A 49,768-nucleotide genomic window follows, 5' to 3' on the forward strand; every position below is an offset into this window, starting at 1 on the left:
AAGATCGAGAACTTCGACTGCGCGGTGTTCGACGGCAAGTACGTTACCGGCGACGTCGACGAGGCCTACCTGAACAAGATCGAGAACGCTCGTAACGATGCGTCCAAGGCCAAGACCCAGGCGGTCAGCGCCATCATCGATCTGTACAACAACTGATCCGAGCATTTTAAGAAGACATTAGGAGTAGGCGGCATGAGTCAGGATTGGGATGCCGGTCGGCTGGACAGCGACCTTGAAGGCGTAGCGTTCGATACCCTGGCGGTGCGCGCCGGCCAACACCGCTCGCCGGAAGGCGAGCACGGTGACCCGATGTTCTTCACCTCCAGCTATGTGTTCCGCACGGCCGCCGATGCGGCGGCGCGGTTTGCTGGCGAAGTGCCGGGCAACGTCTATTCGCGTTACACCAACCCCACGGTGCGTTCCTTCGAAGAGCGCATCGCGGCGCTGGAAGGGGCTGAGCAGGCTGTGGCGACCGCCACTGGCATGGCGGCCATTCTCTCTGTGGTCATGAGCCTGTGCAGCTCCGGCGATCATGTGCTGGTGTCGCGCAGTGTGTTCGGCTCCACCATCAGCCTGTTCGAGAAGTACTTCAAGCGCTTTGGTGTTGAAGTCGATTACGTGCCCCTGGCGGACCTGTCCGGCTGGGATGCGGCGATCAAGAGCAATACCAGGCTGCTGTTCGTCGAGTCGCCCTCCAATCCGCTGGCCGAGCTGGTGGATATCGCCGCGTTGGCGGAGGTGGCCCATGCCAAGGGCGCAATGCTGGTGGTAGATAACTGTTTCTGCACTCCGGCCTTGCAGCAGCCGTTGAGGCTGGGGGCGGACGTGGTGGTGCATTCGGCGACCAAGTTCATCGACGGCCAGGGTCGTTGCATGGGCGGCGTGGTGGCCGGGCGCAGCGAGCAGATGAAAGAAGTGGTGGGTTTCCTGCGTACCGCGGGGCCTACCCTGAGCCCGTTCAACGCCTGGATCTTCCTCAAGGGCCTGGAAACCCTCAACCTGCGGATGCGTGCTCATTGTGCCAATGCCCTGGCCCTGGCTGAGTGGCTGGAGCAGCAGGATGGCGTCGAGAAGGTGCACTACGCAGGCCTTGCCAGCCATCCGCAGCACGAACTGGCCAAGCGTCAGCAGCGTGGTTTTGGCGCGGTGGTGAGTTTTGAGGTCAAGGGCGGCAAAGAGGGCGCCTGGCGCTTTATCGATGCCACGCGACTGATCTCCATTACCGCCAACCTCGGCGACAGCAAAACCACCATCACCCATCCGAGCACCACGTCCCACGGGCGCCTGGCGCCTCAGGAGCGTGAAGCGGCAGGCATTCGCGACAGCCTGATCCGCATCGCGGTGGGGCTGGAGGACGTGGTCGACCTGCAAGCCGACCTGGCTCGCGGCCTGGCAGCCTTGTGATCGAGTTGTCCACGCCCCAGGGCGGCGGCAACGGGCGTGTCGCGCTGGTGACCGGCGCGGCTCGGGGTATCGGCCTGGGTATCGCTGCCTGGCTGATCAGTGAAGGCTGGCAGGTGGTGTTGACCGACCTCGATCGTGAGCGTGGCTCCAAGGTGGCCAAGGTGCTGGGTGAAAGTGCCTGGTTCATCACCATGGACGTGGCCGATGAAGTGCAAGTGGCCCAGGGGGTGGCTGAGGTGCTGGGGCAGTTCGGGCGCCTCGACGCCCTGGTCTGCAATGCCGCTGTAGCCGACCCGCACAACATCACCCTGGAAAGCCTGGATCTGGCCTACTGGAATCGGGTCATGGCGGTGAACCTGGGCGGGCCGATGCTGCTGGCCAAGCACTGTGCGCCGTATTTGCGCGCCCATGGCGGCGCCATCGTCAATCTGGCTTCTACCCGCGCCAGGCAATCGGAGCCTGACAGCGAAGCCTACGCGGCGAGCAAGGGGGGGCTGCTGGCCTTGACTCATGCCCTGGCGATCAGCCTGGGGCCGGAGATTCGGGTCAATGCGGTAAGCCCCGGCTGGATCGATGCCCGGGATCCTGCGGTGCGTCGCGCAGAGCCGTTATCCGATGCCGATCATGCCCAGCATCCAGCAGGCAGGGTAGGGACGGTGGAAGATGTGGCCTCCATGGTGGCCTGGCTGCTGTCCCGCAATTCGGGCTTTGTCACCGGCCAGGAATTCGTGGTGGACGGTGGCATGACCAAGAAAATGATTTATCAGGAATAAGGGTGGTAGCGAGTTTGTGGCTGCAAGCCCAAGAGGAGCGCCTCTGGCGCTTGGTGCGAAGTTTCTGCTTGCTGCTGTTTTTGAAAAAAACTTCAAGCCTGCTATTGACTTAGCTTCGTTACCTGCGTAAATTTTGCGGCCTCAGCGAAGCAAAGGGTGATTAGCTCAGCCGGGAGAGCGTCTGCCTTACAAGCAGAATGTCGGCGGTTCGATCCCGTCATCACCCACCATTCCCTGAGTCTCTTTTGCAAGAAAGAGGGAAGCTTCCAAGGAAGCCTCCAACCGACGCGCAGCGGTAGTTCAGTCGGTTAGAATACCGGCCTGTCACGCCGGGGGTCGCGGGTTCGAGTCCCGTCCGCTGCGCCATATTTTCCAAGTCGGGTTCGTCTGGCTTGAGATTGAGGAAGCCTCGAATCTCTTCAATCAGATGATTTAAACGGTTCACATGGACGCAAGTCCAAGCGATACGCAGCGGTAGTTCAGTCGGTTAGAATACCGGCCTGTCACGCCGGGGGTCGCGGGTTCGAGTCCCGTCCGCTGCGCCATATCAGCCTCAAGGATCACTGAACGCCTTGAAGCAACGAGACAAGCCAACAGTTTGTTTCGCATCGATAGCAAAGACCCTGGTCGCAAGACCGGGGTTTTTTGTTTTCGGGGTTCGCTCTTTGGCAGCGTCTTTTGCTTGCTGCTGATCGAACACAAAAAACCGCCTGCTCGGCGGTTTTTTTGTGCTTGCAAGGAGGTTCGGCTTTCAGAAGCCGAGCTTGTCCCGAAGGCTGTAGTACCAAGCGCCCAGGGCAGTGAATGGCGTGCGCAGCAACTGGCCGCCGGGGAAGGGGTAGTGAGGCAGGTCGGCAAAGGCGTCAAAGCGCTCAGTCTGGCCGCGCAGGGCCTCCGCCAGGACTTTCCCGGCCAGGTGGGTGTAGGTCACGCCGTGGCCGCTGCAGCCCTGGGAGTAGTAGATATTGTCCCCCAGGCGCCCAACCTGGGGCAGGCGCGACAGCGTCAGCAGGAAGTTGCCGGTCCAGGCGTAATCGATTTTCACGTTCTGCAGTTGCGGGAAGGCCTTGAGCATCTTCGGTCGGATGATGGCCTCGATGTTCGCCGGGTCGCGGGCGCCATACACCACGCCGCCACCGAAAATCAGGCGCTTGTCGCCGGAGAGGCGGTAGTAGTCCAGCAGGTAGTTGCAGTCTTCGACGCAGTAATCCTGGGGCAACAGGCTGGCCGCCAGCTCATCGCTCAGGGGCTCGGTGGTGATGACCTGGGTTCCGCAAGGCATGGACTTGGCTGCCAGCTCCGGAACCAGATTGCCCAGGTAGGCATTGCCGGCAACGATGATGAATTTGGCGCGGACCTTTCCTTGGGGCGTGTGGACCACTGGATTGGCGCCGCGCTCGATGCGGATTGCCGGGGACTGCTCATAGAGGGTGCCGCCCAGCGACTCCACGGCAGCCGCTTCACCCAGTGCCAGGTTCAGTGGATGGATGTGGCCGCCGCTCATGTCGAGCATGCCGCCCTTGTATTGATCGCAGGCCACGATTTCGCGGATACGCCGCTCATCCAGCAATTCCAGCTGGGTGTGGCCGTAGCGCTCCCACAGGCGCTTCTGCGACTCCAGATGACCCATCTGCTTGCTGGTCAGCGCTGCGAATACACCGCCGTCCTTCAGATCGCACTGGATCTGGTATTTGGCCACCCGTTCACGAATGATCCGGCCACCCTCAAAGGCCATCTGCCCCAGCAGTTGTGCCTGCTTGGGGCCGACGCTGCGTTCGATCATGTCGATATCGCGGCTGTAGCTGTTGACGATCTGCCCGCCATTGCGCCCTGAAGCGCCAAAGCCGACCTTGGCGGCCTCCAGTACGGTCACACGAAAGCCGTTTTCCAGGAGGAACAGGGCGCTGGACAGGCCGGTATAACCCGCACCGATCACGCAGACATCGGTTTCAATCTCGCCTTGGAGCATCGGACGTTCCGGAGCCGCATTGGCCGATGCCGCGTAATAGGACTGTGGGTAGGGAATGTTCGCCATCCTGCGACCTCATGTGTTTAATATATTTTACGAGTGCGCCGATGCTACCTGAGTTGCAAATGAGCTGCCAGACAGAAGAAAAAACTTCTTCATCCCGCGAAAATTAAAAAATTCGCATATTCATAGGCTTAGCTGCAAAAAAGGTGTTGACACCCCTTTGGAATTCCGTAGAATGCCGCCTCACAGCAGGCACGTAGCTCAGTTGGTTAGAGCACCACCTTGACATGGTGGGGGTCGTTGGTTCGAGTCCAATCGCGCCTACCAAACAAAATCCGCTCTGCTGGGCGGTCAAGAAGGGGTTCACCGAAAGGTGAGCCCCTTTTTTGTTGTCTTGAGTTTGGGCAAACTTTGGGAATACTTTGGGCAAACAGCTCGAGTCATCAAAGGATGGAAGCGCACAATGCAAAACTCCCCAGCGCCAAGAATCGAACTCGAAAAGGCACTCAAGTCGATTGAGGAAATGGAGCACGCCAAAAGCCTTGATGACTTTGAGGAGGCATGGAAGGCTTATTTATTTCGCATTGAACGATCCTTCAATAAGGCTCAAGCGCACTTCAAGAAAAGCCCAAAGTGGGATGCTTGGTGGGGGAAGTACAAGAGGTTGCGCTCAAGCGATGAGCTATTAGCATATTTGATCAATGCGCGGGGTGCGGAAGAGCACTCAGTTGAGGAGATCGTTGGGCGTGATGGCGGGGGAATTGGCATCAATCCTGCGCACGGAAACTCGCTTTATATAGAGAGCCTGACGACAGATGCCTTCGGCAACATCCAAATTCGATCACCTCAAGCAATCAAAATAGACTTCATTCCTGAAAAAACGAAGCTACTCCCTGTGCTAAACAGAGGGAGGACGTACCCCACTCCGCACATGCATCTAGGCAAGCCAATTGACGCTAGTGATGTTTGCGGGGTTGCTAGGTTGGCTCACAACTTTTATTCGAGCTTTCTACTTGAAGCTGAGCTGTATTTCGTAAAATGACTAAGCATTAAGGTCAGCCTTTACTTTCATGTAAACAATGGCTTCATCACCATGGCCAGATTGGTAGTGCTCAGTCATTTTGACGTCCGCGTGACCCATCAGCCCTTGGATGTATTCCTGCGGAAAACCCTGTTGCTCGTACAGCCAAGCTCCCAACGCCCGAATCTCGTGAAAGGTGGGGCGCTCGCCTGCCGGTACGTCCTTGTATGCCTCGGAATCATCCCGCGCTTGGGCGAATGACTTGGTCAGGTAATCAGGTGTCACGGCGTTCCAGTGGAGCTTGGCGTCGAGCTGCGATCGCTTGCGGGCCTTCGGCGAGTAGTGGATCAGGTAAGGGCACACGACGGGCGACCGCATGCACTCCGCGACCACCTCGCGCAGCGCCGGGCCCATGGCAATCTCCAAGTGCACCGGCTTCCCGTAGTTCTGCGTCTTTCCGGGCGACACCTTGATGATGTTCTGCTCGAGGTCAACGGCCGACTTCGGCCACATCACGATATCCTCCCGACGCTGAAGACTCAGCAAGCCCAGTCGGATCGCGCGCTTCAGCCAGACCGGCGTCCCCACGTAATTCAAAATTGTGTTCAAGCCTTCGACCGTGTGGCGCTGGCGCTTCTTCTCGGCCTCTTTCTTGACCAGTGTCAGCTCGGCCGAGTTGCGTTCGCACAGGCCCTTTGCCACGGCGAAGGCGAAGATCTGTACGAGCAACCCGCGATGCTTGGTGTAGGCATTGTTCTCGAAGCCGTCCAGATATTCGGCCACGGTCAGCACGTCGAGCTGCCCCATCATCAAATCGCCCAGGTCATCCCGGTACCGAGCCAACTTGAATTTGATTTCCTTCAACGTCCGTTCGGCATAGTTCCGGGTGCCCAGCCATTCCTTTTCGAAACGATCGAGGCACGCGCTGAACTTCGGCGCGGCCTCGCCGGTGAGCATTGCCAGCAGTGCGCCGTCGTCGGCCAGCAGGGGTAGCAACTTCGCGTTGGCGGCGTTGGCCAGCTTGATGGCCTCCGCCATCGGCTTGTTGATGCTGGTCTTCTTGCCGGTGACCGGGTTCTTGTACTGCCAGTACTTGCCATTTGGATACAGGTTCGCTGGCAGGGCCCTGTTCTTTGCCGTCCTGGCGCGCGGAGGAGCCATCAGCTCACCTCCATCATCTTGGCCAGCAGCGGGTCATTCGACCCCATTACCGCTGCTTGCACATCGACGAAATACATCCCGCCTTTTACTTCTCCAATCACTTCGCCTTCCTCAATCCATTTTTTCAACTGCTGCAGGCTCGGCTTCCCGCCGACGTACCGCAACTTTCTGTACTCACCGGCCTCCATGAGGCGCGGCAGCTTGACCGTTACCTGGGCCAGGACTTTTGCCATGATGATGCTCCGCGCCGCGCTTGGCGGCAGAAGGTGGGTTAGGGCTTGGCGGGGAACCATTCGGTGTCGTATTCGAACTGGGTAACCAGCTCCGGGGTCAGGCTCGGCAGCTGGCGCTCGAATACCAGATAGCCGAACGGCTTTTCGATCCAGTCCGGCGCGGCCTTCATGAATTCGCCCTTGTAGATCCGCAGCAGGTGATCAACTGCTTTCTCGAAGTCCTCTTCGCGGTAATTCCCCTCGCAGATGGTGCCGTTGCTTACCCGCCACACGGTGCGTTTTGGCTGGGCCTCGGCAGCCTTGATCTTCTCGGCCATTTGGTCACGGGCGTAGCGCATCTGGTCCAGGGTTAGGGTGGCGACCCAGGCATCGGTCCCGATGCTCTGGGTGTGGCCGTATTCGCATTTGATTTCGGGCATAGGGATTCCTCGCCCGCCATCGCCGGCAGGCTCCGATTGTTGAGTGGGGTGTTTAGGGTTTGTCTTATCGCCGCCGGCATTGCGCCGTGGCACTGTCTCTGTGTTCGCCCGGTCTATGTCTTGCCTACTGCCGGCTGACTGCTCCCGGGCCGGGCGGACTCCTGTTTGGCCTTCCGACTCAGGTGCTCGCATTCAGCGGCCAGCGCCAGAAGGTTCCGCGTAGTCGGTTTGAAGCCTTCAGTGTTTGGGAAGAACTGGTGCTGGTGCCCCTCGGGATATGCTTCGAACGGACCATGCCACGGCCAGTTCATTGCCCAGTCGGCCCAGCAGGTGTAAGCGTCCTGGCCTTCGCCCCAGTAGTCCAACCCGCCGCCGACGCTCAGGACGTGCCGTACACTCGAACGTTGTTCATATGCCAGTTCTGACGGCTCATCATCACGCCATGCCTTCCCGTAAAGCCCTGGGTAAAGACCTACCAGGCGCTTGCTTAGCTTCTTCTCGACGCGAGCTTTCATGGCCTTGGCTCCTTGTAGCCGCTGCTGATGCGGTCAGCGATCCCCTCCAGGCTTTCAGCCATTCCCCACATGTCGTTGTTGTCGCGACGGGATACGACCTTGCAACGGGCAACGTTGCGGCCGATCAAGATCCATGCAGCCAGCCTAATCAACCAGGCCTCGGCCTTTCTGCGAAAGAACCTATTCATGGCCTTGGCCCCGTGTAGATGTTCCATGCGAGGTAGAGCAGGGCGGGGAGGATCATGGCTGCACCTCGACTTCAACATGCTGAATATCCTCGATCTCGCCCAGGTCTTCCTCGTCGATCTGGCCGCCGGCGAGGTCGGGTAAGCGCTGCAGTTGGTCGATCTCGTCCTCATCCATTTCGGTCATGACCTTGCGGAACTTCACCACTGCATAGCCAGTGAGAATCACTGTTCGGCTCATGGCTGCACCTCCCGACGCGCCCACCAGCAGACCGGGCCGTCGTCAGTGTCGTGGATGGCCAGGCAGAACCAGCCATCGCCTTCAGGCTTGCTCGGCTCCCAGTAACCGCAGTGCGGCTCATCGGACTGGAAGTAGCGATCTGCGATCTCTTCCGGTGCGTCGTTCTCCAGACTGATCATGACGAGCTGCAGGCCATGCTGTGCGACCCAGGCCTTGCACTTCTCGCCGTCGCCCTCGTCGAAGTCGGGCAGTTGGGGGTGCTGGAACATTCCGTATTCGTCGCGCACGACCGGCGCTGGTTGGATCAGTTTGATTTCTTCAGGCATGACTTCGTCCTTGGCCGCTATAGCGGCTGACTTGAATGTGGGGGTCGGGGGGTGGTGGCAACTTGCCTTGATTGAGCGGGCTAAGCTGACAGGTGTAAAAAGCCGTTCAACTTTGTTCCAGTAAAGGAGCTGATGTGCCGCACAGCATGGATACTCCGATTGCATACGAGCACCGTGGATATACGGTTTTCATCAAGTTTGAATGGGAGCGGCCGAACGACGAAGCTCCTGCAGCTGCGCGAGTCATCCAGGTGGGCGACGTTGCGGGCCTTGGAGATGTTGCAGCAGAGCTTCAGGGCCCATGGGAGAGCTACCAAGCTGCTCTGGAGGAAGCTATTGCTGCAGCTGAGCGCTGGATCAACAGCCAGTTGCCGTAGGGTTACTGCTGGGGAGGGTTGAGGCGCGCTGCTTCGATCATGGCGTCACATTCGCGCCATTTCGGAGAGAACGGACCGCACACTGCGCAGTTTGAGCGAGGATAAGGCTTTCCCTCGGCAGCCAGTTTCTGCCGGCAAAAGGGCTCAGACAGCACCACCGCAACCGGCGCAGCGGCCAAGCCATTAACCGCAGCCTCATACTGAAGCGGGTCTACGTTCGGATAGCGCTCGATGATCATTTGGCGGCGTTCTTGTTCTGCAACCGGCGCGGTCTGCTTCTTCAGCTTCATCAGCGCATCGGTGACGTTGCCAAAGCCCATGTCGCGGGCCAACTGCCAAACCTCGTCGTACAGCTCGGCCTTGTACTTGTCACTCGTTGAGCTGATAGGTTCGGGCTGCTCGGCTGGGCGGGTGTAGAGCGGCACCACTCGAAAGTCTGCGTCATCCGTGTACTTGAATAGCCGCTCCTTGTTGCGCAGCGTGAAATAGAAGTCCCCGTTATCCGTCCAGTAGATATCCCAAGCCACCGGCTCACCCTGACCCTGCTCGGCAGGCTTGGCGAGAAGGGCGCGCAGCTCTTTGCGTGCACGCTCCTGGGTTATGCGCAGGCCATCCAGAAGATCAACAGCGAGGTCACGCGGCACGCTGATCAAGTTACTCATGGCTCGCGCCCTCGGTGGCTTTGTCCAGGGCGGCGCGGGCTTGCTCTTCCTTTACAAGCTCAAACTGCTCGCCCACCTCATCGCAGCGGCAATCAACTACGTTCGTTTCTCCGACTGGCTGGCATTTGCAAAAGCACTCGCACAGCTTTTCGAACAGCTGTTCTTCCATGTGCTCGATCACTTCATCGCGGGTCACAGTGACTATGTGACGCTCGCCGGTCTGCGGGTGTTCATAGACAAAGGCGAACTGCGATTGCGTTTCACCAGGGCATGGCTTGGCCGGTCCTGCGCTGGCGGATAGGGCAGCGAGCTTCTGCCTGTACTCGACCTGATCGTCAAAGCTGACGATGCCGCGATTAATCATTTCCAGGCCCTGCTGCAGTAGCGCATCCCGCTCGGCCAGTTGGACGCGATAGACCGAGCAGTTGGCCAGGGCATTTTGCAGCTTCTCGGCAACAAGCATCTTGAGCCGGCGCTGCCTCTCAACGTCGGTGCGCAGCCTCTCGTTCTCCTTCTCCAGCCTCTGCGCCTCCTCGAACCAGTCCCGGCGCGACAATTCGCGCTCGTTGTTCTCTGTTGCTGCGTCGTCCAGGGCCTGATCCTGGGCGTTGAGATCTGACTGAAGGGCAGCTATTCGCTGCTCCAGGTGTTGGGTTTCTGTGGGCATGGGGCGTCCTATCCGGGCCATGCCCGGGTGGCTGGTGCTACGATGGCGCCTTCCTCAAGTGAGCGGGCCCATGACAAAGCACGATATTTATGATGAGCACGAAGGCTTTCAGCTCTGGAACTACATGGAGTGCGAGAAGGACGAGGAAGGCCGGGAGACCTGGCGGATCAGCGTCGAAGTGAAGCGGGGCGGTGAAGTGGTGGTGCCAGTTGTTGCGGGTGATCGCACCTACGTTGACCGTGGCCTGGCGCAGGTTGCTGGCCGAGAGTTGGGTGCCAATCTAGTAGCGGGAAGAGGGTAGCCGATTATGAATTTTGCGCCAGAGCCTGGAACACTTGGAGCCGCGACACCTGCAGAGTACTGGAGCCGAATTGCTATCGGTATAGCTTTTCTGCTGACGGCCTGCCTTCTAGCATTTGCTGCATACTCCGGAATGCTCAAGCCTGACAGCGAGCCGGCAGGAACTTGGTTCGCTAGATCAGGCGCCCTGATAACCGTTCTCTCGATCTTCTCTGAGCAAGTTCTTGCGGGGGTAATACCAAGACTTAATTCGTCAATTCAGATGCATGTAAGAAAGCTAGTTTGGTGCCGAAGGGCTGCATTCTGCGCAATCATTTTTGGAACGGCTGTATGGGGATATGGCGACTTACTTTTCTGATAGCGAGTCACAGCATTCACTGAGCGCATGACAAAAAATCGGAGAGTTACAGCAATACTTCGCCGGTATCGATCTTGCGGAGTTCGAGCACTTCGATCTTCTGCGTGCCGTCTGTGATCACCCAGCAGGGCAGCTCAAGGTTTCGAAAGGTGCCGTGGTAGTTCCGGTACGCGCCGAGTGCGGCCTTGCGGAAGGAATCAGCCACAACCTTGCCGATCGGCATCGGACTGCCCCCCCCCCAGTAGGCTCAGCTCGAAAACAGATGTGTTGGAGATGCGTTTCTCAGCTGCGCGGATGGTGCCCGGGGAAAGCTGGAACTCCCGGGCTACCTCGATCACACGCTTGTAGATCAGGGCATCATGGATCTGCTGGTCGCGGGCGCCGTTACGCAGGCCCGCGTAGATGACTGCTTGCATAGGTTTCCTCCGGGCAGCCGATGGCCGTGGCCTGGCTGGCGTGATCGATGGGGTAGGGTGGGCTCTGGCGGGTCAGGCGGCTTTGCGAATCGGTACGGCGCGGAGGTGCTCTTTCTCATCGGCATCGCCCAGGTAGGGCTTGAGTTCGGCACGGGTGTACTTGCCGGCCTGGTTCGTGTCGTTGGTGTAACCGCTGTAGCCGGGCCCGAAGTAGGCGCCGCCGTGCCGATCAGTCCAGATCATGAAGAGCGACTCACTGGGCGGAAACAGGATGTTCTTCAGCACCTCGGCACGCTTGAAGTCCAGCTTCTTCGCGGCCTGAGACATCAGCGACTCCAGCCTGCTGCGGCGCCGAGCCTGATTTGCTTTAACCCGGGGATGCTCAGGTGGAGTTGTATAGAGCTTGCGGCAACACTCATTTGTGTAGCTGAATGGCCCGGTGACCACCCACCACATGTTGTTGATGTTGTAGAGCGCTGTGCCCCGCTGCCAGCGGCCTTCGTAGTCGGTAAACCAGACTGTCTGTCCATGCTCCAGCATCTTGCCGTCCGCTGACTTAACGTTGCTGACCATCCATGAACCGGACTTGTATTTTTCCCAATCCACGCCCTTGAAGTGCGGGCTGCCCTCGTAGTGGAGCTGGATGCGCTGCATGGCAGTGAGGTGGCCTGGCCCTACCTTGCGCTCATGCTTGCGCATCCACTCTTCGTCGAAGTAGTAGCCGCTGAACACGTTGCAGAGGTAGCTGCGGATCCGCCGCCGAGTGCGCTCCATCTCCAGGCGCAGGAGGTACGGCATGTGTTTTTCCTTGTCGCTCTGGTATCGGCCGTCGTGGTCGGGGCGATCAGGTGCGTTTACGTTCTGGAACATCTGGAAAGTGATCGTAGCCCCGCAAAGCTCCAGGTCGGCTTTCAGGTCGCCCTTGCTGCACACACGCTTGTTGCGACGGAAGTTCTCCGAGATACCGTACTGGTCGCGCTTGTCGCGCTCGCGAGGCTCTGGCATCGCGCAGGTCCAGCCCAGGCGGTTGAGCGTCTGCACGATGCGCTTCAACACCTGGTTGCGGTACTCACGCTCCCAGGCTTTTTCTTGGTCCCAAGGCTGACGGCCAGGGTGAGGTTCACGGATAACGATATCGGCGTCGCCGAAAATGATGCTGGCGCTACGTTCGATCTGCGGCATTGGTTTTTCTCCATGCGTGCGCCGCCCTCCGTGGCCGGATTTGGTGGCGTGAAGTTGGTTTGTGGTCTATCTCTTGATGGCCCGGCATGGAGCCGGATCAAGGAGATGCAATGAAACTCAATGACGAATTCAAGCCAAAATGCCCAAACTGCAAGTTAGAAGTGGCGAACTTCGGTGCAACTAAGGTGATTGTCGATCGCGCAGACAAACCCGTCACATTTCTGTCCTGTGTGGGTTGCGGTCATGTTATTGGAGCATTCCCAGAAAACTCGCATCAGAAATCTGCCTTGGGAGCCAAGGCAGTAACACCCAAGTCACCTTGCTGTGGCTCCGAGAAATTCGTCGCTTACCTCGACCGATATAGCTCCGGCCTAGTTGAACAGCCTGCGCTGATCCTTTGCGGAGAGTGCGAGAAAACAGTAACCGCGACCCTTGCAGCGGCTTCTGTTTGGACTGATTTTTAAGCTATCTTCGCCCATCCGTTACAGGATGAGGCGAGTGGGAACGCGCGGGCCTTTCGATTTCGTCGTCAGGCTCTGGTGGGTCTTCGGCGAGCGACTTCATTCCGGCCGCCCTTAGGAGTCGTGACACCTTTTCGCTAACAACAATAGGTGTCGTGACACAGCGCAGCATCGTTGCCTGAGCCTCAAGGTCTGCACCGATGAGGTTGATTAGCAGTCGCTGGTGGACGTCCTGCTGGTTGTTGATGCCGTGGGCCTTCATGACCTTCTTGAGGTCACGCTTGAACACACCGGCTACCTCAATCGTGAATTTCTCGATGCCAAAGGCGACGTTCCTGGCCGCTTCCTTCTCGCGCTTCCTGCGCTGCTTGATGGCTTCCGCCGTCGGCTGTTGTTCTTCCTCGGCCATGGCCGCTCTCTCCAACTTCATGTGCTGAGACCTCTCAAGGAAGGTTCCAGCCCTGAATGTTCACCTTCTTGCCGTCTGCGCGTGCTTCCAGCATCTGGGCGAGGTTGATCGCCGCCTTCCAGCTGAAGCGAAAGCCCTTCACGAGACCAGTCTCGATCTCGATTACTTGGTAGGCATCAACACCCTTGTTCACGACCTGGTAGCGCACCGCCCGTTCTGGGGCCGGCTTATTGATCATCCCGTAGAAAGTGGCGGTGGCTACGCTTGCGCGGATGCGCAGGGCGTTCATGCCGTCAATACGAGCTTGCATGGCTGGGTGCATGGGTAGTTCCTCGGTGGGAATCAGGTAGGGGTTAAACGTGGTACTCGATGGATTGAGCTTTGCGCACGATCCGAACTGATGCCGTTCGGCGCTCCGGGGCTCGGCGGTCGCGGCGCATTGGATCGTCGCCGCCGATCACTGCGTGCATTGCGATCAGGCCGGCAAGAGCGATGCACAGCGGGCTGATGATTTGCCTCCGCATTGCCTCTGCGACCAATGCCGCCCGGCGAGGCACGTCGAGCTTGAACATGGCTGCAGCGATGCGTTTCTCTACGCCGCCTTCACTGATGCCGAAGCGGCGAGCAATCTGCTTTGAGGTCATGCCCTGGGCGACATCTAGGACGCATTCCAGCTCACGCGGTGCGAGCCCGCATCCAAGCCTGCCCATCCAGGGGCCGCTAGTGATCGTTTCCATGATCTATCTCGGTTGAGCGCCGTCCAGGGCTTTGCGCAGCTCAAGGACAAGCGCTGTTGGAATTGTGAGGCTGCGACTGTCTTCGTCGATGGCGTCGAGCGATGCAATCAACTTGCACGAGGCTTCATGAACAGCCTCAAGGCGCGGCTTAGGGATTGAAGGGCCTTTCATGGTTCCGGCGGTGACGCGCTTCTTGCCGCTGGCCTTGGCTTTCTCAAGTTCGGCGCCGAGCACCTGGCCGGCACTGTCGCCGTGATCTCGAACGACCTGAGCCGCCGTGGTGGCTGATACGTGCCCAGCGGCAACCAGGTTCTGTACATCGGTGTTCGCATTGCCGACCGTGAGCACTTGCTCTACGTGCTGCCTGGTCTTGCCGACTTTCTTCGCGATCTGCTCAGGCGACCACCCGAAAGCCCGAAGGCGCTTGTAGCCCTCGGCGAGCTCAAGAGGGGAGAGCTTCTCGTTCTCCTGACTTGAGATGATCCGTGCAACTCGATCGGCATCGCTGCCTTCGAACATCCGAACATCAACCCAGTATTCGAGAACCTTCGGATCGTCCTTGCTGGGAAGTCGTGGGAGGCGACCGCTCTGGTCAAGCTTGAGCAGCGCACGACGGCGCCGATGACCATCAACAACCCACACACCGCCATCAGCGCGGGGCCTGATCTCAAGCGGTGGGATGACGCCGCCATCTGCGATGAACTCGGCCAAGGCTGAAATGCTGGCCTCCAGCGCCTCGCCCTCGGTGCGAAGGTTGAATCCGGGCTCTTCGTGAAGATCTTCAAGCCGCACCTTGATTGCATCAGCGCGGCGAACCTCGCCGGCCGCGATCATCTGCCTGATTGATTTGGTCATGGTGAATTCTCCGGTTGTCATCCCAAGCAGCCCTCGCGAGAAGGCTGCTCAGTGATGCTTTCCAGTCGGGGCCCGCTACTGGCGTCGGCCTCCGGCTATCTTCTGGTTGTTGATTCCGACCACGACCCCTGTCCGCCGGAAAACTGCTTCTGGTGCTTTACGCTGCACACCCGGGTCAGTTGCCAACCCTCTGAACCGTTGAGGCCGATTCATCGCTGCCTTTGCTGATGCCGGCGTTGATCCGGCATGAGCAAAATATAAGCATGCTTATCTTACGTGTCAATAAGTCTGCTTATAATTTTTATGGCGGGCATAAAAAAGCCCGCTCAGGGCGGGCTCTTGATGTAAGAGGGAGGGGTTACTTACGGCGGGGCGAACGGCGCACGGTAGACCACCAGAAGACTCGCCCGAGCATGTGGACCTCTTCTTGCCATTGCTCCGCGTTCATCACCTCGTCGGGATACTCGTCGTTGTTCTCGCTACTGATGCGAACGGCGCCCTGGGGCAACCGGTACAGATACTTGGTTCGAAGCATGCCGCCATGGTTGAAGGCGTAGATCTCGCCGTCAATTATCGACGTGTCGCTCATATCAAAGCCGATAGCCGCGCCATCCAAGATCAAGCGTTCCATGCTTCGGCCCTTCACCCGCGCTACGGCGGCGCTCTTCTTATCCACGCCAGCTGCTCGAAGCGTTGCGCAGCTGAATCGCAGCTTCCGACCAGCAACCTCAACAACTTCCGTCATTCCATTGCCACCAGAAAACTCCACCTCGGCGAAATAGGGGACTTCACAGTCATCGTCATCTAGTGGGTCGCCATCGTCCCAGGTCGAGAGATCTCCAAGTAGCTCCAGCTCGTGCGCCATTTGTTGGTTCGCTGGCTGCGCCGCAGCCTGATCCATCTGGCCGATGCCTTCGGCAAGCCACAGAGGGCTGACCTGGCATGCCTGAGCAATCTGTGTGAGGTGGACGCTCCGAAGGTTCTTGCCTGTTTCGAGCTGGGAAATGACGGGCTGCTCTACACCGACCTTTTCGGCCAGAGAGCGTTGCGTCAGCTGTGCGTGCTTGCGCGCCGCCTTGATTCGTTCTGCGAGGGTATCCATCCCTGGGAATCTATAAGGCAACTTATAGGCTTGCAAATAAGGCTCCTTATTCATAAAGTATAAGCACGCTTATCAGGAGTAAATCCATGACCCCCATTGAAAAGCTCGTCGATTTCTTTGGCGGGCAAGCGAAGACCGCGGAAGCGCTCGGCGTTAGTCAGGCCGCGGTTTCGTACTGGTTCACCGGCGCCACCACCATGAGCGCAAAGCGGGCGTTTCTAGCGGAGGAGCTGACCAGCGGCGTAGTGACGGCCAGGGAGCTGTGCCATCAGGAAAAACAGTCAGCAGCCTGACGAAGTGAATTATGCGCGGCACATCTGCGCACCAGTAGTGAACTGATCCAGCTGTGAATTTAACCAGTAGGAGGGCGAAGAGATGGAAATAGAGATGGTTGCAGACAGCTTGTTGGTCGCTTGCGGAGCCTTTGGCTTTTCCGCCTTCTGCTTTGTGTCCGGCTATATCGCTGGCGGATCGAAGCGTGAGGAATCCGCAACCTTCCCGCTGACGCACGTCAGCTTCGAAGGGCACCTTTCTGATGAGGACCGTTTGATGTTCCTTGCGTCGGCCGTCAAGGCGATAGAAGAGGGATCGCTACGCAAGTCCAAGCAGTTTGCTGATGACGCCACCTGCGATCAGCGCTAGCAGCCAGACGGAGACCTTCTTGATGGTTTCTCTGTGCTCCTCCCACATGCGACGCAGGGGCGGCGAGTCGAAGCCCATCATCGAGAAGCTTTCGTCGTCGTACGTGTACAGCTTTTTGTCCCAGTGCTTCGCCTTCAGCTTCGCAAACAGATTCCGTGCAGCCTTCATCTGGCCTCCAAGCCGGTGAAAACGCGGACATAAAAAAACCGCCGGCCAGGGCGGTCTTCTGAAACATAAAACGAGGTCGATTATGCATTCTTCAATCGATGCACGCAACACTCAGCCAATTCCGTCAGATCTCAGTAATAGTCGAAAACTGTCGTGTCAGACCTTGAGCATTGGAGGGCGCCCGTAATGGCCAGAATCCGCACTATCAAGCCTGAGTTCTGGACCAGCGAGCAAGTCATGGAGTGCTCGGCGATGGCTCGACTCCTTTTCATCGGTCTCTGGAATTTCTGCGACGACGCAGGCAACCACCCGATGTCGCCGAAGACAATCAAGGCCCTTGTTTTCCCGGGTGACGATATCACTGCTCTTGCTGTTGAGGCGCTGATCGATGAGCTGGTGTCGAATCAACTGGTAACCCTCTACGAGGCCTCGTCGAAACAGTACCTACACATCAATGGATGGCATCACCAGAAGATTGACCGACCCACTGTAAAGCACCCTGAATTTGTCGACGCCTCGTCGAGTGTTCGTCGAGTTGATGGCGATGGCTCGCCTAGCGATGGCCGATCCCTCCCCCCCGGAAGGGAAGGGAAGGGAAGTAATACACACTCTCCGCGCGAGCCGTTCGCGATGTTTCTTGAGTGGGTTCCTGATTCGGCGCAGCTCGAAGCCTACGCTAAGCGCTCAGGCGTCCCTATCGCAGAGTTTTCTACCGAAGCTATCGCCGGGTTCGTCGTCCATCACGATGCCAAGGGGCTGGCCAGGACAGAGCTCCAGTGGATTGCCGACCTGGTTGGCTGGGTCAAGCGCGACCTTGCCAGGGCTGCGAAGGTTGTTCCGCTTCGGAGCGGCTCCGGCGGCTCCGCATTCGACGACGACGACACTTCCTGGGCGTCTCAGGAGGTCGGGCTATGAATCAAGTCTCAACGATCCTTCCGGGTCTGTGGGGCAAGGTCCAGTCAGGCCAGCAGGTCGCGTCCTCTGCGCCACTGCCGCCAGAAGTTAAGGCGGAGTTGGATCGGCAGACGGCCGCAGTGATCAACCGCTTGTTTCGGGATCTGCGTGCGATCTGCGGGGCATGGAAGCAAGCCTGGCCAGATATGCCGGCGTATAAGGCCGCAAAACAGCAGTGGCTGGCCGCGTTCATGGATGCAGGGATCTGCTCTGTAGAGCAGTTGCAGTTCGGCCTCATGCGTTGTCGTCAGTCGGGCCGCGAGTTCATCCCAGCCCCGGGCAAGTTCATCGAGTGGTGCCAGCCCTCTCCGGAGATGCTCGGCCTGCCCGCCCTGGCCCCCGCATTTCGCGAGGCCACCCGCAATGCTCATCCCGCCATGGCTGGTCGCGGCAAGTGGAGCCATGACGCGGTTTGGCATGCAGCGAAGGAGTGCGGGTTCGAGAACCTCAACAAGCTCCCAGCGGATGCAAGCTCAAAGCTGTTCGAGCGCAATTACACCATTGCCGTACGCCGCCTGATGGCCGGCGAGCCGCTGCAGAAGATGCCTTTGGCGCTTCCAGCAAAGGCAGAAGCTCGTCGAACCCCTCAAGTTGGCAACGAAGCACTTGCGGCTATTCGTGCCGCAAGGAGAAGCGCATGACAGACCCGATGCACCTGCAGCCACAGCTGCCCGAATACCGCTATGCGCTCTATTGCCGATCCGACCTGTTCGGCTTGTGCGAGAGCCCTCAACAACCGATAGCGCTCTATCGCGATGAAGAGCTCGCCGTCGCCCACGGCAAGCGCATGTGGCCTACCGCCTATCGCGTTGTTGACCTTCATGGAGAAGAAAGTCCATGCGCCAAACCAAGCTGACCAAGGCCGCCCGAGGCCGGGAGTGCCAGGTGCGAATTCCAGGCGTCTGCAACGGAGACCCTGAAACCACCGTCCTTGCGCATTACCGCCTGGCCGGCACCTGCGGCATCGGCAAGAAGCCGCACGACATGCAGGGCGCCTGGTGCTGCAGCGCCTGCCATGACGCCTGTGATGGCCGTAGCCGCTATATCGACCGCGCCACTGCCCGCCAGTACCACGCCGAGGGCGTAATGCGCACTCAGGCCACATTACTCAGCGAAGGAGTCCTGATCGCATGACAAACACTGCCGCTGTAAAGATCAGCGATGCCGAGATCCGCCGCCAGGCGGAGGGGCGGACCCGCGACTTGCGCGCCCTGGGCAACCAGGGTCTGTACTTCAGATTCCACAAGTCCCGCGAGCGCGGTTCCTGGTATCTGGTCACCAAGGGCAAATGGCACCTGATCGGTTCCTATCCAGAGCTGAGTGCTGCCAAGGTGGCGGCTGCGCTACCGGATATCCGCCTGCGCCTGGAAGCGGGGGAGAGCTCCAGCCTATCGAGCTGGGTGCTGACCGGTGAGCTACTGGCCTGGTTCGCTGAGCGCATGGCCCGTGACCGCAATCTGTCGGCCAAGCGCAAGAGCACTGCGGCCTCTGCAATCAAGTTGCACCTGATTCCGCGCTTGGGCGGTACGGCACTGGCCGAGATCGATAAGGCGCTTCTCGACCGTGAGCTGATGTGGCCACTGCAAGAGTCACTGTCTATCGACTACGTGCGGCTGGTGTTTCAACTGCTGGCCCTGTCATTCCGCCAGGCCTTCAAGCTTGGGCTGATTAGCTCCAACCCCATGGCCGGTATCCGCTTTGGGGACTTCTCCAAGGCCAGAGTCACAGTCAAGCCGTCTCGTTTGCGCAGCGTGCACCTGGAGGAACTTCTCGCGCATCTGCTGCGCACGCTCGCCAACAACCCCCAGAGGGGCGTGCTAGCCCTGATGATGCTGTGCCACGGCACTCGGCTGGGTGAAACCCGGCAGGCCCGCTGGAGCCATATCAGCCTGGCTGAGCGTGAGTGGTTCATCCCTGCCGAGCACACCAAGACTGGCGTCGAACACCGACTGCCGCTGACGGACCAAGTGCGCTTCCTGCTGATGGCGTATCGCGAGATCCAGCGCAACGAAGGCTACGAAGGGCAGTTCCTGTTTCCGGGTAGGCAGGGTAAACCCATGAGCGAGGTGAAGGCGTGGGAGGTGTTCGCGGCCATCAGCCAGGGCGAGTGGACCAGTCACGACCTGCGCAAGCTGGCCCGCACCGGTTGGGCTGACCTGGGCGTCGATCACCTGGTGGGTGAGCTGCTGATCAATCACGCCATGGGCCACAACGTGAAGGTGTACATCCAGTCCGACATCATGGCCCGCAAGCGCGACGCCTTGGAGAAGTGGCATGCGCACCTTGATCAGAAGGGTTTGGCGGCGATTCACGGATTGACCGGCGATAGATCCGTTGATTCAGGGATTCTGCTGCGAGCCGCAGAGCGTGCGGGCTACAGCGACATTTCGGAATCAACCATAAGCGAGGATTCGAAATGGCATTTGTGATCGCGAACTACCTCGCTCCTGGTGGTTACCAGTTCTCCGAGCGGCTAGAAGTGGAGCCTTCGCTGGGCGATATTGTGATGATCGGCGACGACGAATTCGTGGTTGGTGCGGTCCTTGTCCCCGATTATTGGAACGCTTACGGCGAAGTGAATCAGTGCCGTTCGGCCCAGGTTGTTTTGGCCTACAAAGCACCGGAGTCCAAATGAAGAAGTCACACGGCCCTGCATTCCGTGCCGCGCTGCTGGACCTGGCCAAGTGCCCGGCATGCCGTGGTCGAGCGGTGATCCAGGGCGTCTTCCATGAGCTGGCCTGCGTGCAGTGCAACGCCTCGGGCTGGGTCACTGCTGATACCGGTGAGGTACTGCCGCTGGAGGTGCTGGTGACGCAGTTGAGCATCCGGCTCCAGGCCGCCGAGCATCAAATCGCACAGTTCAACAGCTCCAGCCCAGCAGGGGTTGAAGCGCAATACAACGAGAACAACCGCCGCGGCGCCGGCGGCACCAACTACACAGGGGATTAAGTCATGATGATTCGCAAGCCGTTGCACCGTCCTCTGGGCGATACAGAACACATGCTGGAGCAATGGGGCTGGTGGCGCATGGATGGAATGGGCATCCCCAGTTACGCCTCACCAATGCTGGCAGTGATGCGAGACGCAATGCCTGTAGCTTCCAAGTCCTACACCATCACCGACGAACTGGCAGGCGCTGTAGACGCAGCCCTGGCCCGGCTCTGCAAGCGGGATCAGCAGATGGGCGACATGATCTGGCTCTATTACGGGGCCAAGTGGCCAGCAATTCGGGTTGGCCGTCATTACCAGGTGAGCGAGATGAAAGCGCGTGAGCTGATCAAGGCCGGCGTGGCCTGGATTGACTGCGTTCTTGAGTCCATTCGAGAGGCAGCTTAAAAAAGGGTTGTCCATATGGAATAGCTCTGTTTTTATAGCACGGTGTTCAGCTGTTACAGCGCGACACCACACATGAAGCCCGGCCATTGCGCTGGGCTTTTTCGTTTATGCAGATGACGCGCCCAGGCAGCTGGGCTAAGTCGGTAGTGGCGTGGATCAAAGCCGTGCGCTCCCTGATCGACTACGCGATGAGAGTCTGGGGTACGTGACCCAGCGAGCCAGACCACTAAGCCGGGTATGCACCGGTCCTCTGCACCCATTTGAGCCTCGGCAATTGCCGGGGCTTTTTCATTCGCGCTCCCAGAAAGGGAGGAATCGAGATGCCGAACATGCCTGAAAAGGATCCTGGTCTGTGGGCCGCAATGATTGCCTGGCTGGTCATGCATCAGCCGCAGCTCTACGCCGCTGGCCTATCGGTCGGTATCGCTGTCCTGCGGGTGATGTACGGCGGCGGCACACGACGCCAGATGTACCTGGAGGGCGCGCTTTGCGGCTTGGTCACTCTCTCGTTGGTGCCGCTCCTTGAGTGGCTGGGCTTGCCTCAGAGTATGGCCACGTTCGCCGGCGGCGCTGTTGGCTTCCTCGGCGTCGAGAAGGTGCGCGGCTACTACGATCGCGCAGCAGCCAAGCGGGTTGAGGGCTGATGGCTTGCAGTGGATGCGCCGCTCGGCGTGCCAGGGCGGCCAAGTGGCTGAAGATCGCAGCCGAACGTGCGGCCTCGTTGATCTCGCCGAAATCGAATGCTGGAGCGCTACCTGATGGGAAGGCTAAAGACGCTGGGAAGCAGAGTTCAGACTCAGACTGATCGAATTCCGGCCATCAACACGAACTCGTGGCGCGCCACGAAGACGACATCAGCTCAGCGAGGCTATGGCTACAAGTGGCAGAAGGCACGAGAAGCCTGGCTCAACGATCACCCGCTCTGCGCTTATTGCGAGCGCCTGGGTCGTGTGACGGCTGGCTGTGTGGTTGACCATATCGAGCCTCACCGCGGTGATATGGCTCTGTTCTGGGATCGATCCAGCTGGCAGACCCTGTGCAAGCCGTGCCACGACTCAGTCAAGCAAGCTGAGGAGGCCGGTACGGCTCAAGTTTGGTAGGGAGTTCGGCTTGCTTGGTGTAAATGATAAATATTCTCAACAAAATGCACCAAAAAGGTGCAATAGGAAGGCTCTATAGGGGGGGCGATCAAAATATGGGGCCTCTATCGCTTCTAGACCGCCTCCGACCCCACGTACACATTTTTTCCCGTTTCAGGAAAAGTTAACCATGGCTTTAACCGACAAGAAGCGGCGGTTTGTTGACGCTTTGCTGTCGGGGGCCACAAATCGCGAGGCGGCTGTAGCTGCCGGATATTCCGAGAAGACCGCATCACAAGCGGGTTCCAAGCTGGCCAAGGACCAGGACGTGCTGGCCGAAGTTGGTCGACGCCTGAAGCAGAAACAGGCCGTCAGCTCTGAGGTTAAACCTGCTCGAAAAGTTAAAGGCGAGGACGCCCAGGAAGTAGATCTTGCCGAGGTCGAGCTCAGCCATACCGATGATCCGCGTGTATTCCTCACTGAGCTCATGAACGCTGATGGTGCAGACATGCGTATGCGCCTGGAGGCGGCCAAAACGCTGATGCCGTACGCGCATGGCAAGGTCGCCGACCAGGGCAAAAAAGATCAGAAGGCCGAAGCAGCCAAGGAAGCAGGGAAGGGCAAATACTCCCAGGGCAAGCCCCCGGCCGGAAAGCCGTCACTCAGCATGGTCAAGGGGTAATTCATGCAATGGACAACTGCCTGCCCGGAATGGTGGCGGCTTCTGGCTGCCGGCGAGTCGATCATTCCGGAGCCTCTATTCCCCGATGAGGCGTTAGCCGGCCTGGAGGTATTCAAAGGTCTGAAGATTGTCGATGCGCCTGGCAGTCCAACGATCGAAGCGTCTTGCGCGCCTTGGGTTCTGGCCTTCGCCGGCGCAGTGTTCGGCAGCTACAACAGCGAAACCGGCGAGCGCCTGATCCGGGAAGTGATGCTGTGCATCCCGAAGAAGAACAGTAAATCGACGATCGCCGCCGGCATCATGCTGACCGCACTGATTCGCAACTGGCGGCTTTCGGCGGAGTTCATCATCTTGGCCCCGACCAAGGAGATTGCCGACAACTCGTTCATCCCGGCTAAGGACATGGTCAACAACGATGAAGAGTTGAAGGCCTTGCTGCATGTCCAGCCGCATCTTCGACTTATCACTCATCGCGAGACAGGGGCCACCTTAAAGGTGGTAGCGGCGGATAGCGACGTGGTTGGCGGCAAGAAGGCTGTCGGCGTGCTGATCGATGAGGCATGGCTGTTCGGCAAGAACCCCAAGGCGGCTGACATGATTCGCGAGGCCACTGGTGGCCTGCTGTCCAGGCCGGAAGGTTTCATCATCTGGCTCACCACGCAATCGAACGAGCCGCCGGCCGGGGTGTTCAGGTCGAAGCTGAACTATGCCCGCGGCGTGCGAGATGGTCGCATCGATGACAATCGTTTCCTGCCGATCATCTACGAGTTCCCCCAGGAGATGATCAAGAGTGGCGAAGCCCGGAAGCCTGAGAACTTCCACCTGGTTAACCCTAACATCAATTACTCGGTCGATCGGCCCACGCTGGAACGGCTGCACATGCAGGCCGAGATTGACGGCGAGGCAGAGATGCGCGGCTTTCTAGCCAAGCACCTCAATATTGAAATCGGTCTGGCGCTCATGTCGGACAGCTGGGTAGGCGCTGCCTTCTGGGAGCCTCAAGCGCGAGAGGGCATGACGCTGGATGATCTACTTGAGCAGTGCGAGGTAATTGTCGTCGGTGTCGACGGCGGCGGCCTAGATGACTTGCTTGGTCTCGCCGTGATTGGTCGAGTTCGCGAGGCGCGAACCTGGCTGCATTGGGCGCATGCCTGGGCTCACCCATCGGTGTTGGAGCGCCGAAAGTCCGAGGCGCCGCGCCTGCTGGATATGCAGGCGACCGGAGACGTAACGATAGTCGACAAGATCGGCGACGACGTGGATCAACTTGCCGCGATCGTGGCCAGGATCAACCAAGCAGGTCTGCTCGACAAGGTCGGACTTGATCCGGCCGGCATCGGTGCGGTGCTGGATGCGCTGGCTGATGTCGAGATCGATGAAGAGCGGGTAGTCGGTATCTCGCAGGGATGGAAGCTCACTGGCGCGATCAAGACAACCGAGCGGCGGCTCGCTGAGGGGACGCTCATCCACTGCGGGCAACCCCTTATGGCCTGGTCCTGCGGTAATGCCAAGGGTGTGCCCTCGGCGAACGCCTTCCTGATTACTAAGCAGGCCTCCGGCACCGCAAAGATTGACCCGCTCATGGCGACCTTCAACGCCGTGTCACTGATGGCGCTCAACCCTGAGTCCCGGGGCGGCCTAGACGATTACCTCAACCACGGCTTCTTCGGACTTATAGGCTGACCATGGCATTCAAATGGTACAACCCCATGACCTGGGGTTTTTTTGGCTACACCAACCCGGCGACGGGCGACTATGTCGAGGTTGATCTTGAGGTCGGCGGCAAGCGCACCAAGGCCGGTGTGCGGGTCACCGCCAAGACAGCTCTGTCGATCAGCATGGTCTGGTCCTGCGTCAAGATTCTTTCCGAGTCACTGAGCGGCTTGCCGCTCAAGCTTTATGAGGACAAGGAGGGCGGCCGAGCGCTGGTCACTGGTGGCGACCGGATGCTCAAGCTGCTGCGCAAGCCAAACCCTTACATGACCAGGCTGAACTTCCTCAAGTTCGTCGTCGTGAATATGGCGCTGCGCGGCAATGCGTTTGCCCTGATTGAGCGCAACGTCCACGGCGAGCCAATAGGTCTGGTGCCGCTGGATTGGCGGACGGTCAAGATCGATACCGAGGATGACCTGCTCTACGTAGTGACGCCTAGTTCAGGCGATCCCTACCTGGTGTCGCCTGAGAACATGCTGCATTTCAAGCTGTTCAGTCTGGATGGCATCGTCGGGCTGTCACCGATTGAGCACCAGGCAGAAACCATGGGCTTGGCTAAGGCCGGCCAACAGTGGTCGGCGCGCTTCATGCGAAAAGGCGGGTTCACTGGCGGATACGTCATTTACGAGCAGTTCCTCACGAAAGCCCAACAAGCCCAAGTGATGGAGAAGTTTCCAGACGTGCGCCAGGCCGACGCGGACGACATCGGCAAGATGGCGATCCTGCAGGGTGGCCCCAAGATTGAGGCTGCGGGCATCACTCAGAAAGACGCTCAGTTCATCGAGTCGCAGCAGTTCCAGGAGGAGGCCCTGGCGGGCATCTACGGCGTGCCGCTGTGGCTGGCCAACCGAGCCGGCAAGACCTCGATCATGGGGTCGAACCTGGAGCAGCAGCTTATCGGGTTCATCACCTTCGGCCTCAAGCCTTACATCGACACCATCGAAGACGAGCTGAACAGCAAGCTGTTCGGCAGCACCTCACGCTTCGTGGAGTTCGTGGTCGAGGGGCTGCTGCGTGCCGACAGCGCAGGCCGTGCGACCTATCTGGGGGCTGCTCTCGGCGGCTCAGGTGGCTCTGGCTGGATGACCATCAACGAAGCCCGCGCCAAAGAAAATCTGCCTCTCTTGGAAGGCGAAGAATACAACCGGGTGACCCGGTGGGAGGTTCAGAAAAATGGCGACTCTTGAGGTTCCAATCGAACTCAAGTCGGTTGACGACGCGGGCAACTTCGAAGCCTACGCCGCCGTGTTCAACAACGTGGACCTGGGCGACGACGTGATTATGCCGGGCGCCTTTACCCGCGTGAAAGCGATGCGCAACGGCAAGCTCAAGCTGGCGCTCTACCACGACCTGACCCGGCTGGTCGGCGCCGCCGATTACGTCCAGGACGACCACGGCTTGCTACTCAAGGGCCAGGTCAATCTCAACGTCAGCTACGCCCGTGATGCCTATGAGCTGATGAAGGCCGACATCCTCGACAGCATGTCGATCGGCTTCAACACCATCAAGGCAGATTTCGAGGAGCGCGCCGGTCGGCGTGTGCGCCTCATCAAGGAGGCCGAACTATGGGAGGCCTCCTTCGTACCGTTCGGCATGAACCCCGAGGCCCGGGTCCTCAGCGTCAAGTCGGACATCAGACTTTTCGAGAAGGCGCTGCGCGAACGCATGGGTCTCTCGCAGAAGGAAGCGGCTGCGGTCGCTTCGCTCGGCTATACCGCGCTCCGTCGTGACGGCGGCAGCGAGGCCACGGCGATCGTGGATGAGCTGAAAGAACTTTCCACCCTGTTCACCCACCATTTTGGAGTATCGCCATGAGCGAAGTTAAAGAGCTGAAGGATTCCCTGGAGCTGCAGCTGAAGAACGGTTTCACCGGCCTGCAGCAGAAGTACGACGCGGCCATGGCTGAGGTCGAGAAAGGTAACCAGGTTGCCGGTGATCTGAAGAAACAGATCGAAGATCAGAAGGGCGAACTGCAAAAGGTCATCGATCAGGTGCAGGACCTGGAGCAGAAGGGCGTCAAGTTGCGCGGCGGCCCAGGCGAGGGGAAAACCTTCATCGACATGATCAAGGGTGATGAGGCGTACAAAGCGCTCAATCAGAAATCGGCTAACCGCGCCGAAATCGAGGTCACCAAGTCTGATCTGGCCGCCATGAAGGAAGTAAAGGTCACTAGCGCCGGAATCGTTGCGCCGATCTACGACCCGGTCATCCAGCAGGGTATCCGCCAGGAGCTGCGCATTCGCGATCTGCTCACTGCGATCCCGGTCACCGGCCAGCAGTACACCTACTTCCGCGAGCTGCTGCACACCCGCGGTGCCGCGCCAGTCGCCGAGGGCGGCAGTAAGCCAACCAGCAACGTGACCTTCGAGCCCGCTACCGACCGAGTCAAGAAGATCGCGGTATGGATGCCGGTCACAGAGGAAGCGCTGGACGATATTCCGCAGATGCAGGGCTATATCCAGGAGCTGTTGCGCTATGACCTGAAGCTGGAAGAAGAAAACCAGATCCTCAAGGGCGACGGCACTGGCGAGAACCTGAATGGCCTGATGACCCAGGCCACTGTCTACAGCAGTGCCCTGACCAAGGCCGGCGACACCTCGATCGATATCGTGCGTCGTGGTATCTACCAGGTGCGCAAGCAGTCGATGCTGTCGGCCGACGGCGTCGTAATGAGTGAGCTCGATTGGATGAACATCGAGCTGCAGAAAGACGGTGAAAACCGTTATCTGTTCGCCAACCTGCAAGGCCTGGTGACCCCGGTCCTGTGGGGCCGTCCAGTGATTACCTCGGACAGCATGGATGAAGGTGATGCCGATGCCGGCGGCGAGTTCCTGATCGCCAACTTTGCTCGTGCCGCCATTCTGTATGACCGCATGACCTACCTGTTCAAGATGGGCTTGATCAACGACATGTTCATCAAGAACCAGGTAGCGCTTCTGGCTGAAGAGCGCCTTGGCCTCGGCGTCCGCCGCAAGGAAGCCCTGGTCAAGGGCAACTTCCCCAAATAGTCCTCATGCGAGGTCGATCACGACAGAGCCGGCATAACGCCGGCTCTTTGCTTCTGGAGGCAATATGAAAATCAGAGCGCTGTGGGGGTTCACTGGCACTGCTGCGTTGTTGGGTGCCGAGTCAGCCAAGGTCAAGCGTGGGGATGTCTTCGAAGAGGCCGACGATGAATACGGCCACACCCTGGTGGGCAAGGGGCTCGTCGAGGAGCTGAGCGACGATGGAAAGCCCAAGGTCACCAAGCCCAAGGAATCGAAGCCAGCGGCGTCGAAAGAGAGCAAGTAGATGCTCGATCTTGCCAACGTCAAATTGCACCTGCGCGTCGATGGTGACGAAGAGGACACTCTGGTCAATGGTTACATCGAGGCGGCCAAGGCCCACGTCGAGCAGCACTGTGACCGCAAGCTGGTCGAGGTCGACCCGGTCGAGCCCGACGAAATGGGCCTGACCCGCGATGTCGAGCAAGCGATCTTGCTGCTGGTCGGGCACTGGTACGCCAACCGCGAGGCCGTGGCCGTGGGCACCATCGCAACGGCCATGCCGCTCGCAGTCGAAAGGCTGCTCTGGTACAGGAAGCGATTCTGATGAGAGCCGGACCCATGCGGCACCGCTGCCGCCTCAGCAAATACGATCGGGTGCAGAACAGTACGGGCGGCTACGACCAGGCGTGGGTTCCAGTCGGTGAGATCTGGGCCGAGATCACGATCCCAACCGGACGCACTTCGCCAGTGGCCGAGCAAGTGCAGGCAGTCGTCACCGCAGAGATTCGCATCCGGCCTCGGTCTGATGTTGCCGCCGGCTGGCGGCTGACGGAAAAGAGCGGCGGCACCATCTACAAGGTCGAGGCAGTGCTGCCCAACAACCAACGGGACATGCTGCGCCTGCTGTGTTCCAGCGTCCCTACTCCATGAGGTGAAGCATGAAGATTCGTGCATTGGGCGTGCTTTCTGGCGCGTCCGGCGAGCGCAGGAAGGGAGAGGAGTTCGTTGTCGACAAGGGCTATGGCGCGGGCTTGATTGCTCGCGGCTACGCCGAGGAGATCCTTGAGGCGGTATCTGCCGAGAGGGTCGTCAAGCCAGGGAAGCCAGAACAGCCGAAGGAGTAGGTCATGGCACGTAGATCCAGGATGCGCGGTGATATCAAGCTTCGCCGCCTGCTTCGCAACGTACACAGGACCATGGATAACGAGCTGCGGCCAGAGATGGAGAAGGCGGCAAATCGCATTCTGGCGTCAATGCAGGAGCTGATTCCGCGAGACACCGGGGCAGCTGCTTCAGCATTGAAGGTGTATGTCACCCCGAGCGGCCTGGACGCGCAGATCGGTATCCGCGGCAAGCGCGATAACCGGCGCTTCTTCTACATGCGGTTCATTGAGTATGGAACGAAGGGCTACAGCGGCGGTAAGCGTGCGGGAGACCGCAATCGCCGCGAGTCCAACAAATCCGATGGGACTCATTTCTTCGGCAAGTATCCGAAGATTCCAGCGCGCCCAGCTCATCCATGGTTGCGCCCTGCAATGCAGGTCAACCGGGAGTTTGTGCTGGAAAACATCAAGGCTGCGGTCAATCGCACCTTGCGCCGCGCAAGTCAGGGGACGGGAAATGACTGATCCATCTGTTGCGTTACAAGCTGCACTGTTCGCCCGACTTCAGACTGAAGTCAGTTGCCCTATCCACGACGGTGCCGATATCAACACGCCGATGCCCTATGTCTCAATCGACCGAGAGGTCTCGGTTAATGCCAGTCCGATCAGCGGCCGCAAGCGAGAGCAACGCCTGCTCTATCTCTCAGTTTGGTCTGATGCTGTAGGCCAGGCCGAGGTCAAGAGGATCAATGGTGAGGTCGTCGCAGCCCTGGACGAACGCCCATTGCCGCTCTCTGCAGGCCGCGCCGTGTCCGTCAGAGTCATCCAGGTAGACGCCCAGCGCGATGCTGACGGCTTGACCTACCAGGGTTCGATCACGGTTCGCGTGATAACTACCCACTGAACTACCAACCTGCCGCACCGCGGCGATTATCCAATGTGCCTTTGGAGGAACCCCTATGGCCGACAATCTGAATACAGCCGCCGGCTGTCGCCTCGCAATCGGTGGCAAAACCAGTGCGGACAGCGAAGCCGAGTACAAGGCCGATACCTATGTTGACGTTGGCGAGATCGAAGACCTGGGCGAGTTTGGCGACACTTTCAGCTCTGTGAACTTCACCGCTCTGAGCGATGGTCGTGTGCGCAAGTACAAGGGCACCGCCGACGCCGGCAACATGACCCTGACCGTGGGCCTGGACAACGGCGATGCCGGCCAGAAGGCTGTTGCCGTCGCTCACAAGGATCGCACCAAGGGCAACTACAACGTCAAGGTCACCCTCAACGATGGTGATCCCGGCGCTACTCCGGCGATTCTGCCCACGACCTTTTATTTCGGCGTGAAGGTGATGAATAACACGGTCGCTCCTGGATCCGCGGACAACGTTGTGCGCCGCAACATGACTCTGGCCATCAACACCGAAATCCTGGAAATCACCGCCGGCCCAGCCACCCCTTGAGGGTGGCCTGCTGAGCCTAAGAGAGAAGCCCTATGAGCGAAGCCTTGCATGGCACTGTCACCCTGGTGATCGGTGCGCGCACTTATACATTGCAGCCAACCCTTGAGGCCGCCCTGCGTATCGAAACTCGTTTCGGAGGCCTGCGTGGCGCGCTGGAGGCCATGCGCATGCTGAGCATTGCCTCCTGCGCAGATGTTCTGGTTGCCGCTGCGGGCTTGAAGCCTGAGGAGCACACGACAATCGCGCACCAGGTCTTCGAGGCCGGTGTGGCCAAAGTGTCCGCCGAGCTCACAGAGTTCCTGGCGGTGCTGATGAACCCGGTCCCGCCGAGCGTAGCTGAGCGGGGAAAGCCAGGGGCGGCCAGCACAGCGCCGTAAGGGATGGCAGCTACGTCGACTATCTGTTTGGCGTAGCCACCGGCTGGCTGGGCTGGCCGCCCGATACCGCATGGCGAACACCTATCCCCCAGATCATGCTCGCCCTCGATGCCCGGATTGACTGGATGAATCAGGGCAAAACGCAGCAGAAACCCGTTCCACAGAAGCCGAGCTCTGTCGCGGATCGCCTCAAGGCTTTCTTCCGTGGGCGCGAAGAGTAGGCCTGTCACCGCCATTGGGCGGTTCTTGTGCTTGGAGAATTAAATGGCCGACCAACAAGTCGAGGGCATGCTGGTCCAGATTGAGGCCACTACTGCTCAACTGCGCCGGGAACTGGCCCAGGCCGACAGTGTAGTCGCACGGACAACCCGGGAGATCGACAACAGCCTGGGGCGCGTGGACGATGCTTTCGACAGGACCGCCCAGAACGCCCAGCGTGCCGGGGGATTGATTCGTGGTGCGTTTGCCGCGGTCGCTGGCGCCGGCCTTGTTGGAAGCATCATCCAGCAGGTGGATTCTTACGGGCAGATAGCCGACCGCCTGAAGATGGCGACCAGCAGCTCCGAGGAGTACAACGAGGTTCAGCAGCATCTGTTGCGCACCGCGCAAGAGACCTACCGGCCCCTTTCCGAGGCCCAAGAGCTTTACATCCGCACCGCGGATGTTATGCGCTCGCTTGGGTTTGATACCCAAAAAACGCTCGACATTACCGACAGCTTTAGCTTCCTGCTGGTGACCAACGCCGCCTCAGCTGACAAAGCCTCATCGGCCCTTGGCGCCTATTCCAAGGCACTACAGACCGGCAAGCTGGACGCTGACGGCTGGGTCTCCATCCAGGAGGCGATGCCGACAATCGTTAACGCCATCTCCAGCTCAACAGGAAAGAGCGCCGAGGAGATCCGCAAGCTGGGTATCCAGGGCAAGCTGTCGCTGGACGACATCAACACCGGCCTGTTGCGCACGGTCGAGGTGAACCGCAAGGCCGCCGCCGATATGTCGGTCAGCGTTCAGGATGCCCTGGTTAACATCCAAAACGCGCTGACTGATCTGTTCGGGCGTATGGAAGAAAGCACGGGCGTTGTCGGCGGTCTGGCCAGTGCGATCAGCGTGATCGGCGATAACATCGGTACTGTTGCTGCTGTGATGGCCGGCGCCGGGGTTTCGGCGCTGACGGTTTATACGGCGCGCGGCGCCCTGGCGATCAAGACTGCGCTTGCCGATCGTGCTGCTCGCATCGCTCAGGCGCAGGCTGTTCTTCAGGCCGCCATTGCTGATCAGCGCAAGGCTGAGACGGTCACCATTCTGGCCGCTCGCGAAGCTGCAGCGGCTCGCGGCACGGCCGTACAGACGCAGATGTCGATCCAGCTGGCTCAGGCCCGGACGCGGGAGGCGGCGGCGACCACTGCTGTTGCCACGGCGCAGACAGGCTTGCGCGCTGCTTCGGCTGGCCTGCTTGGGGTGATGGGCGGGCCGATGGGCTTGGCGCTTTTGGCCGGCACAGCTGCTGCTTCCTTCTTGCTGATGCGGGATAACGCCGACCAAGCCGGGGTGAGCCTCGAAGACCTACAAAAGCCAGTACAGCAACTGCGAGAGGAGTTCCAAAAACTCAACCGGGACCAGCGTGAAGCCTCCCTGGTGAAATGGCAGCAAGAGCAAATCGGCGCCGCGGATAAGGTGAGGGATGCTTACGGCGACCTTGCCCAGTCCATTCGCTCGGCGGTGATCACTGCGCCGGCCAGGGACTCCGGCGGCAAGTATGGTCAGCAGTTGCGCGAGTACCAGACACTGATCGATCGGCTCAACGAGGCCAGGGTTTCGGGCTCCGACCTGGCGCCGATTCTGCGAGAGGTAGGCGAGCGCCTGCAGTTACCGCCAAACGCCGTGCAGCAATGGGTTGTCCAGGCCGGCGCCGTCAGTGATGCCGATCAGCGTTCGAACTTGATTGCAGAAACTCTGCGGGTGCTCACTGGGGTTACCCAGGAGAATACCGCAGCGACCGCTGCCAACAATGCCGCAAAGGCCGGGATGAGCTCTGCAGGGCAGACCTACCTGGAAACCCTGCAGAAGCAATTGGCCGGCCTTCAGGATAACGGCGATGCCATCAAGATCGCCAATCGCCATATTGCCGAAAATGCCGACCTGACCGAGACGGACAGAAAGGCCATTCTCTCAGTGGCCAGTGCGATCGAATCGCAAAAGAAGGCCAACAAATCCGCTACGGATAGCAGCAAGGACAGGGCGAAGGCACTCAAGGATGAGTTAAAGGCGCTCGACGCGATCATCGATAGAGCCCTGCCGGAGAAGAAGCGGCTGGAGGATTTAAGTGAAGGCGTGCAGGGCCTTCGCAAGGCTCACGCTGCCGGCAAGATCACTGCCGACGAGATGGAACTCGGCATCAAGAACCTGAACAAGGCGTATGCGGACGGCACCCTTCACAAGCGTGCTGAGCAAGAGAAGAAGCTTGCAGAGCAGCGGCGCAACAGTGCGGAGGCTTATCGCAAGGCCATGGAGGTCGTACTGCAGGTCCGTCAGGACGCGATCAACATCGATGTGGCGGGCATCGGCCAGGGTGACGATGAGCGCGAGCAAGCCTCTCGTGTGAACGCTGTGCGGCAGCGGTACGCTGAAGCTCGCCGCCAGCTTGAGGAGCAACAGGAAGACACCTCTCGTCAGCTCAGCCAGAGCGCCTACCAGCAGCGGCTGGCTGATCTGGCCGAGTTTCAGGCCCGAGAGATTCAGCAGGAGGTGGACGGCTACGAGGCTCGCTTGCGCGCCCAGGGCGACTACCGCAATGGCGCCCGGCGTGCCTGGGCCAACATCCGGGCCGATGCGGCCGACGTCGCCGGCGCAACCGAGAGCATGCTGACGACTGGGTTCGATTCTGCCCGTGACGCCTTGGCGGACTTCTCTATGACCGGCAAGGCCAACTTCCGCGACTTCACCAATAGCGTGCTTGCAGATATGGCCAGGATCGCCAGTCAGCAGGCCGCCAGCTCGCTGCTCAGCGGCTTGATCGGCATGGGGGTTTCAGCTGCTGGTTCGTACTTTGGCGGTGGCGCGACCTCTGCCGGTTCGACGCAGGCCGGATACACCGGAGTCGACTTCTCCAGCTACCAAGCCAACGGCGGCGTCTGGAACGGTGGCGTGCAAATGTTCGCCAAGGGCGGTGCATTCACGAATGGCATCGTCAGCAAGCCAACTGCTTTCGGTATGGCGGGTGGAGAGGTTGGTCTCGTTGGCGAGGCTGGCCCTGAGGCAATCATGCCCCTTGCTCGCGGCGCAGACGGCTCGCTGGGCGTCCAGATGGTCGGCGGCAGTCAGGGCGGAAGCACAGTTGTACAGGTCAGCGCCCCGATGAGCATCACCATGCAGGATCGTAGCTCTGAGGGCATGCAGCTTGATAGCGCCGCTCTGCAACAAAACGTCGATCAGCAGATGCGGGGAATGATGGATAGAGCCATTGCAGATTCCTGGCGTCCTGGTGGTGTCAGTTTTGCTCAAAGCATTAGGAGGGGTTGATGCCGATTGAAACATTTTCCTGGCCTCCCGACGACGAGGCCACCTCTGACAACAAGCTGAGGGTCAGGAAGTCGAACTTCGGCGGCGGCTATACCCAAGTCGTTGGCGACGGTCTGAACGGCGAAAGCGATAGCTGGTCGCTGACCTTCGGCGGTGTCGCCGAGGAGACGCAGCCAATTCTGGCATTCATTCGCCGGCACAAGGGCTTCAAGTCGTTCCTCTGGACCCCGCCAGGTGGCGACCTTGGTCTGTATCGCTGCGAGACCTTCGGTATCCAGCGCCGCCCCGGGAGTGTTGGCGTTGTCACTGCAACCTTTGAGAGGGCCTACCATCCATGAGTCTGATGTCGCAGATCCAGAAGCTCGAAGTCGGGTCGGAGATCATGCTATTCGAGCTGGACGGTTCCGACTACGGCGCCGACATGCTTCGATTCCACGGGCACGCGATCGCGCATACACCCGAAGAGCTGGCAGCTGCTGGCGATAATGCCGACCAGCTGCCCGCAAAGTCGATCTGGTGGCAAGGCAACGAGTACGGCGCCTGGCCCATGCAGATTGACGGCATCGAGGCGAACTCGGACGGGGCGGAGGTTCGACCGACATTGAGCGTGGGGAACGTCAACGGGCGCATTACTGCGCTCTGCTTGGCCTTCGACAACCTGCTTGAGTTCAAGCTCACGATCCGCCACACGCTTGCCCAGTTCCTCGACGCCGAGAATTTCCCCGAGGGAAACCCGGAAGCCGACCCGAACGAGGAGAGCGTAGAGATCTGGTACATCGACCAGAAAGTCTCAGAAAGCGGCACCCTGGTGTCATGGGAGCTGGCCAGCCCTGGCAACGTGGGCGGCGAGAGCATTGGCCGTCAGATGACACAGTTGTGCCACTGGGCCATGACCAATGGCTATCGGGGGCCGAACTGCGGCTACACCGGGCCTTACTTCGACTTCGACGGCAAGCCCACGGATGACCCTGTGAAGGATCAGTGCAACGGTTGCCTTGATAGCGGCTGTGTTGTGCGTTTCGGGGTCGGGAACCCCAACAGTTTCGGCGGATTCCCTGCCGTCTCGCTCATAGCCCGGAGCTGATCATGTTGAAACACATCCTATACGCCGTGCAGCAGCACGCCGCGGCGGAATATCCGCGTGAGAGCTGCGGGCTGATCCTGGCCGTGGGCCGCAAGCAGATTTACCTGCCGTGCGCGAACGTGGCCACAGAGCCGACGGAGGAGTTCCGCATCGCGCCAGAGCAATACGCCGAGGCTGAAGATCAGGGCGAGGTGATCGGCATTGTGCATTCGCATCCGGACGCTACCAGTAGGCCTTCACCTCGGGACCTGGCCATGTGTGAGGCCACCGGGCTGCCGTGGTACATCCTGTCGTGGCCTGAGGGCGACTTGCGGACGATCATGCCAACCGGTGAAACAGCACTGCTGGGGCGGCCGTTCGTGCACGGCGCCTGGGACTGCTGGCAGGTCTGCGCGGACTGGTACAGGCGCGAGTGGGGGCTGGAGTTTCCTGCCTACGCCCGTGAGGACGGGTGGTGGGAACAGGCCACCGGCCCAAGCCTGTACGAGCAGGCCTATGAGGCTGCCGGCTTCTATCGAGTCGACCAGCCACAGCACGGAGACATGATCGTCATGGCGGTAGGCCGCACTGTGCACCCTAACCATGCCGGGATCTACTTGGGCGCCGACCCAAAACTGCCCGGCGAGCAGGCCGCCCTGTACGGCCCCGGCCCGTTCATGCTGCATCACATGTACGGCAGGCCGTCCGAGATCATCATCTACGGCGGGCCCTGGCAGGCTCGCGCCCGCCTGGTGCTGCGCCATCGAGACGCTAAGTGATACATTCCGGGTTTTTCAAGGGAGAGCGCAGATGCGTATCATTGCATGGGTAGGTATGGCTCTATTGGCGGGCTGCGCAAGCGCAGGGGATACCAGAAGCAACCCGCCCTTGCTTTCGCTCCAGTCGGCGAAGCCGGCCAAGACAGTCGCGGAGTGCGTTAGGGATCGATGGCAGGACACCACTGTCTTGGGAGCGAGCATTGGGGGCGTATTGCAGACGTCTGGCGATAAATATTCTGTGTTGGCCCCAGATACTCAGGCACCACTACATATAGTGGATGTAACGCCAAAACACGGCGGATCGCTAATTCAGTACCATTTTTATCGAACCTGGCAGTCCCCACTGGATCGAGTAACCGATGCAGTGAAGGCCTGTATATGAATCGCCACATTTGACTAGAGACCACCTTCGGGTGGTTTTTTTATGGGGAGAAATCAGTGATACATACTGCAGTTGAGTATCGGCCAATGACCACCATCAAGCTGTCTGGCTCTCTTGCCCAAAAGTTCGGTCGCACCCACCGCCGACAGCTTGATAGTGGCGATACCTGGGAGGTGTTCAAGGCTTTGAAGGCCACGCTTCTTGGGTTCGAGGAGGAGATCCGGCGCCTGGCCGGTATGGGCTTGCGGTTCGCGGTATTTCGGAACCGGAAAAACGTCGGAGCCGATGAGTTTGACCGTGGCGGTGTCCGCGAACTGCGTATTGTGCCGGTGGTTGGCGGGAGCAAGCGCGGAGGACTGCTTCAAACGGTTATTGGCATCGCTATTGTTGCCCTGGCCTGGTGGAACCCCCTGGGATGGGCTGCTGGCACGGCGATGGCGGTGGGTATGGGCGGCGGGTCGATGGCGTTGGGCGGAGTGATCCAGATGCTGAGCCCTCAGCCAAAGGGCTTATCAACAAGCGCTGCATCAGAGAATAGGCCCTCCTACGCCTTCGGTAGCGCGAATAACACCACCGCCAGCGGTAACCCGGTTCCGATCTGCATCGGTGAGCGGCGGTGGGGCGGGGCGATTATCTCTGCATCGATCTACGCCGAAGACAAGGCATAGCGGCAAAAACCCTCACTTAAACGGGGAGGAACGGCCTTCCCGATTTTTAGGAGGCCTTGAATGAATACCTGGATACGCTTGTCTTTGAATCTGATTCCACTGCTGCTTCAACTGGCGAACAGCATCATCAAATTGTACCTGAGCCATCATGGCTACTGACCAAACCGCCTTAGGGCGGTTTTTTTATGCCTGGAGGAAAGATGGACGTCGAGATCCGCGGCGCCAAAGGTGGCGAGAAGAAGCCCAAAGCGCCCTACGAGGCACCCGACAGCCTACGGTCCACCAACATCGCCAAGATCCTGCTGGCAGTGGGTGAGGGCGAGTTTGACGGTACTCCGACCGACCGAGATATCTTCCTGGATAACACGCCGATCAGGGATGCAAGCGGCAACGTGAATCTCCCTGGCGTGAAATGGGAGTGGCGCCGCGGCACTGTCGAGCAGGAGTACATTCAGGGCATCCCTGCCATCGAGAGCGAAAAGTCGGTGGGCGTAGAGCTGCGCAGTGACGCTCCATGGACACGGGTTCTGAGCAACACCCAGCTATCCGCCGTGCGTCTGCGTTTCACCTGGCCCCGCTTGTTGCAGCAGAACCCTACAAACGGCGACACGACCGGGTACACCATTGAGTACGCCATTGACATCGCCACCGACGGAGGGGCATTCGTCGAAGCGCACCGAAACGCAGTCAGCGGCAAGAACAGCAGCGGCTATCAGCGGTCTGTCCGGGTCGATCTGCCCGCTGCAACATCGGGCTGGACGCTTCGAGTTCGCCGCCTTACTCCGAACGCCAATACAGGCACCATCGCCGACACGATGACCATCGCTGCTTATGCCGAGATCATCGATCAGAAGCTGCGCTACCCGAACACCGCTCTGCTCTACATCGAGTTCGATGCGGAGCAGTTCCAGAACATTCCGTCTGTGACCGTCAAGACCAAGGCCAGACGATGGCCGGTGCCGAGCAACTACGACCCGATCGGCCGCACCTACAGCGGCGCCTGGGACGGCACGTTCAAGCAGGCCTGGACCAACAACCCGGCGTTTGTGATGTACGGTCTGTGCGTCGAAGATCGCTTTGGCCTGGGAAAGCGGATCAAGCCTTGGATGGTCGACAAGTGGGAGATGTACCGTATCGCTCAATACTGCGACCAACTGGTGCCTGATGGCGTGGGCGGCCAGGAGCCGCGCTTTCTCTGTGACATGAACCTTCAGGCCAAGGCCGAGGCATGGACGCTGCTGCGCGACCTGTCGGCGATCTACCGGGGGATGGTCTATTGGGCGCAAGGCTCTCTGTTCATGCAGGCCGACATGCCCCGAGCGCAGGACTTCGACTACATCTTCACCCGGGCCAATGTCATCGACGGCGAATTCACCTACGGCGGCGCCGAGCGCAGCACGCACTACAGCCGCGCCCTGGTCAGCTACGACAACCCGGCGAACAACTACGATACCGATGTGATCCCGGTCACCGACTTGGCGATGCAGCGCCGCTACCAGGATCGGCCCATCGAGATTTCGGCCATCGGGTGCACTAGGGCCAGTGAAGCCCAGCGCCGCGGGAAGTGGGCGCTGCTGAGCAACAATCAGGATCGCACCGTCACGTTCAAGACCGGCATGGAGGGGCGCATTCCTCTTCCTGGGCACATTATCCCGGTGGCTGATGACCTGCTATCTGGTCGACCAACCGGGGGGCGCATCGCCGCCGCGGCCGGTAAGGTCGTGACCTTGGACCGTGATACCCAGGTCAAGGCTGGCGACCGCCTGATCATCAATCTGCCAAATGGTAGTGCCCAAGGCAGGACCGTTGAGGCTGTGGCGGGCCGCGCCGTAACGGTGACTACGCCATACAGCGTGCAGCCTGAACCGGAGATGCAGTGGGCGATCGATGCCGATGACCTGGCGGTCCAGCTGTTCCGCGTGCTTAAGACCTCGCGCACTGCCGAGGGCGAATACGAGATCACAGCGCTGGAGTTCAACCCCAGCAAGTTTCCGGCAATCGACACGGGGGCTAAGCTTGAGGAGCGTCCGATCAGCGTCATTCCCGTGACGACCGTACCAGCTCCGGCGAGCGTGACTCTCACATCCGACTACTCGATCGCCCAGGGGCTAGCCGTCAGCACGATGACGATTGCCTGGCCCGCGGTAGAAGGGGCCGTGGCTTACGACGTGGAATGGCGCAAGGACAGCGGCAACTGGATCAAACTGCAGCGCACTGGCTCGACCAGCGTTGATGTCACTGGCATCTATGCCGGCGCATACCTTGCCCGCGTCCGCGCCGTCAGCGCCTTCGATATCTCGTCGATTTGGAAGAGCTCGAACCTGACCCAGCTCAACGGCAAGGAAGGGCTTCCGCCGGCGGTGTCGTTCCTGACGGCCACAAGCGAGCTGTTCGGCATTGGCTTGAAGTGGGGTTTCCCATCAGGCGCAGAGGATACCCAGCGGACCGAGATCTGGTATGGCCCAGGAAACAGCCTGGAGTCAGCGATCAAGCTTGCGGATCTGGCGTACCCGCAAAGCGATTACCGCATGCAGGAACTGAAGGCTGGAGCCACGCTGTTCTTCTGGGCGCGTCTGGTGGATCGGACCGGCAACATCGGCCCCTTCTATCCAGTCGTAAACGGAGTGATGGGCCAGGCCAGCGCTGATGCTGGCCCGATCCTCGACCTGCTCGCGGGAAAGGTCGGAAAAACAGAGCTGGGCAAGGATCTGCTGAGCGAGCTGGACGGCCTGCAGGACCAGATCGATGCTCTCGATGGGCTGAAGGGCTACGACCCGGCAGCGGCCTACCTGAAGGGGCAGATGGTCGTTGAGGATGGGCGCATCTACCAGGCGATCAAAGATGTGCCTGCCAACAACCCGCCACCGGCCCCGGCCTTTTGGTCTGATGTTGGCCAGTCGGTTGAAACGGCCAATGGGCTTGCCCAGCAGGTGGCCACCAACACCGCAGATATCACGGAGCTTGACGGCGCAGTCACGGCCCAAGCCAGCGCGACTAGCGCTCTGCGGGCCTCCTGGCGTGAGGATGATGGCTCAGGCGATCTGGCCGACGCGATTAAAGGTTGGAACAACACCGCGGCCATCGTCACCGAGGAGAAGGTTCGGGCAACGGAGATCGAGGCCGAAGCCAAGCGGACGACCAAGCTACAGGCTGCGGTCGGCGAGAACGTCGCAGCGATTCAGGAAACGTCCTCGGCCTTGGCCAACACCACCGGCAAGCTTGAAACGCTATGGTCGGTGAAGATGGATACCACTGCCGGCGGCCAGAAGTACGCCGCATCGTTTGGCCTGGGCCTGCAAGTTGATCCGTCCGGTGTGTCTTCGCAGTTCGTTGTGCGCGCTGACACTTTCATGTTGCTGAACCTGGCCAACGGCACCCCTGTGTCGCCGTTCTCTGTAAGTGGTGGGCAGACGTTTATCCGGTCGGCATTCATTCAGGATGGATCGATCAGCATGCTCAAGATCGGCCAATACCTGCAGTCGGATGATTATGTCCAAGGCGTGCAAGGGTGGCGCCTAGATAAGGCGGGAAACATTGAGTTCAACGGGCCCGCACCAGGCGGAGGCCGGCTGACCATGACAAACCGGGCGGTGAAGGTCTACGACCAAAACAACGTCAAACGAGTACAACTTGGAGACCTTAGTGCATGAGTTTCGGACTACGGATGTGGGGGGCTGACGGAAAGTTGCAGTTCGATACAGATACAGTGACATGGCGAGTTGCTCTTTCGCTTGTGGTTTCATTCGACGGATCCCCACCCACTACCCGTCAATACTCAGTGCCAGGGTGTAACCCTAGCAACTCAACCGCTTTCTGCTTGCCACTATCTAATGTCGTTAACACCGATTTAAGGAATCTCCAACTGGAGGCGCAGATGGGAACGGATATTGTTTATGTCCGAAACTTTTTAGGAGGTTTTAGCGGAAGCAGCACTATATCTTGGGCGACGATGAGGCTGATGGTTATGAGGTGGAAGTGATGGCTGGTTTTGGTCTGTCTGTTATCAATGACGCTGGTACAGTAGTTATTGATAGTGAGTTTTCAAGGTTGTGTGTGTTTTATCATGGTCCTTACAGTAGTCCAGGGCAGCTGGTTAATATTTACTTTGAGCAGGCCGTGAAAACCCAGGAGCCCCCACTGATATTTGTTCGCCCCAATAACAACGGAGCCACCGCTACCTTTGGTACGGGGTACCTTGGAGGGCCTGGTAACTGGGTTGGCGTCACGATTTATGGGAATGGCACAAGTGGAATGGTATTTGTCGCAGCTTTTGACGCCTCACCCGTTAGTGACTTTGGCATGCGCCTTTGGGACGGGGCTGGAGAGTTGGTTTTTGACTCTGGAACTCCTGCTGCATCATTCACCAGAGTTATCCCGAACTGGACGTATACCCACACGACAAAAGACGTCCAGGGTTATTATCTAAATTGGTATGCGATTCCAATTCAGTACGATCTTGGTGATTACTTTCTCTCTAATAACCTAAGAATGTCGATGATGGCTGGTAACAATACAGCCAGGGTTGTCGCTGCTTATTACGATTTTCCAGTAGGTGTTATTCGTCTGAGGCTCACGGCCTTGCAGAATCCTTTTTATATGTTGTTGCCTGGAATATTTGGAAAGGTTAACGCCTGATTAATTGTTAGGAAGTCATTCCGCCAAGAGCGGGTTTTTTATTGCCTGGAGAAAACCATATGGCTTGGCTTAGAGCCGGAACAGTGGCCGTGACAAATGGCTCAACAACGGTCACCGGAACCAACACCGGGTTTGCTGCGAACACCCGCGTTGGTGATGCTTTCATCGGTCCCGATGGTCGCCAGTACGAGCTGCAGAACGTTGCAAGCGACACAGTGATATCGATCCTGCCGGCGTACCTGGGGCCGACGGCATCCGGGCAGCCTTACGCTGTGATGCCTGTGCAGGGCTACCAGAAGCTGCTGGCCGATCTTGTACGTGACTGGACGAACCAATATGGCGTGAAGATGGCGGCGCTGGGGTCGACTGCCAACTACGATGTGTTGCCAGTTGAGAAAGGTGGGACAGGCGGGACTGATCAGGCAAGTGGCAGAGTTGGCCTTGGGCTCGGAGCCGTTGCTACTGACGATGTACTTACAATTGAGAAAGGTGGTACATCCAGTACATCACCTTCGGCAGCTAGAGCGGCTCTTGGGTTGGGAACGGCAGCAGTTACTGATGTGACATCAAGCAGTGTTGATGAGACGCTTGGTCGCGTGTTGAGGGTCGGCGACTTCGGTGTCGGCGCGATCTCGTCGCCATACCTGCCCCGCATTTCAGACTCCGTAGTGGGTGGAACGTACCGCTTCGATCCTGAGTCCGCCGGCATCCCAACGGTCGGATACGGCTCAGTACACGTGGGGTCATACGATAAACCGACGAAAAATTTTACAAAAATCGTCGTTTATATGAACACGCCTAAAGCGTATTTAATGGGCTCCATTAACGGATCAGCCTATACGCCTGCTGAGTTTTACACTACCGCAAACACCACTAGAGGCTCGGGCGGGGCGCTATCCGCAGCATCACCTATCGTACGGATCGCCAATGTTTCACAAAGCAAGCGCCTTGACTTGTTCGAACAGACATTTGAAGCCGCCGGGGAGTGGGGCGCAGCAAATGATGAGGCTCTCGGCGTCATTGTTGAGCGCGCTGCCGTTGGCGTTTACGTCATTACTGGAAGCCAGGGGCTGGCCCTCGAAGGATGGCGCGTTCTTGATCCATGCTCGCCAGATGGTGGCAGGGCACTCGGAATCACTGAAAGTGAGCAGGACGACCAGGGAGCTGTGACTGTGCGTCTTTTCAAGCAGCGCTGGACCCTCGACGACGACGGCGAGATGCATCTCGGGAAAGGTGCTCCGCTTGATGTACCGCTCAACAGCTGGATCGACGTGCGCTTGCAGATGCCCTCCATCACTGAGACGCTTCCGACCTGATCTGCAACACCTAACCAAGCCCGCCGAGTGCGGGTTTTTTATTGCCTGGAGAAAACACAATGCCGATCACCGAGCAGCAGCTGCTGCAGATCCTCCCCCAAGCCCGCCAAGTAGCGGGCTTTTTTGTGCCTGGAGTTTGACCATGACTATTCAGAACGCCCGCGGCGTCCGCAACCGCAACCCGGGAAACATCGACTACAACCCCCGCAACGACTGGCAAGGCCAACTCGGCAAGGAGCCGAACGGCCGGTTCGCTGTCTTCGACACTGCCGAGAACGGTATCCGGGCCCTGGGCAGGCTGCTGCTCAACTACCGCGGCAAGGATGGCATGCCCGGGGTCGGCGGCCCAGGCATCGACACCCCTCGCGAGTTCATCACCCGCTGGGCGCCTGGGAACGAGAACGACACCGAGGCCTACATCGCCGCAATCGCTAAGCGCCTGGGCGTGAAGGCGAACGATGCGATCGACATCAAGAACCCGGCGACCCTGCGCGCCGTGATGCTCGGGATCATCGTGCATGAGAACGGCGGCAACCCTTACCCGGATGCCGTGTTCGAGGAAGGCCTGCGCAGGGCCTTGAAGTGAGCGCCGGCGCCTGGCGGGCGGTTGGCATTCTGCTGGCCGTCGTCCTGGTGTTGGCCGCCGGTGCCGTCCTGGGAGCCTGGATGACCTCCAGGCATTACCGGCCGCAGCTCGACACTGCCCTGGACGATCTGGCCGCGGCAAAGGCTGGCCGCAACAACCTGGAAGCCCTGGCGGGTGAGCAGGGCCGGAAGCTGGGCGACTTGGTGCTGGCCGGCGAGGAAAGGGAGCGCCGCGCCGCCCAGGCCCAGGCTGATGCCAAGGAGCTGGCCCAGCACGACTACTCCGTGGCGAATCGTCTCCTGCAGGAACGTACCGGCGGTGACCCGGCGCCGGCCGCGGAATTGATCATTGATCAGGAGTTGGGGTTATGAAGTGGTTGCTGCTGGGAATTGTGGTTGCGCTGGCGGGGTGTGCAGCCCGGGAGCCCGAAGTGCGCACTGTGCGGGTTGAGGTGCCAGTGCAAGTGCCCTGCAGGGCGCCGATGGTACCCGTGCCGGCCTGGGCCACGAACAGCCTCAAGAAGACCGATAGCTTGGAACTGAAGGTGCGGGCGCTGCTGGCAGAGCGCCGGCAGCGGATTGGGTATGAGCGGGTGCTGGTTGCGGCAGTCGCAGCTTGCCAGTGATCAGCAGATGCTGATCAACGCGGAGCCAGGGGAGTGACTTGTGAGCAGGCCTATGATGGAGTTGCCAAGGGCCATAACTATCGGCCCTTGCTGGGCCTTGGTATCTGTCTGCGTAGATCTTCGTTTGTGCGCCGCAGGAACTCACTCGATGACTCAAGCTCTATGACCCTGTTTCTGTGCTGTGTAGCTTCAGCTGCCTTGCTGCGCAACCGGATCAGTGCTTCTTCTTGATCGTGCATAGCCCTGGAATGCAGGTCGACAAGCTTATAGATGTTTTCCCGAGCCGTACGAAGTTGCTGGTTTAGGTCTTGGATCTCGTTCTCGAGCAGCGCAATGTGCTGCTGCAACATTTCTTCAGTCGTAGGGATTCCCAGCCAGTCGGCTGTGTCTTCGATGTCAGGGTGCATGGTACTGCCTCAAATCCAGTGCTGTATGTGCATACAGTAAATGAGGCCTGGTCATGACGCGATTTGCGCCGACGAACTGTAGGGTGGAAGGAGGTGGTGCTGGTTCGGCAGAACGCCGGGGGAAGGGATAGTACTGTAGGAATATACAACGCTAAGTTGTTGATTCTTATGAAAGGTATTGCGTGTTTTTTGAGTGGCTAATATTTTAGGTTTTTTCTTTTAAATCATAAGCTTGAGCGTGTTTCGTGATCACCTTGACATGGTGGGGGTCGTTGGTTCGAGTCCAATCGCGCCTACCAAACAAAATCCGCTCTGCTGGGCGGTCTAGAAGGGGTTCACCGAAAGGTGAGCCCCTTTTTTGTTTCTGGCCATTTTGATGGCTTTGCACGATCCGCCAAGAAGCCCACTGGCATTGCAGCGCTCGCTGCGATCTTGGCCAGTGATCAGTCGGGGCGGATGTGCTCCTGCCAATGTTCAAACAGCGCCTCGATATTGCACTGGTCATCAGTGGCATCACTGCTTTCAACTGCTCGCTGCTCCAGTTCCACCACTGCATTTCCACAAGCATCTCGATACGCCGATCATCGAAGCGCTTGCGAATCGTCTTGGCGGGGTTACCGCCGATGATTGCGTAGGGTTCCACGTCCCGTGTCACCAGGGCTCGAGTGCCTATCACGGCACTATCGCCGATCCTGATGCCCGGCATGACAATGGCTTCGGAACCGATCCGGACGTCATTGCCGATCACCGTGTCGCCTGCGGCTTGATATCCATTCTGCGCGGCCGCGAAGGCCGGTTCCTCGGGCATCCAGTAGAGCGCAACGGTGCTGATCCACTCGCTTCTATGCCCCTGGTTGCCGGCCATGATGAATGCGGCTCCCGAGCCGATTGAGCAGAAAGAGCCGATTATCAGCTTGTCCGCGCCTTACGCGTGGGGCAGGTAGCGCGCGCACTCATCGAAACTATGGCCGTGGTAGTAGCCTGAGTAGTAGCTGAAACGACCTACCCGAATATTCGGGTGGGTGACTTGCCGATCAAGCGTGATGCCCTTGAAGGGGCTATCGAAGTAGTTGTTCATCGGGACTCTGCTCCATGTCTTCAGCGCCCTCTGCATTTGCCGCATCGGTCACCGGTTCAAGATCTTTTACGTATTGCCCTCTGTAGCCACCAACCTGGTTCGGGGAGCCGTCGTGGCGATCGGCTTCCCGTACCAGGGCGGGTCAGTCCAGAGGGGTGAAGGCGCTGCCGCTGAAGGTGCGCACGGCATTGCCCCGTTCAATCCGGTGATGGGCGTCACGACGTTGCAAGCGCAGTTCCTGTACGGACTGCTCTTGCCGATCGGCAAGCCGTTGCTGGATCAGTAGACGAGCCAGGCGCTTGTTATCGTGCTGGCTGCGTTCGGACTGCACCTTGACGCTGATACCGGTCGCTACATGGGTGGCACGTACCGCGGAGTCGGTCTTGTTCACGTGCTGCCCGCCGGGGCCGGAAGCGCGCATGGCCTCGAAGCGGATCTCGCCGCTTTCGGCTTCTTCAGGGGCGCTGAATGGCTGGCCGGCGAAATACCAGTTCTTGCGTCGATGTGCGGGCCGCAGAGGGCTTTTGCAGATCCACAGCAGGGTGCCTGTCCAGCGTCGAGCCAGGTTTGCGGCGTGCTCGCCATCCAGGCTGACCAGCACCGAGCGATGGGCGTCGCGAGCCTGGCTGGCAACCTGCTCGATGATGCCGAGGCGCACGTTCTGCGCTTCGGCTTCGTGATGCAGGCGGCGTAATGCGTGGGTTACTGCCAATTCGCATTCGGCAGGCCCTTGGGCGGAGGACAGCTGTAGCAACATCATCAGCAGCACCCCCGGCGTTTGTAGGTCAGTACCGGTTTGAGTCGGGCGATGATCTTCACCAGGCCGGCGTCGCGCAGGCTGCCCACCACGCTGTCGATGCTCTTGTAGGCTTCGGGAGCCTCTTCGTACATCAGGCCGCGGTCCTCGCAGATCACTCGGCTGCCCAGTTGGGTGCGCTTGAGTTGATCGAAGCTGAAGCGCGTTGCCAGCCGGCCCTTGCAGTCGCTGCGCAGCCACTTGCGCCCGGCGCCGTGCGCCAGGGAGTAGAGGCTGAACGATTGGGGGAGCGGTTGTACCAGGTAGCTGTAGTCGCCACGAGAGCCGGGAATCACCACCGGCCCCTGGTCCGATGGTGTGGCGCCCTTGCGATGCAGCCAGCCCGATACGCCGTCGACCTGCGCCGCGGATACCAGGTTGTGATTGATGTCCAGCAGCGGCTGGCCCTTGGCCCGCAGATTGTGCAGCAGGCGTTCGGCGATCAGCCGTCGATTGGCCTCGGCAAAGCGCAAGGCCTGGTCGTGCTGCTCCAGGTACTGGGCGCCGGCGGTGCTGGTCATCAACAGGCTGTTGTGGCCGTGTTGGTCGATGTGGCTGCGCAAAATGGCCTCTCCCAGGCCTCGGGAGCCGCTGTGCACCAGCAGCAGCAAGGCTTTCGGGTCCAGTGCCAGCGCTTGCAGGGCGTCGGCGTCATGGATTTGATCGAGTTGTTGCAGTTCGGCGAAGTGGTTGCCGCCGCCGATGGTACCCAGCGAGTGCTCATGACCGCTGACGGGCAATGCCAGTTGCGCGCGTTGTTCATCCCACTGCTCATCCAGGGGCAGGTCGATATTGCCGATTTTCTTTTCCAGCTTGTCGAGGTTGAGGCGAGTGCTGGAGAGGTCGGTTTGCCACAGCGCCATGCCGCAGCCGATGTCGTTGCCCACCAGCGCCGGGTAGGCCACTTCGGTGGAAAAAAATGCTGCGCCCACCGGATAGCCCCGGCCTGGATGCAGGTCGGGCATGCCGACGACCTGGCGCATGCCGGGCAGTTGTGCGGTGGTGTGCAGTTGCTGGAGCGCTTTGTCTTCGATCCAGGTGGTGTCGGAGGCGATCAGAGAGACGCCGTTCGACAAATGACGGATGCAAGTGTCCATGTCCAATTCCTGATTGGAAAAAATATTCAGGTAGTGGCAGGATGAAGCGGGGGTTAAGCGAAGGCGCTAGCGGGTAGCGGTTGCAGCGTTTAAACCAGGCACGTCCTGCAAGGGGTGATCAGCTGTTGCATGGTGGATCTCCTTGGCAAAAGTGTGGAAAGGGCGCGCAGGTTAATCTTTTGCCTGGGGGCTGGCAATGGTGTGGGCAAACAAAGTGCACCTTCTGCGGCCGCTACGGTCGTAAAACCATCACCTTGTTGAATGAGGATGGTTATGCAGACCTTTGGTGAGCGCTTGAAAGAACAGCGCAAGGCGTTGGGGCTCTCCCAGCAGGAGTTCGGTGCCATTGGCGGCGTTGAAGCCAACGCCCAGGGCCGTTACGAGAGCGGTGAGCGGGTGCCCAAATCGGATTACCTGATGGCCATCGGGCGCCATGGCGTTGACCTGCTTTATGTGTTGACCGGCGAGCGCTCGCGCTTGTCCGAGGGCAGCCTGAGCCTGGATGAAAGCACCATTATTCAGAACTACCGCCACCTCGGAGATGAGGACCAGGAGGCGATCGCCCAGCTGGCGTCCTCCCTGGCGGAGTGCTGAGTGGGCGCGGGGGAGTTTTTCTGCTGTTCGCGCGCCTTTTTAACGCGGCCTGAGCGATACTCTCGCGTTTTCAGGACGAGGAGGCAGCATGCGGGTTTTGATGGCGGTAATGGTGGCGGCGCTATTGGCTGGCTGTGCGAGCTCTACCATGGATGAAGCTCGGGCCCGAACGCCCAACAAAACCCTGGCCTCGTCCAAGGCCGATCAACTGGTAGCGCAATGTGTGCAGTTCGCCTGGCAGGACGAGTCGGTCTTTGGTGTCGATGCCGCTGCCTATCTGCAACCGGGCAAGGCTGGGGGGTACACCGTTTATACCCGTTCCGCCGAGACCTTTGTCGATATCAAGGCCGAGGCCGCGACAACCACCGTCCACTTTTATGCGGTTGCAGACAGCTATGTCTCGAAGCGCCGCCTGGCGGCGCTAGCGACCTGCCTGTAACGCAGAGGATAGTCACTGGCGTTGGCATTTGACGTTATCAGCTACAAACCCGGCATCGGCCGGGTTTTTTCATTTCTGGGGAAGGGTTTCCAGCTGGTCAGGCCAACTGTTATCGGCGATCTGTGGAAACACCCAATAAGCCTGTAGCAAAGCGTGTAATACATTGCCTCTTCAAACTGTCAGTTGAAATAAGGAAGTCCAGGGATTAAGGGGGCTGGGGCGGACTTTTGTAAATTGTCCTGAATGGTTAGTTTTTGTGGTGATGAAAAAAGCAGGGAAAAGTGCGCTAAGTTGAGGGTGCTCAATAAGGAGCAGTAGTTAATTAATCAATGGAGTGAAAGATATGAATAAGCCACAGGCTCAACTAAAACATGGTCGTGTTGTTTCTCCGTCCAGCCGCGGTGCGGTCGCGGTGGAACTGGGGCTGCTGGGAACCTGGCAGGTCAACGAGATGGAGGGCGGGAAAAACTTTCCGGCCCTCGCCGCCGGTCCTTTTCCCAAGCCTTACGACAGCGATGTGGCCAGTGTTGCGCCACCCGCCGATGGTCATATTCTCAGTGGCGGCAAGGTTGATGAGCGCGATTGCATCAACTTCACCAATGAAGAAATGTCGAAAAAGATCAACCGGCCCTTCACTTGGCCGCTGGTGAACGTGAACCCGGGCCAGGTGTTCCAGGTGCAGTGGGAATACACCGCCCCCCACGTTACCCGGGGCTATAACTGGTTCATCACCAAGGACGGCTGGAACCCGAAACAACGCATCAGTCGTGCCCAGCTTGAACCCCAGGCTTTTTATCAGGACTTCTACACCGAAGTGCCATTCGACAAGTTCGGTTCGGTACTGAAAGCCAAGACTCATCATGAAGTTGTGCTGCCCAAAAATAAAAAGGGCCACCATGTTGTAGTGCTGGTGTGGATTGTTGCCAATACCGGCAATGGCTTTTATCAGGCTTTCGATCTGGACTTTAAATAAGTTTCAGGTAGTTAACATTTTCTGACAGTTCTGAAGGATTAGAACGTGGATAAGATCGATTTTGCATTAATCAAGAGTCAGGCCGCAGATGCTGCTTCTCTGATGCCGAGCATTGCCGGCAAGAAGGTGCTCATGGGCTTCTGGCACAACTGGGCCGCCGGTCACAGCGACGGCTACCAGCAGGGGCAATTCGCCAACCTGGATCTGGTGGACGTGCCCAAGGAATACAACGTGGTTGCAGTGGCCTTCATGAAGGGCAACGGTATTCCCACCTTCAAGCCCTACAACCTTTCGGACGCCGAGTTCCGGCGCCAGGTGGGCGTGCTCAACAGCCAGGGCCGGGCGGTATTGATCTCCTTGGGCGGCGCCGATGCCCATATCGAATTGCACAAGGGCAACGAACAGCCCCTGGCCAACGAAATCATCCGTCTGGTGGAAACCTACGGCTTCGATGGCCTGGATATCGACCTGGAGCAGAGCGCCATCGACTTTGCCGACAACAAGAGTGTGCTGCCTGCCGCCTTGAAGCTGGTGAAG

At 59.2% G+C, this 49,768-nt stretch carries 71 protein-coding genes, 5 tRNA genes and 1 pseudogene (2 of these 77 cut by a window edge); 53 read left to right on the forward strand and 24 right to left on the reverse strand.

Annotated elements, in window-relative coordinates; genetic code table 11:
* The 6 genes from purF to ABCR88_RS11045 all read left to right on the forward strand — a co-directional run.
* Positions 1-156: the end of an amidophosphoribosyltransferase gene (purF, locus tag ABCR88_RS11020; RefSeq protein WP_011060388.1), read on the forward strand. 1,350 nt of this gene lie to the left of the window's left edge; the window shows 156 of its 1,506 coding nt (coding positions 1,351-1,506); the start codon falls outside the window, past its left edge; its stop codon occupies positions 154-156.
* A 36-nt stretch (positions 157-192) separates the two neighbouring features.
* Positions 193-1,404: an O-succinylhomoserine sulfhydrylase gene (locus tag ABCR88_RS11025; protein ID WP_041117027.1), complete on the forward strand. Its 1,212-nt coding sequence runs from the start codon at positions 193-195 to the stop codon at positions 1,402-1,404.
* The gene (locus tag ABCR88_RS11030) at positions 1,401-2,177 is read left to right on the forward strand and encodes an SDR family oxidoreductase (RefSeq protein WP_041117029.1); all 777 of its coding nucleotides are present in this window, start codon (positions 1,401-1,403) and stop codon (positions 2,175-2,177) included. Before ABCR88_RS11025 ends, ABCR88_RS11030 begins: the two co-directional genes overlap by 4 nt.
* Before the next feature lie 154 nt (positions 2,178-2,331).
* Positions 2,332-2,407: transfer RNA gene (locus tag ABCR88_RS11035), tRNA-Val, on the forward strand.
* Between the two features lie 59 nt (positions 2,408-2,466).
* Positions 2,467-2,543 (forward strand) — tRNA-Asp (locus tag ABCR88_RS11040).
* A gap of 102 nt (positions 2,544-2,645) precedes the next feature.
* Positions 2,646-2,722 (forward strand) — tRNA-Asp (locus ABCR88_RS11045).
* 8 nt (positions 2,723-2,730) lie between these two features.
* Here the strand turns inward: ABCR88_RS11045 and ABCR88_RS11050 are convergent.
* Together ABCR88_RS11050 and ABCR88_RS11055 are read right to left on the reverse strand one after the other, a co-directional pair.
* Complete coding sequence (locus ABCR88_RS11050) at positions 2,731-2,877, reverse strand: hypothetical protein (protein WP_350404538.1); 147 nt, start codon at positions 2,875-2,877, stop codon at positions 2,731-2,733.
* Between the two features lie 51 nt (positions 2,878-2,928).
* Positions 2,929-4,212, reverse strand: a complete 1,284-nt coding sequence (locus ABCR88_RS11055; protein WP_350404539.1) for an FAD-binding oxidoreductase — start codon at positions 4,210-4,212, stop codon at positions 2,929-2,931.
* A 187-nt stretch (positions 4,213-4,399) separates the two neighbouring features.
* On the opposite strand from ABCR88_RS11055, the gene ABCR88_RS11060 reads away from it, so the two are divergent.
* Positions 4,400-4,476, forward strand: a tRNA-Val gene (locus ABCR88_RS11060).
* 136 nt (positions 4,477-4,612) lie between these two features.
* Positions 4,613-5,191 carry a hypothetical protein gene (locus tag ABCR88_RS11065; protein WP_058434895.1) on the forward strand — a complete coding sequence of 193 codons (579 nt, stop codon included), beginning with the start codon at positions 4,613-4,615 and terminating at the stop codon, positions 5,189-5,191.
* Here ABCR88_RS11065 and ABCR88_RS11070 read toward each other — a convergent pair whose 3' ends face one another.
* From ABCR88_RS11070 to ABCR88_RS11100, 7 genes are all read right to left on the reverse strand, one after another.
* Positions 5,192-6,331, reverse strand: a complete 1,140-nt coding sequence (locus ABCR88_RS11070; RefSeq protein ID WP_058434894.1) for a tyrosine-type recombinase/integrase — start codon at positions 6,329-6,331, stop codon at positions 5,192-5,194.
* Positions 6,331-6,564 (reverse strand): hypothetical protein, encoded by a 234-nt coding sequence (locus ABCR88_RS11075; RefSeq protein WP_232644183.1) that lies wholly within the window; start codon positions 6,562-6,564, stop codon positions 6,331-6,333. Before ABCR88_RS11075 ends, ABCR88_RS11070 begins: the two co-directional genes overlap by 1 nt.
* Positions 6,565-6,602: 38 nt before the next feature.
* Complete coding sequence (locus ABCR88_RS11080) at positions 6,603-6,983, reverse strand: hypothetical protein (RefSeq protein ID WP_350404540.1); 381 nt, start codon at positions 6,981-6,983, stop codon at positions 6,603-6,605.
* Between the two features lie 113 nt (positions 6,984-7,096).
* Positions 7,097-7,498, reverse strand: coding sequence for a hypothetical protein (locus ABCR88_RS11085; RefSeq protein WP_350403431.1), 402 nt, complete (start codon positions 7,496-7,498; stop codon positions 7,097-7,099).
* Positions 7,495-7,686, reverse strand: a complete 192-nt coding sequence (locus tag ABCR88_RS11090) for a hypothetical protein (protein WP_041118615.1) — start codon at positions 7,684-7,686, stop codon at positions 7,495-7,497. Before ABCR88_RS11090 ends, ABCR88_RS11085 begins: the two co-directional genes overlap by 4 nt.
* 52 nt (positions 7,687-7,738) lie before the next feature.
* Complete coding sequence (locus ABCR88_RS11095) at positions 7,739-7,924, reverse strand: hypothetical protein (RefSeq protein WP_350404541.1); 186 nt, start codon at positions 7,922-7,924, stop codon at positions 7,739-7,741.
* Positions 7,921-8,250, reverse strand: a complete 330-nt coding sequence (locus ABCR88_RS11100; RefSeq protein ID WP_350403429.1) for a hypothetical protein — start codon at positions 8,248-8,250, stop codon at positions 7,921-7,923. Before ABCR88_RS11100 ends, ABCR88_RS11095 begins: the two co-directional genes overlap by 4 nt.
* 146 nt (positions 8,251-8,396) lie before the next feature.
* Between ABCR88_RS11100 and ABCR88_RS11105 the strand changes: the two genes are divergently transcribed.
* On the forward strand, positions 8,397-8,627 hold the full coding sequence (locus tag ABCR88_RS11105) for a hypothetical protein (protein WP_232512052.1): 231 nt from the start codon (positions 8,397-8,399) through the stop codon (positions 8,625-8,627).
* A gap of 2 nt (positions 8,628-8,629) precedes the next feature.
* Here ABCR88_RS11105 and ABCR88_RS11110 read toward each other — a convergent pair whose 3' ends face one another.
* Positions 8,630-9,289 (reverse strand): hypothetical protein, encoded by a 660-nt coding sequence (locus ABCR88_RS11110; RefSeq protein WP_350404542.1) that lies wholly within the window; start codon positions 9,287-9,289, stop codon positions 8,630-8,632.
* Positions 9,282-9,956 (reverse strand): hypothetical protein, encoded by a 675-nt coding sequence (locus ABCR88_RS11115; protein WP_350404543.1) that lies wholly within the window; start codon positions 9,954-9,956, stop codon positions 9,282-9,284. Before ABCR88_RS11115 ends, ABCR88_RS11110 begins: the two co-directional genes overlap by 8 nt.
* A 70-nt stretch (positions 9,957-10,026) precedes the next feature.
* Here ABCR88_RS11115 and ABCR88_RS11120 point away from each other — a divergent pair, with 70 nt between their 5' ends.
* On the forward strand, positions 10,027-10,257 hold the full coding sequence (locus ABCR88_RS11120) for a hypothetical protein (RefSeq protein WP_350404544.1): 231 nt from the start codon (positions 10,027-10,029) through the stop codon (positions 10,255-10,257).
* A gap of 403 nt (positions 10,258-10,660) precedes the next feature.
* Here ABCR88_RS11120 and ABCR88_RS11125 read toward each other — a convergent pair whose 3' ends face one another.
* The 3 genes from ABCR88_RS11125 to ABCR88_RS11135 all read right to left on the reverse strand — a co-directional run bounded on the left by ABCR88_RS11125 (position 10,661) and on the right by ABCR88_RS11135 (position 12,212).
* On the reverse strand, positions 10,661-10,837 hold the full coding sequence (locus ABCR88_RS11125; RefSeq protein ID WP_350404545.1) for a hypothetical protein: 177 nt from the start codon (positions 10,835-10,837) through the stop codon (positions 10,661-10,663).
* Positions 10,812-11,030, reverse strand: a complete 219-nt coding sequence (locus ABCR88_RS11130) for a hypothetical protein (protein WP_350404546.1) — start codon at positions 11,028-11,030, stop codon at positions 10,812-10,814. The genes ABCR88_RS11125 and ABCR88_RS11130 overlap by 26 nt, the downstream gene beginning before the upstream one ends.
* Positions 11,031-11,102: 72 nt before the next feature.
* Positions 11,103-12,212 (reverse strand): hypothetical protein, encoded by a 1,110-nt coding sequence (locus tag ABCR88_RS11135; RefSeq protein ID WP_350404547.1) that lies wholly within the window; start codon positions 12,210-12,212, stop codon positions 11,103-11,105.
* Between the two features lie 110 nt (positions 12,213-12,322).
* Here ABCR88_RS11135 and ABCR88_RS11140 point away from each other — a divergent pair, with 110 nt between their 5' ends.
* On the forward strand, positions 12,323-12,676 hold the full coding sequence (locus ABCR88_RS11140; RefSeq protein WP_350404548.1) for a hypothetical protein: 354 nt from the start codon (positions 12,323-12,325) through the stop codon (positions 12,674-12,676).
* A 1-nt stretch (position 12,677) separates the two neighbouring features.
* On the opposite strand, the gene ABCR88_RS11145 is transcribed toward ABCR88_RS11140, so the two are convergent.
* The 5 genes from ABCR88_RS11145 to ABCR88_RS11165 all read right to left on the reverse strand — a co-directional run bounded on the left by ABCR88_RS11145 (position 12,678) and on the right by ABCR88_RS11165 (position 15,776).
* Positions 12,678-13,082 (reverse strand): hypothetical protein, encoded by a 405-nt coding sequence (locus tag ABCR88_RS11145; protein WP_350404549.1) that lies wholly within the window; start codon positions 13,080-13,082, stop codon positions 12,678-12,680.
* A 34-nt stretch (positions 13,083-13,116) separates the two neighbouring features.
* A complete protein-coding gene (locus tag ABCR88_RS11150) occupies positions 13,117-13,404 on the reverse strand; it encodes a hypothetical protein (RefSeq protein WP_350404550.1) in 288 nt (95 codons plus the stop codon).
* A 31-nt stretch (positions 13,405-13,435) separates the two neighbouring features.
* Positions 13,436-13,819: a helix-turn-helix transcriptional regulator gene (locus tag ABCR88_RS11155; protein ID WP_350404551.1), complete on the reverse strand. Its 384-nt coding sequence runs from the start codon at positions 13,817-13,819 to the stop codon at positions 13,436-13,438.
* A 3-nt stretch (positions 13,820-13,822) separates the two neighbouring features.
* Positions 13,823-14,674 carry a ParB N-terminal domain-containing protein gene (locus tag ABCR88_RS11160; protein WP_350404552.1) on the reverse strand — a complete coding sequence of 284 codons (852 nt, stop codon included), beginning with the start codon at positions 14,672-14,674 and terminating at the stop codon, positions 13,823-13,825.
* 358 nt (positions 14,675-15,032) lie between these two features.
* Positions 15,033-15,776 (reverse strand): helix-turn-helix transcriptional regulator, encoded by a 744-nt coding sequence (locus ABCR88_RS11165; RefSeq protein ID WP_232644199.1) that lies wholly within the window; start codon positions 15,774-15,776, stop codon positions 15,033-15,035.
* 86 nt (positions 15,777-15,862) lie between these two features.
* Between ABCR88_RS11165 and ABCR88_RS11170 the strand changes: the two genes are divergently transcribed.
* Both ABCR88_RS11170 and ABCR88_RS11175 read left to right on the forward strand, forming a co-directional pair.
* Complete coding sequence (locus ABCR88_RS11170; RefSeq protein ID WP_232644200.1) at positions 15,863-16,069, forward strand: Cro/CI family transcriptional regulator; 207 nt, start codon at positions 15,863-15,865, stop codon at positions 16,067-16,069.
* 82 nt (positions 16,070-16,151) lie between these two features.
* Entirely contained in the window at positions 16,152-16,418 is a 267-nt protein-coding gene (locus ABCR88_RS11175; RefSeq protein ID WP_232644201.1) for a hypothetical protein, read from the forward strand.
* Here ABCR88_RS11175 and ABCR88_RS11180 read toward each other — a convergent pair.
* Positions 16,368-16,697, reverse strand: a complete 330-nt coding sequence (locus ABCR88_RS11180) for a hypothetical protein (RefSeq protein ID WP_232644202.1) — start codon at positions 16,695-16,697, stop codon at positions 16,368-16,370. The genes ABCR88_RS11175 and ABCR88_RS11180 overlap by 51 nt on opposite strands.
* Positions 16,698-16,772: 75 nt before the next feature.
* Here ABCR88_RS11180 and ABCR88_RS11185 point away from each other — a divergent pair, with 75 nt between their 5' ends.
* The 35 genes from ABCR88_RS11185 (at position 16,773) to ABCR88_RS11355 (ending at position 43,847) form a co-directional block, all read left to right on the forward strand.
* Positions 16,773-17,501, forward strand: coding sequence for a DnaT-like ssDNA-binding domain-containing protein (locus tag ABCR88_RS11185; protein WP_232644203.1), 729 nt, complete (start codon positions 16,773-16,775; stop codon positions 17,499-17,501).
* A complete protein-coding gene (locus ABCR88_RS11190) occupies positions 17,498-18,181 on the forward strand; it encodes a replication protein P (protein WP_232644204.1) in 684 nt (227 codons plus the stop codon). The genes ABCR88_RS11185 and ABCR88_RS11190 overlap by 4 nt, the downstream gene beginning before the upstream one ends.
* Positions 18,178-18,396, forward strand: coding sequence for a hypothetical protein (locus tag ABCR88_RS11195; RefSeq protein ID WP_232644205.1), 219 nt, complete (start codon positions 18,178-18,180; stop codon positions 18,394-18,396). The genes ABCR88_RS11190 and ABCR88_RS11195 overlap by 4 nt, the downstream gene beginning before the upstream one ends.
* Positions 18,378-18,674 carry a DUF1364 domain-containing protein gene (locus ABCR88_RS11200; protein ID WP_232644206.1) on the forward strand — a complete coding sequence of 99 codons (297 nt, stop codon included), beginning with the start codon at positions 18,378-18,380 and terminating at the stop codon, positions 18,672-18,674. The genes ABCR88_RS11195 and ABCR88_RS11200 overlap by 19 nt, the downstream gene beginning before the upstream one ends.
* The gene (locus ABCR88_RS11205) at positions 18,671-19,969 is read left to right on the forward strand and encodes a site-specific integrase (protein ID WP_350404553.1); all 1,299 of its coding nucleotides are present in this window, start codon (positions 18,671-18,673) and stop codon (positions 19,967-19,969) included. Before ABCR88_RS11200 ends, ABCR88_RS11205 begins: the two co-directional genes overlap by 4 nt.
* The gene (locus ABCR88_RS11210; protein WP_350404554.1) at positions 19,957-20,175 is read left to right on the forward strand and encodes a hypothetical protein; all 219 of its coding nucleotides are present in this window, start codon (positions 19,957-19,959) and stop codon (positions 20,173-20,175) included. Before ABCR88_RS11205 ends, ABCR88_RS11210 begins: the two co-directional genes overlap by 13 nt.
* Positions 20,172-20,489 carry a hypothetical protein gene (locus tag ABCR88_RS11215; protein WP_350404555.1) on the forward strand — a complete coding sequence of 106 codons (318 nt, stop codon included), beginning with the start codon at positions 20,172-20,174 and terminating at the stop codon, positions 20,487-20,489. The genes ABCR88_RS11210 and ABCR88_RS11215 overlap by 4 nt, the downstream gene beginning before the upstream one ends.
* Before the next feature lie 3 nt (positions 20,490-20,492).
* Positions 20,493-20,876, forward strand: a complete 384-nt coding sequence (locus ABCR88_RS11220; protein ID WP_212805517.1) for an antiterminator Q family protein — start codon at positions 20,493-20,495, stop codon at positions 20,874-20,876.
* Positions 20,877-21,196: 320 nt separating this feature from the next.
* Complete coding sequence (locus ABCR88_RS11225; RefSeq protein WP_350404557.1) at positions 21,197-21,520, forward strand: phage holin, lambda family; 324 nt, start codon at positions 21,197-21,199, stop codon at positions 21,518-21,520.
* A gap of 114 nt (positions 21,521-21,634) precedes the next feature.
* Positions 21,635-21,976: an HNH endonuclease signature motif containing protein gene (locus ABCR88_RS11230; protein WP_350404895.1), complete on the forward strand. Its 342-nt coding sequence runs from the start codon at positions 21,635-21,637 to the stop codon at positions 21,974-21,976.
* A gap of 169 nt (positions 21,977-22,145) precedes the next feature.
* Positions 22,146-22,637, forward strand: a complete 492-nt coding sequence (locus tag ABCR88_RS11235; RefSeq protein ID WP_232644213.1) for a terminase small subunit — start codon at positions 22,146-22,148, stop codon at positions 22,635-22,637.
* 3 nt (positions 22,638-22,640) lie between these two features.
* Positions 22,641-24,320 (forward strand): terminase large subunit, encoded by a 1,680-nt coding sequence (locus tag ABCR88_RS11240; protein ID WP_232644214.1) that lies wholly within the window; start codon positions 22,641-22,643, stop codon positions 24,318-24,320.
* 2 nt (positions 24,321-24,322) lie between these two features.
* Complete coding sequence (locus ABCR88_RS11245) at positions 24,323-25,537, forward strand: phage portal protein (protein WP_232644215.1); 1,215 nt, start codon at positions 24,323-24,325, stop codon at positions 25,535-25,537.
* A complete protein-coding gene (locus tag ABCR88_RS11250; protein WP_232644216.1) occupies positions 25,524-26,165 on the forward strand; it encodes an HK97 family phage prohead protease in 642 nt (213 codons plus the stop codon). Before ABCR88_RS11245 ends, ABCR88_RS11250 begins: the two co-directional genes overlap by 14 nt.
* Complete coding sequence (locus tag ABCR88_RS11255) at positions 26,162-27,358, forward strand: phage major capsid protein (protein ID WP_232644217.1); 1,197 nt, start codon at positions 26,162-26,164, stop codon at positions 27,356-27,358. The genes ABCR88_RS11250 and ABCR88_RS11255 overlap by 4 nt, the downstream gene beginning before the upstream one ends.
* 64 nt (positions 27,359-27,422) lie before the next feature.
* The gene (locus ABCR88_RS11260; protein WP_232644218.1) at positions 27,423-27,641 is read left to right on the forward strand and encodes a hypothetical protein; all 219 of its coding nucleotides are present in this window, start codon (positions 27,423-27,425) and stop codon (positions 27,639-27,641) included.
* Positions 27,642-27,941, forward strand: coding sequence for a head-tail connector protein (locus ABCR88_RS11265; protein WP_232644219.1), 300 nt, complete (start codon positions 27,642-27,644; stop codon positions 27,939-27,941).
* A complete protein-coding gene (locus ABCR88_RS11270) occupies positions 27,941-28,267 on the forward strand; it encodes a phage head closure protein (RefSeq protein WP_350404559.1) in 327 nt (108 codons plus the stop codon). Before ABCR88_RS11265 ends, ABCR88_RS11270 begins: the two co-directional genes overlap by 1 nt.
* 8 nt (positions 28,268-28,275) lie before the next feature.
* Positions 28,276-28,461, forward strand: a complete 186-nt coding sequence (locus tag ABCR88_RS11275; RefSeq protein WP_232644221.1) for a hypothetical protein — start codon at positions 28,276-28,278, stop codon at positions 28,459-28,461.
* Between the two features lie 3 nt (positions 28,462-28,464).
* Entirely contained in the window at positions 28,465-28,965 is a 501-nt protein-coding gene (locus ABCR88_RS11280) for an HK97-gp10 family putative phage morphogenesis protein (protein WP_232644222.1), read from the forward strand.
* The gene (locus tag ABCR88_RS11285; RefSeq protein ID WP_232644223.1) at positions 28,958-29,344 is read left to right on the forward strand and encodes a DUF3168 domain-containing protein; all 387 of its coding nucleotides are present in this window, start codon (positions 28,958-28,960) and stop codon (positions 29,342-29,344) included. The genes ABCR88_RS11280 and ABCR88_RS11285 overlap by 8 nt, the downstream gene beginning before the upstream one ends.
* A gap of 55 nt (positions 29,345-29,399) precedes the next feature.
* Positions 29,400-29,897 (forward strand): phage tail protein, encoded by a 498-nt coding sequence (locus tag ABCR88_RS11290; RefSeq protein WP_232644224.1) that lies wholly within the window; start codon positions 29,400-29,402, stop codon positions 29,895-29,897.
* Between the two features lie 32 nt (positions 29,898-29,929).
* Entirely contained in the window at positions 29,930-30,274 is a 345-nt protein-coding gene (locus ABCR88_RS11295; RefSeq protein WP_232644225.1) for a hypothetical protein, read from the forward strand.
* 23 nt (positions 30,275-30,297) lie between these two features.
* Positions 30,298-30,495 carry a hypothetical protein gene (locus ABCR88_RS11300; protein WP_232644346.1) on the forward strand — a complete coding sequence of 66 codons (198 nt, stop codon included), beginning with the start codon at positions 30,298-30,300 and terminating at the stop codon, positions 30,493-30,495.
* Between the two features lie 43 nt (positions 30,496-30,538).
* On the forward strand, positions 30,539-33,793 hold the full coding sequence (locus ABCR88_RS11305) for a phage tail tape measure protein (RefSeq protein WP_232644226.1): 3,255 nt from the start codon (positions 30,539-30,541) through the stop codon (positions 33,791-33,793).
* Positions 33,793-34,131: a phage tail protein gene (locus ABCR88_RS11310; RefSeq protein WP_232644227.1), complete on the forward strand. Its 339-nt coding sequence runs from the start codon at positions 33,793-33,795 to the stop codon at positions 34,129-34,131. Before ABCR88_RS11305 ends, ABCR88_RS11310 begins: the two co-directional genes overlap by 1 nt.
* Positions 34,128-34,877: a phage minor tail protein L gene (locus tag ABCR88_RS11315; RefSeq protein ID WP_232644228.1), complete on the forward strand. Its 750-nt coding sequence runs from the start codon at positions 34,128-34,130 to the stop codon at positions 34,875-34,877. The genes ABCR88_RS11310 and ABCR88_RS11315 overlap by 4 nt, the downstream gene beginning before the upstream one ends.
* Positions 34,878-34,879: 2 nt before the next feature.
* On the forward strand, positions 34,880-35,635 hold the full coding sequence (locus tag ABCR88_RS11320) for a C40 family peptidase (protein ID WP_350404560.1): 756 nt from the start codon (positions 34,880-34,882) through the stop codon (positions 35,633-35,635).
* Between the two features lie 468 nt (positions 35,636-36,103).
* Positions 36,104-36,685 (forward strand): tail assembly protein, encoded by a 582-nt coding sequence (locus ABCR88_RS11325; protein WP_232644230.1) that lies wholly within the window; start codon positions 36,104-36,106, stop codon positions 36,683-36,685.
* 200 nt (positions 36,686-36,885) lie between these two features.
* On the forward strand, positions 36,886-40,335 hold the full coding sequence (locus tag ABCR88_RS11330; protein WP_350404561.1) for a DUF1983 domain-containing protein: 3,450 nt from the start codon (positions 36,886-36,888) through the stop codon (positions 40,333-40,335).
* 289 nt (positions 40,336-40,624) lie between these two features.
* Entirely contained in the window at positions 40,625-41,320 is a 696-nt protein-coding gene (locus ABCR88_RS11335; RefSeq protein WP_232644232.1) for a hypothetical protein, read from the forward strand.
* 59 nt (positions 41,321-41,379) lie between these two features.
* On the forward strand, positions 41,380-42,636 hold the full coding sequence (locus ABCR88_RS11340; protein ID WP_232644233.1) for a hypothetical protein: 1,257 nt from the start codon (positions 41,380-41,382) through the stop codon (positions 42,634-42,636).
* 148 nt (positions 42,637-42,784) lie between these two features.
* Positions 42,785-43,222: a structural protein P5 gene (locus ABCR88_RS11345; protein ID WP_220224424.1), complete on the forward strand. Its 438-nt coding sequence runs from the start codon at positions 42,785-42,787 to the stop codon at positions 43,220-43,222.
* Between the two features lie 80 nt (positions 43,223-43,302).
* The gene (locus tag ABCR88_RS11350) at positions 43,303-43,593 is read left to right on the forward strand and encodes a hypothetical protein (RefSeq protein WP_350404562.1); all 291 of its coding nucleotides are present in this window, start codon (positions 43,303-43,305) and stop codon (positions 43,591-43,593) included.
* Positions 43,590-43,847 carry a hypothetical protein gene (locus ABCR88_RS11355; protein ID WP_232644235.1) on the forward strand — a complete coding sequence of 86 codons (258 nt, stop codon included), beginning with the start codon at positions 43,590-43,592 and terminating at the stop codon, positions 43,845-43,847. The genes ABCR88_RS11350 and ABCR88_RS11355 overlap by 4 nt, the downstream gene beginning before the upstream one ends.
* Positions 43,848-43,924: 77 nt before the next feature.
* Here ABCR88_RS11355 and ABCR88_RS11360 read toward each other — a convergent pair whose 3' ends face one another.
* Positions 43,925-44,254: a hypothetical protein gene (locus ABCR88_RS11360; protein ID WP_350404563.1), complete on the reverse strand. Its 330-nt coding sequence runs from the start codon at positions 44,252-44,254 to the stop codon at positions 43,925-43,927.
* A gap of 234 nt (positions 44,255-44,488) precedes the next feature.
* Here ABCR88_RS11360 and ABCR88_RS11365 point away from each other — a divergent pair.
* Positions 44,489-44,553, forward strand: a tRNA-Ser gene (locus ABCR88_RS11365).
* A gap of 144 nt (positions 44,554-44,697) precedes the next feature.
* Here ABCR88_RS11365 and catB read toward each other — a convergent pair.
* From catB to ABCR88_RS11380, 3 genes and pseudogenes are all read right to left on the reverse strand, one after another.
* Positions 44,698-45,332: pseudogene (gene catB, locus ABCR88_RS11370) on the reverse strand (type B chloramphenicol O-acetyltransferase).
* A gap of 142 nt (positions 45,333-45,474) precedes the next feature.
* Positions 45,475-46,092 carry a peptide chain release factor H gene (gene prfH / locus ABCR88_RS11375; RefSeq protein WP_350023841.1) on the reverse strand — a complete coding sequence of 206 codons (618 nt, stop codon included), beginning with the start codon at positions 46,090-46,092 and terminating at the stop codon, positions 45,475-45,477.
* A complete protein-coding gene (locus ABCR88_RS11380; protein WP_350023842.1) occupies positions 46,092-47,225 on the reverse strand; it encodes an RNA ligase RtcB family protein in 1,134 nt (377 codons plus the stop codon). The genes prfH and ABCR88_RS11380 overlap by 1 nt, the downstream gene beginning before the upstream one ends.
* Positions 47,226-47,498: 273 nt before the next feature.
* On the opposite strand from ABCR88_RS11380, the gene ABCR88_RS11385 reads away from it, so the two are divergent.
* The 4 genes from ABCR88_RS11385 to ABCR88_RS11400 all read left to right on the forward strand — a co-directional run.
* Positions 47,499-47,819: a helix-turn-helix transcriptional regulator gene (locus ABCR88_RS11385; RefSeq protein ID WP_011060395.1), complete on the forward strand. Its 321-nt coding sequence runs from the start codon at positions 47,499-47,501 to the stop codon at positions 47,817-47,819.
* An 88-nt stretch (positions 47,820-47,907) separates the two neighbouring features.
* Positions 47,908-48,258, forward strand: coding sequence for a hypothetical protein (locus ABCR88_RS11390; RefSeq protein WP_350023843.1), 351 nt, complete (start codon positions 47,908-47,910; stop codon positions 48,256-48,258).
* A 343-nt stretch (positions 48,259-48,601) separates the two neighbouring features.
* Complete coding sequence (locus ABCR88_RS11395) at positions 48,602-49,231, forward strand: lytic polysaccharide monooxygenase auxiliary activity family 9 protein (protein WP_350023844.1); 630 nt, start codon at positions 48,602-48,604, stop codon at positions 49,229-49,231.
* Between the two features lie 45 nt (positions 49,232-49,276).
* A protein-coding gene (locus ABCR88_RS11400) for a glycosyl hydrolase family 18 protein (protein WP_053150255.1) crosses the window boundary here: on the forward strand, positions 49,277-49,768 show its 5' end (the start). It continues 975 nt past the right edge of the window; the window shows 492 of its 1,467 coding nt (coding positions 1-492); its start codon is at positions 49,277-49,279; the stop codon falls past the right edge of the window.

Origin of the sequence: Pseudomonas sp. W17, from assembly GCF_040268305.1 — a bacterium.
GTDB classification, from domain to species: Bacteria; Pseudomonadota; Gammaproteobacteria; order Pseudomonadales; family Pseudomonadaceae; genus Aquipseudomonas; species Aquipseudomonas protegens.

Excerpts from the sequence above, each read along its gene's own strand:
- ABCR88_RS11275 (WP_232644221.1), top strand. The coding sequence starts at position 28,276 with ATGAAGATTCGTGCATTGGGCGTGCTTTCTGGCGCGTCCGGCGAGCGC.
- ABCR88_RS11185 (WP_232644203.1), top strand. The coding sequence starts at position 16,773 with ATGGCCAGAATCCGCACTATCAAGCCTGAGTTCTGGACCAGCGAGCAA.
- ABCR88_RS11265 (WP_232644219.1), top strand. The coding sequence starts at position 27,642 with ATGCTCGATCTTGCCAACGTCAAATTGCACCTGCGCGTCGATGGTGAC.
- ABCR88_RS11360 (WP_350404563.1), bottom strand. The coding sequence starts at position 44,254 with ATGCACCCTGACATCGAAGACACAGCCGACTGGCTGGGAATCCCTACG.
- ABCR88_RS11350 (WP_350404562.1), top strand. The coding sequence starts at position 43,303 with ATGACCTCCAGGCATTACCGGCCGCAGCTCGACACTGCCCTGGACGAT.
- ABCR88_RS11165 (WP_232644199.1), bottom strand. The coding sequence starts at position 15,776 with ATGGATACCCTCGCAGAACGAATCAAGGCGGCGCGCAAGCACGCACAG.
- ABCR88_RS11140 (WP_350404548.1), top strand. The coding sequence starts at position 12,323 with ATGAAACTCAATGACGAATTCAAGCCAAAATGCCCAAACTGCAAGTTA.
- ABCR88_RS11095 (WP_350404541.1), bottom strand. The coding sequence starts at position 7,924 with ATGAGCCGAACAGTGATTCTCACTGGCTATGCAGTGGTGAAGTTCCGC.
- ABCR88_RS11215 (WP_350404555.1), top strand. The coding sequence starts at position 20,172 with ATGAAGAAGTCACACGGCCCTGCATTCCGTGCCGCGCTGCTGGACCTG.
- ABCR88_RS11255 (WP_232644217.1), top strand. The coding sequence starts at position 26,162 with ATGAGCGAAGTTAAAGAGCTGAAGGATTCCCTGGAGCTGCAGCTGAAG.
- ABCR88_RS11220 (WP_212805517.1), top strand. The coding sequence starts at position 20,493 with ATGATGATTCGCAAGCCGTTGCACCGTCCTCTGGGCGATACAGAACAC.
- ABCR88_RS11380 (WP_350023842.1), bottom strand. The coding sequence starts at position 47,225 with ATGGACACTTGCATCCGTCATTTGTCGAACGGCGTCTCTCTGATCGCC.
- ABCR88_RS11340 (WP_232644233.1), top strand. The coding sequence starts at position 41,380 with ATGGCTTGGCTTAGAGCCGGAACAGTGGCCGTGACAAATGGCTCAACA.
- ABCR88_RS11225 (WP_350404557.1), top strand. The coding sequence starts at position 21,197 with ATGCCGAACATGCCTGAAAAGGATCCTGGTCTGTGGGCCGCAATGATT.
- ABCR88_RS11210 (WP_350404554.1), top strand. The coding sequence starts at position 19,957 with ATGGCATTTGTGATCGCGAACTACCTCGCTCCTGGTGGTTACCAGTTC.
- ABCR88_RS11100 (WP_350403429.1), bottom strand. The coding sequence starts at position 8,250 with ATGCCTGAAGAAATCAAACTGATCCAACCAGCGCCGGTCGTGCGCGAC.
- ABCR88_RS11170 (WP_232644200.1), top strand. The coding sequence starts at position 15,863 with ATGACCCCCATTGAAAAGCTCGTCGATTTCTTTGGCGGGCAAGCGAAG.
- ABCR88_RS11395 (WP_350023844.1), top strand. The coding sequence starts at position 48,602 with ATGAATAAGCCACAGGCTCAACTAAAACATGGTCGTGTTGTTTCTCCG.
- ABCR88_RS11245 (WP_232644215.1), top strand. The coding sequence starts at position 24,323 with ATGGCATTCAAATGGTACAACCCCATGACCTGGGGTTTTTTTGGCTAC.
- ABCR88_RS11150 (WP_350404550.1), bottom strand. The coding sequence starts at position 13,404 with ATGCACCCAGCCATGCAAGCTCGTATTGACGGCATGAACGCCCTGCGC.
- ABCR88_RS11260 (WP_232644218.1), top strand. The coding sequence starts at position 27,423 with ATGAAAATCAGAGCGCTGTGGGGGTTCACTGGCACTGCTGCGTTGTTG.
- ABCR88_RS11160 (WP_350404552.1), bottom strand. The coding sequence starts at position 14,674 with ATGACCAAATCAATCAGGCAGATGATCGCGGCCGGCGAGGTTCGCCGC.
- ABCR88_RS11295 (WP_232644225.1), top strand. The coding sequence starts at position 29,930 with ATGAGCGAAGCCTTGCATGGCACTGTCACCCTGGTGATCGGTGCGCGC.
- ABCR88_RS11115 (WP_350404543.1), bottom strand. The coding sequence starts at position 9,956 with ATGCCCACAGAAACCCAACACCTGGAGCAGCGAATAGCTGCCCTTCAG.
- ABCR88_RS11235 (WP_232644213.1), top strand. The coding sequence starts at position 22,146 with ATGGCTTTAACCGACAAGAAGCGGCGGTTTGTTGACGCTTTGCTGTCG.
- ABCR88_RS11110 (WP_350404542.1), bottom strand. The coding sequence starts at position 9,289 with ATGAGTAACTTGATCAGCGTGCCGCGTGACCTCGCTGTTGATCTTCTG.
- ABCR88_RS11230 (WP_350404895.1), top strand. The coding sequence starts at position 21,635 with ATGGGAAGGCTAAAGACGCTGGGAAGCAGAGTTCAGACTCAGACTGAT.
- ABCR88_RS11205 (WP_350404553.1), top strand. The coding sequence starts at position 18,671 with ATGACAAACACTGCCGCTGTAAAGATCAGCGATGCCGAGATCCGCCGC.
- ABCR88_RS11280 (WP_232644222.1), top strand. The coding sequence starts at position 28,465 with ATGGCACGTAGATCCAGGATGCGCGGTGATATCAAGCTTCGCCGCCTG.
- ABCR88_RS11090 (WP_041118615.1), bottom strand. The coding sequence starts at position 7,686 with ATGAATAGGTTCTTTCGCAGAAAGGCCGAGGCCTGGTTGATTAGGCTG.
- ABCR88_RS11120 (WP_350404544.1), top strand. The coding sequence starts at position 10,027 with ATGACAAAGCACGATATTTATGATGAGCACGAAGGCTTTCAGCTCTGG.
- ABCR88_RS11130 (WP_350404546.1), bottom strand. The coding sequence starts at position 11,030 with ATGCAAGCAGTCATCTACGCGGGCCTGCGTAACGGCGCCCGCGACCAG.
- ABCR88_RS11250 (WP_232644216.1), top strand. The coding sequence starts at position 25,524 with ATGGCGACTCTTGAGGTTCCAATCGAACTCAAGTCGGTTGACGACGCG.
- ABCR88_RS11195 (WP_232644205.1), top strand. The coding sequence starts at position 18,178 with ATGACAGACCCGATGCACCTGCAGCCACAGCTGCCCGAATACCGCTAT.
- ABCR88_RS11190 (WP_232644204.1), top strand. The coding sequence starts at position 17,498 with ATGAATCAAGTCTCAACGATCCTTCCGGGTCTGTGGGGCAAGGTCCAG.
- ABCR88_RS11390 (WP_350023843.1), top strand. The coding sequence starts at position 47,908 with ATGCGGGTTTTGATGGCGGTAATGGTGGCGGCGCTATTGGCTGGCTGT.
- ABCR88_RS11065 (WP_058434895.1), top strand. The coding sequence starts at position 4,613 with ATGCAAAACTCCCCAGCGCCAAGAATCGAACTCGAAAAGGCACTCAAG.
- ABCR88_RS11240 (WP_232644214.1), top strand. The coding sequence starts at position 22,641 with ATGCAATGGACAACTGCCTGCCCGGAATGGTGGCGGCTTCTGGCTGCC.
- ABCR88_RS11155 (WP_350404551.1), bottom strand. The coding sequence starts at position 13,819 with ATGGAAACGATCACTAGCGGCCCCTGGATGGGCAGGCTTGGATGCGGG.
- ABCR88_RS11135 (WP_350404547.1), bottom strand. The coding sequence starts at position 12,212 with ATGCCGCAGATCGAACGTAGCGCCAGCATCATTTTCGGCGACGCCGAT.
- ABCR88_RS11025 (WP_041117027.1), top strand. The coding sequence starts at position 193 with ATGAGTCAGGATTGGGATGCCGGTCGGCTGGACAGCGACCTTGAAGGC.
- ABCR88_RS11330 (WP_350404561.1), top strand. The coding sequence starts at position 36,886 with ATGGACGTCGAGATCCGCGGCGCCAAAGGTGGCGAGAAGAAGCCCAAA.
- ABCR88_RS11310 (WP_232644227.1), top strand. The coding sequence starts at position 33,793 with ATGCCGATTGAAACATTTTCCTGGCCTCCCGACGACGAGGCCACCTCT.
- ABCR88_RS11145 (WP_350404549.1), bottom strand. The coding sequence starts at position 13,082 with ATGGCCGAGGAAGAACAACAGCCGACGGCGGAAGCCATCAAGCAGCGC.
- ABCR88_RS11075 (WP_232644183.1), bottom strand. The coding sequence starts at position 6,564 with ATGGCAAAAGTCCTGGCCCAGGTAACGGTCAAGCTGCCGCGCCTCATG.
- prfH (WP_350023841.1), bottom strand. The coding sequence starts at position 46,092 with ATGATGTTGCTACAGCTGTCCTCCGCCCAAGGGCCTGCCGAATGCGAA.
- ABCR88_RS11285 (WP_232644223.1), top strand. The coding sequence starts at position 28,958 with ATGACTGATCCATCTGTTGCGTTACAAGCTGCACTGTTCGCCCGACTT.
- ABCR88_RS11105 (WP_232512052.1), top strand. The coding sequence starts at position 8,397 with ATGGATACTCCGATTGCATACGAGCACCGTGGATATACGGTTTTCATC.
- ABCR88_RS11305 (WP_232644226.1), top strand. The coding sequence starts at position 30,539 with ATGGCCGACCAACAAGTCGAGGGCATGCTGGTCCAGATTGAGGCCACT.
- ABCR88_RS11320 (WP_350404560.1), top strand. The coding sequence starts at position 34,880 with ATGTTGAAACACATCCTATACGCCGTGCAGCAGCACGCCGCGGCGGAA.
- ABCR88_RS11290 (WP_232644224.1), top strand. The coding sequence starts at position 29,400 with ATGGCCGACAATCTGAATACAGCCGCCGGCTGTCGCCTCGCAATCGGT.
- ABCR88_RS11315 (WP_232644228.1), top strand. The coding sequence starts at position 34,128 with ATGAGTCTGATGTCGCAGATCCAGAAGCTCGAAGTCGGGTCGGAGATC.
- ABCR88_RS11070 (WP_058434894.1), bottom strand. The coding sequence starts at position 6,331 with ATGGCTCCTCCGCGCGCCAGGACGGCAAAGAACAGGGCCCTGCCAGCG.
- ABCR88_RS11085 (WP_350403431.1), bottom strand. The coding sequence starts at position 7,498 with ATGAAAGCTCGCGTCGAGAAGAAGCTAAGCAAGCGCCTGGTAGGTCTT.
- ABCR88_RS11200 (WP_232644206.1), top strand. The coding sequence starts at position 18,378 with ATGCGCCAAACCAAGCTGACCAAGGCCGCCCGAGGCCGGGAGTGCCAG.
- ABCR88_RS11175 (WP_232644201.1), top strand. The coding sequence starts at position 16,152 with ATGGAAATAGAGATGGTTGCAGACAGCTTGTTGGTCGCTTGCGGAGCC.
- ABCR88_RS11385 (WP_011060395.1), top strand. The coding sequence starts at position 47,499 with ATGCAGACCTTTGGTGAGCGCTTGAAAGAACAGCGCAAGGCGTTGGGG.
- ABCR88_RS11080 (WP_350404540.1), bottom strand. The coding sequence starts at position 6,983 with ATGCCCGAAATCAAATGCGAATACGGCCACACCCAGAGCATCGGGACC.
- ABCR88_RS11355 (WP_232644235.1), top strand. The coding sequence starts at position 43,590 with ATGAAGTGGTTGCTGCTGGGAATTGTGGTTGCGCTGGCGGGGTGTGCA.
- ABCR88_RS11055 (WP_350404539.1), bottom strand. The coding sequence starts at position 4,212 with ATGGCGAACATTCCCTACCCACAGTCCTATTACGCGGCATCGGCCAAT.
- ABCR88_RS11125 (WP_350404545.1), bottom strand. The coding sequence starts at position 10,837 with ATGCCGATCGGCAAGGTTGTGGCTGATTCCTTCCGCAAGGCCGCACTC.
- ABCR88_RS11270 (WP_350404559.1), top strand. The coding sequence starts at position 27,941 with ATGAGAGCCGGACCCATGCGGCACCGCTGCCGCCTCAGCAAATACGAT.
- ABCR88_RS11325 (WP_232644230.1), top strand. The coding sequence starts at position 36,104 with ATGACCACCATCAAGCTGTCTGGCTCTCTTGCCCAAAAGTTCGGTCGC.